The following is a 49,940-nucleotide window of genomic DNA, read 5'->3' as shown; positions in this document are numbered from 1 at the left end:
CCCCCCCCCCCCCCCCCCCCCCCCCCCCCCCCCCCCCCCCCGCCCCCCGCCCCCCCCCCCCCCCCCCCCCCCCCCCCACGACGGGGAGCGGGCTCAGCCCCGGCGGGCGGCGTTGGCCTGGACGGCGGTGCTCACCCACTGCGCCAGGCCCGGCGCCACCTGCTCGTAGGTGGCGGTGAACCGCTCGTCCTCGACGTACATCCGGCCCAGCGCCGCGTGCATCTCCGGCGGGCAGTCGTAGAACCACCGGGAGATCTGTTGCCGCGCCTCCTCGGCGAGGTCCATGCCCTGCGGCGAGTCGGGCGCCACGCCGCCGCGCAGCGCCTCGGCCATCCGCCGGTTGAGGTCCTCGCCCTCCGCCTTGATCCGGACCCAGTCCTCCTTGGTGTAGGCCGCGGTGCGCCGCGCGGACTCGCGGTAGGCGTCCGTGTCGCCCCAGCGCTCCTGGACCTCGGCCTCGTACCGCTCCGGGTCGTGCTCGCCGAACACCTCGAACCGCTCCTCGGGGGTCAGTGCGATCCCCATCTGCCTCGCCTCCATCTCCTTCTCGACGGCCGCGACCATCGCCCGCGTCCGCTCCAGCCGGTCCCGCAGCAGCCGGTGCTGCCGGCGCAGGTGCTCGGCGGGGTCGGCGGACGGGTCGTCCAGCAGGGCCGCGACCTCCTCGAGGGGGAACCCCAGCTCGCGGTAGAGCAGCACCTGGTGCAGCCGGTCCAGGTCCGCCGCCGAGTAGCGGCGGTAGCCGGCCGCGGTGCGTCCCGACGGCGACAGCAGGCCGATCCGGTCGTAGTGGTGCAGCGTGCGCACCGTGACGCCGGCCAGCGCGGCCACCTCGCCCACCTTCATCCCGGGTCCCTCCTCCCTGACGGCGACGAGTGCACAGCCTGACGTCGCGTCAGGGTCAAGCGCGATCGTCGCGTCAGGGCCGAGCGCGATCGTCGCGTCAGGGCCGAGCGTGATCGTCGGACGGCGGGGGAGCGGTGCCTGGGCGAGGATCGCGGCATGGCCGACCAGGACGACAGCGCCCACGAGGAGGTCTCGCCCGAGGACCCCTTCCCCCGGCAGCGGGTGACCGTCCGGGGCACCGAGATGGCCTACGTCGACGTCGGTGAGGGCGACCCGATCGTCTTCCTGCACGGCAACCCGACGTCGTCCTACCTGTGGCGCAACGTCATCCCGCACGTGCAACACCTCGGCCGCTGCATCGCGCCGGACCTCGTCGGCATGGGCGAGTCCGGGAAGCTGCCCGATCCCCGGCGCGGCACCTACTCCTTCGCCACGCACGCCGCGCACCTGGACGACCTGCTGGCCGCCCTCGGCGTCGAGCGCCGGGTCACGTTCGTGCTGCACGACTGGGGCTCGGCCCTGGGCTTCTCGTGGGCGCACCGCCACCCCGAGGCGGTCCGCGGCCTGGCCTTCACCGAGGCGATCGTCACCCCGATGACCTGGGCGGACTGGCCGGCGGACGGCCGGAAGATCTTCCAGGCCATGCGCGGTGAGGACGGCGAGGTCGTCATCCTGGACAAGAACGTCTTCGTCGAGCGGATCCTCCCGGCGTCGACGCTGCACCTGTCCCCGGAGGCGCACGAGCGCTACCGGCAGCCGTTCCGCGAGCGGGAGGACCGCTGGCCGACGCTGGAGTGGCCGCGGCAGATCCCGATCAGCAACGTGCCGCCGGCCGTCCACGACGTCGTCGCCCGGTACGGGCACTGGCTGCGCACCAGCGCCGTCCCGAAGCTGTTCCTCGACGCCGAGCCCGGCTGGCTGCTGACCGGGCGGGCGCGTGGGCTGGTGCGGAAGTGGCCCTCGGTCACCGAGGTCACCGTGCCGGGCTCGCACTTCGTCCCCGAGGACTCGCCGCACGCGATCGGCCGGGCGCTGGCGGACTGGATCCCGACGCTGCCCTGAGCGCCGTGTCGGGTTCGTCCAAGACTGCGCCCGGCCACGGCGGCAGGGTGAGGGCATGGCGATCACCGACGGCCGCCCCGACGGCTACTCCTCCCTGACCCCGTTCCTCGTCTGCTCGCCCGCGGCCGAGGCGATCCGCTTCTACGAGGAGGTCTTCGGCGCGACGACGGTCAGCCGGATGGACGCCCCCGACGGCACCGTGCCGCACGCGGAGCTGCAGTTCCCCGTCGGCCGGCTGCAGCTGGGGGACCCGAACCCGCAGTTCGGGCTGACCGCGCCGACCGGCCAGGCCGAGGACCGGGTCAGCGCCTCGACCTGTGTCTACGTCCCCGACGTCGACGCGGTGGTCGCCGCGGCCGTCGAGCGCGGCGCCACCGTGCGCGAGCAGCCGGCCACCTTCGTCACCGGAGACCGGTTCGCGTCCGTCTACGACCCGTTCGGCCACCGCTGGGCGGTGATGACCCGGGTCGAGGACGTCAGCCCCGAGGAGGCCGAGCGGCGGCTGGCCGAGTGGGCGGCCTCCGGCGCGCTGGGCTGATCCGCCGGCACGCCGGTCAGCGACGGGAGCGCTTGACCTCGTACATCGCCGCGTCGGCGCGGCGCAGCAGGCTGTCGGGGGTGTCGCCCCGCCGGGAGAGCGCGACGCCGGTGCTCGAGCGCAGCGGCGGGCCGCCGTCGGTGGGGGAGGCGAGGGTGGCCGCGATCCGGTCGACCAGGCGCCGGGCGGCGCCCTCGGTGCCGGTGCCGGGGCACAGCACGACGAACTCGTCCCCGCCGATGCGGGCCACCGTGTCGCCCGGGCGCACCGCCGCCCGCAGCGCCGCGGCCATCCGCAGCAGGGCGGCGTCGCCGGCGACGTGGCCGAGGGCGTCGTTGATGCCCTTGAACCCGTCGAGGTCGCAGTAGAGCAGCGCGGCCGCCAGCCCCTCGCGCGCCTGGACCTGCAGGGCCTGCTCGAGCCGGTCCAGCAGCAGCGCCCGGTTGGGGAGGCCGGTGAGGGAGTCGTGCAGGGCGGCCTCGCGCAGCCGGGCCTCGAGCTCGCGCTGGGCGGTCACGTCCATCATCGCGACGACGGCGCCGGTGGGCCGGCCCGCGGCGTCGAGGATCCGCGTGCCCGAGGCGCGCACCACGCGCAGCGGGGCGCCCGACAGGTCGATCGCCATGTCGGCGTCGCGCACCCGCCCCTCGGTCTGGACGCGGGCCAGCGGGACCTCGGCCGGCGTGAGGCGGCGCCCGTCGGGGGTGCTCAGCCCGAAGGCCTCGACGACGTCCTCGGTGAGCCGCCCGCCCTGGACGCGGTCGGCGGAGGCCTCGGGGAGCCCGTGCCACTGCCGGCAGAGCCGGTTGAACAGCGTGATGCGCCCGTCGGCGTCGGCGGCGACGACCCCGACGGGCAGCGCCTCCAGCAGCGCGCGGGTGAACGCCTCGGAGCGGGCGGCGTGCGTCGCGGCGGCCTGGGCCTGGTCGCGGGCGGCGGCGCTGGCGGTGGCGAGGTCGGCGAGCTGGCGGGCCTGCCGGCGCCGCTGGAACAGCGCCACCACGACCGCGGCGAGGTCGGCCAGCCGGTCCCCGGCGCCGGGGGAGAAGGCGTGCGGCTCGGAGTCGAAGACGCACAGGGTGCCGACCGTCGTCCCGTCGACGACCAGCGGCGCACTGGCGTAGGCGCGGACGCGGGCGCGGCGGCCGTCCACCCAGGGGTTGCCCGCGTACCGCGGCTCGGCGGTGAGGTCCGCGTGCACCCGGACCCGCGGGCTCCCGGCGTCCACTCCCGCGCACAGCGACTCCTCGCGCGGCGACGAGCAGCCCAGGAAGCCGTGCGGCACCAGCTGGTGCTGCTCGCAGGCGTCGAGCAGGTTGACCGTCGCGTACCGCACGCCCGCCACGGCGGCGGCGACCCGCACGACGGCGGCCAGCTCGGCGTCCCGGGCGAGCCCGCGGACGTCGAGGTCGGCGCCGGCGAGGACGCCGCGGTCGGGCGGTGTGGAGACGGTCATGCGGCAGGCAACGGCCGCCGCGCCCGTGTTCCGCACCGCCCGGTCCGCGGCGGTCCCCCGATCAGGTGAGGGCGCGGACCGTCTCGACGGCGGCGAACACGGCGAAGACGACGAACAGCCCGGCGGCCACCCGGCGGATGAGCGCCACCGGCAGCCGGTCGGCCAGCGTCTTGCCGAGGAACACCGCCAGCCCGGAGACGGTCAGCAGCGCCGCCCACGCGCCGACGAACACCGACACCGGCGCGTCGAACCGGGCGGCCAGGCCCGCGGTGGCCAGCTGGGACAGGTCGCCCCACTCCGCGGCGAACAGCACGCCGAAGGAGATCGCGGCGGCGCGCAGGAACGACGTCCGCTCCCGGGCGTCGGCCGTCTCCCCGCCGTCCTCGGGCCCCTCGGACGCGCTGCGCCACAGCAGGACCGCCCCGACGAGGAACAGCACCGCCACGACGCCGCTGACCAGCGCCTCCGGCAGCAGCGACAGCAGGCTGCCCGCGGTGACGGCGATGGCGACCTGCAGGCCGAAGGCGGTGCCGACGCCGACGAACACCGGTAGCGGCGGGAACCGGGTGGCGAGGACGAGGCTGGCGAACAGGGTCTTGTCCGGGAGCTCGACCGGCAGGACGAGGGCGAACGCCGTCACGACGACGGACCAGACGATCACGGGTGGGACTCTCTTCCGCTCGGCACGGCCGGGCGGGGGCGCACGCCTCCGACCGGCAGTGCGACGACTGCTCAGGCCGGAGGTCTCGCCCACCCGCGCGGGGCGCGGGCCCGCTGACCGGGCGGCCACCAGGTGGCGCGCCAGCGTGTCGACCAGCGGACGGGGGGCTACTCCCCTCCTCGGCCGACCAGGCTAGTCGACGGGCTCCGGTAAACCCGGTGCGCGTCGGTGTGGGCCTCGTTACCGTCGTCCCGTGCCGTTCCGTTGACGCCCGTCGTCCGCCGCACCGCCGTCGCCCGCCCGGCCGCTGGCCCGCCTGGCCGTGGCCTGGACCGCGCTGTCCGGGCTGGCGCCCGTCTACCCGCTCTACGCGCTGCTGTTCCTCGACACCGGGCTCTCCCCGGCCCAGGTCTCGGGGCTGTTCGCGCTGTGGTCGGTCACCTCCCTGCTCGCCGAGGTGCCCACCGGGGTGCTGGCCGACCGCTGGTCGCGCCGCGGCGCGCTGGTCCTCGCCGGGGTGCTGGAGGCCGCCGGCTTCGTCCTGTGGACCGTGGCGCCGGGGCTGCCCGGCTTCGCCGCCGGGTTCGTCGTGTGGGGCGTGGGCGGCGCGCTGGTCTCCGGCGCCGCCGAGGCGCTGGTCTACGAGGCCCTGGCCGCCGTCGGCGCGGAGGAGGACTTCGTCCGGGTCCAGGGCACGATGACGGCGACCGAACTGCTCGTGCAGGTGCCCACCGCGCTGCTGGCCGGCGTGCTGGTCGAGGCCGGCGGCTACGCGCTGGTCGGCTGGGCGAGCGTCGGCGTGTGCCTCGCCGCCGCGGCGCTGGCCACCCGCTTCCCCGAGACCACCCCCACGCGGGACGCCGATGCCGGGGACGACGACGCCGGTCCGGGCCTGCGCGCCGCCGTCGGTGAGGCGCTGCGCCGGCCGTCCCTGCGGCTGACCGTGGCCGCCGTCGCGCTGCTCGGCGGGCTGGACGCGCTGGAGGAGTACTTCCCGGTCATGGCGCGCGACCACGGCGTGCCCACCGAGCTGGTGCCGGCGGCCGTGCTGGTCGTCGCGCTGGCCGGTGCGGCGGGCGCGGCGCTGGCGGGCCGGCTGGGGCGGCTGCCGTCGCGGTCGCTGCCGGTCCTGCTGGCCGTCTCGGCGGCGCTGCTGGCGGCCGGGGCGCTGACCGGGACGCCCGTCGCGCTGGCCGCCGTCGCGCTCTCCTACGGCCTGTACCTCGCGGTGCTGGTGGTGGGCGAGGCGCGGCTGCAGGAGCAGGCGCCCGGTGCGGCGCGGGCCACGGTCACCTCGGTCGCGGGCCTGGGCATCGAGCTGGCGTCGCTGCTGGTGTTCGGCGCGTGGGCGCTGGGCTCCGCGCTCGCCGTCGCCGTCCTCTTCCTGGCAGTGGTCCCGGTCGTGGCCCGCGGCCTGGTTCGCCGCCCCGTGAGGAGCCATTAGCGCGACGGAGGCGCCTGCTCCGCCTCGCGCGCGAAAGGCGGAAACGGCCGTTCCTGCCGCCCGGGCCCCTACCTCGCGGTGCGCCTCGCGATGCGGGCGGCGAAGACCCCGGCGGCGTGACCGTTGTCGATGTTGCTGACCACGACGCCGGGCGAGGCCGAGTTCAGCATGGTGAGCAGCGCGCCGAACCCGCCGAACGAGCCCGGCTGACCGGTCGAGGTGGGCACCGCGACGATCGGCACGTCGGTCATCGCGCCCACCGTGCCGGCCAGCGAGGCGTCCAGGCCGGCGACCACGACCAGGCAGTCGACGTCGTCGAGCAGGGTGCGGTCGGTGAGCAGCGGCCGCAGCCGGCTGCCGCCCACGTCGTCGACCCGCACCACCTCGGTGCCGGTCACCCGGGCGACGAAGGCGGCCTCGGCGGCCACCGACGCGTCGGCGGTGCTCGCGCACAGGACGCCGACCCGGCCCAGCGGCTCGGGGATCGGCCCGACCGCGGCCGACATCGCCGCGGCGTCGACGGTGGTGGAGCCGTCGTACGCGCCGGCCAGCGCGACCAGCGTGTCGGCGGTGGCCCGGACGACCAGCGCCGGCCGGTCCGGGTGCGCCGCGCGGGTCTCCCGGACCAGGGCCAGCACCTGCTCGGTGGACCGGCCGACCCCCCAGACGACGTCGGGCTCGGCCGGCGCCGGGCGGGCCGGCGCGGCCGGGGGCGGCGGTGCGAGGGCGGGCCGGCCGGGGCCGCCGAGCGACAGGGGCGGGTCGGCCAGCAGCGCGGCGAAGCCGCCGAGCGGGTCCAGCGGCGAGGACTGCACCGGACCCACCTGCACCGACGCGCGCGCCACCGGCGTGGTCGGTGCCGGCGGGGGCTCCGCGGGCGGATCGGGGGCGCGGGTCTGGGTGACCGCCGACAGCCGGACGACGCGGTCGCGGCCGCTGCGCTTGGCGTCGTAGAGGACGCCGTCGGCGGCGGCGAACAGCGTGCGGCGGTCGTCGCCGCGGGTGGCCGAGGCGATGCCGACGCTGATCGTCACCGGCACCGGCAGGCCGAGCGCGGTCCAGTCGTGCGCGGCGACGGCGCGGCGGATCCGCTCCAGCGCCCGCTCGGCCTGCTCAGCGGTGGTGTCCGGCAGCAGGACGACGAACTCGTCGCCGGCCCACCGGCACACCTCGTCGGTGTCGCGGCACCCGGCCAGCAGCAGGTCGGCGACCGCGCGCAGCACCGCGTCGCCGCCGGGGTGCCCGACGGCGTCGTTGATGGCCTTGAACCGGTCGACGTCGACCACCGCCAGCGCCGGCGTGGTGCCCGCGCCGAGCAGCCCGTCCAGCCGCGCCTCGGCGTAGCGCCGGTTGGGCAGGTGGGTGAGCGGGTCCTCGTAGGCCTGGCGGCGCAGCTGCCCGGCGGCCCGCTCGTTCTCCAGCAGGCTCTTGCGCCGGCCGAACAGCTCGACCCAGCGGGTGCGCCGCTCGTCGACCCGGTCGAGCTCGTCGGCGAGGTAGGCCTGCAGGTAGGGCAGCGCGCGGCCGGCGTCGTCGAGCTCGGCGTGCAGCGTGCACAGCTCGCGCAGCGCCGCCCGCCGCAGCCGGGGCAGGCCGTGCTCGGTGGCCAGCGCCAGCGCCCGGGCCAGCTGCTCGTCGGCGCTCCGGCCGTCGCCCTGCCGGCGCAGCGCCCGGCCGAGCCCCAGCAGCGCCGACGCCAGCAGCGCCCGGTCACCGGTGGCACTGGCGGTGCGGACGGCGGCGCGCAGCGGGCCGGCCGCGGCGGCGGACTCGCCCAGCCCGACCAGCGCCCAGCCGTGCACCACCTGCGCGGCGACGACGCCGTCGGCGTCCGGCGGCAGCTGGGCCAGCGCCCGCTCGGCCAGCTCGCGGGCCTCGGCGAAGTGGACCTCGGCGGCCCCGGGCTCGCCGTCGTCGAGCAGCGCCTCGCCCAGCTCCGCGCACAGCTCCCCCAGGCAGGTGGCCGCCCGCGCCACCAGCACGTCGGGGTCGTCGTCGTCCGGGCCGAGCGTGCCCTGCCCGGCGGCCGCGCCGGCCGCCTCCAGGGAGCGGCGCTGGTAGTCCAGGGCCAGCGGCATGAGCTCGAGGTCGGCGAGGACGCCGGCCAGCGTGCCGAGGGTGTCGACGAGCAGCGCGTCGGGCGGGAGCGCGGGGTCGAGCAGGCTGGCCGCCTCGACCGCCTCGTCCATCGCCGCGTCGATCCGCCGCGACAGCAGCTCGATGCGGGCGTGCCGGGCCAGGCCGGCGGCGCGCTGCACGGCGTCGTCGGTGGCGTCGAAGGCGGCCTTGGCCGAGCGCACCAGGGCGATGGCCTCGGCGGCGTGCGCGGCCGACTCCGAGCGCGGGTCGCCGTCGCCGGCGGTCCGGTCGGCGGCGCGGTCGTCGCCGCGCTCGAGCAGGCCCGCGACGCCGGCGTGCAGGTCCAGGGACTCGGTCGCCTCCGGCGCGTCCAGCGGCTCGCCGACCAGGGTGAACCCGGCGACGCGCAGCCGGCGGACCAGCAGCTCGGCGCGCAGGGTGTCGGCCCAGGCGCGGCCGAGGGAGGGCTCACCGTCGCGCCCGGTGGCGGCGCCGGACGGCCCGGCCCCGTAGGGCGTCGAGGGATCGACGACCGACAGCAGCCGCTCGGCGTCGTCGAGCTGCCAGTTGGCGAGGGCGGCGGTCACCCGGTGGTGCAGGGCTCCCGGTGGCACCACCGCACTGTGCACGCCGTCGCGCGGTCCGGCCGGGAACGCGGGCCGGGCGCGCCGTGTGGCGCCGGTCCCGTCGCCCGTCGTGTCACTGGCGTCCCAGGCGCGGCCGGCGCTCACGACGACGTCCCCTCGGCCGCGTCGTCGGCCGCGCCCCCGGCGACCAGGCCCGGCGCGCGCACCCGGTTGCGCCCGCCCCGCTTGGCGGAGAACAGGTGCAGGTCGGCGGTGTCGAACAGCGAGCGCCAGCCCACCGGCGCGGCGTCGTCCTCGGCCGCGGGGGCGGTGGCCACGCCGATGCTCACGGTGATCGGCTCGGGGAGCGCGAGGTCGGCCCAGTCGGCGTCGGCGACGGCGGCGCGCAGCCGCTCGGCGGCGGCGAGGGCCTGGGCCGGGCCGGCCGTGGGCAGGACGACGAGGAACTCGTCCCCGGCCCAGCGGTAGACCTCGTCGCCGACACGGCTGTGCTCGCGCAGCAGCCCGGCCACCCGGCGCAGCACCTCGTCGCCGTGCGAGTGCGAGGTGTCGTCGTTGACCTCCTTGAACCGGTCGACGTCGACGACGGCCAGCGACAGCGGCTCGGCACCCGGCCGCAGCCCGGCCAGCCGGCGCTCGGCGCTGCGCCGGTTGCCCAGGCCGGTCAGCGGGTCCTCGAGCGCGTGCCGGCGCAGCACCGCGGCCTGCCGCTCAACCTCGCGCAGCCGGCTGCGGCGGACGAACATCTCCGCCCACAGCTCCCGGCTGCGCGCGTGCGCCCGGCCGGTGTCGGCGCGGTAGGCGTCCAGCCAGTACAGCGCCTCGGCCGGCCGGCCCATCGCGGCGGTGGCCTGGCCGAGCTCGAGCAGGCACTGCCGGTAACGGCGCCGGTCCGCGGTGGCGGCGAAGGCCCCGGCGGCGTCGACGAGCAGGTCGGCGGCCTCCTCGCCGTGCCCGCCGCCGGTGTGCACCTGCGACAGCCGGGACAGCAGGCGGGACAGCGCCAGGTCGGCGTAGCCGCGCAGCCAGGTGCTGCCGGTGCGGTGCACCCGGCGGTGCGCGCTGCGCAGCGGGCCGAGGGCGTCGTCGAGGTCGTCCCGGCAGGCCAGCGCCCAGGCCTGGACGACGTCGAGCAGGGCGAGGTCACCGGGGTCGGGCTCGACGTCGAGCGCGCGGGCGTCGCCGGCGCAGGCCAGCGCGGCACCGGCCAGCTCGCGGGCCCGCTCGGCCCTCCCGCGGCGGCGCAGCGTCTGGGCCAGCTCGGTGTTCTGCCGGGCGCACAGCTGCAGCAGCTGCCACCGGTCGGCGGGGTCGGGCAGCGCGGCGGCCACCCGGTGCCCGCGCTCGGCCTGCGCGACGGCGAGCTCCTCGAGGTCGAGCGCGGTGAGGGTGAGCGACAGCCACAGGTGCGCCTGGGACAGCGCGCGGGAGGGCTCCTCGGCGGGCGGGGACAGCTGCTCGGCGAGCAGGCTCGCGTCGACGGCGAGCAGCATCGCGGCGTCCGGGTGGTCGGCGGTCGCCTCGACGTGCGCGAGGTAGGCCAGGACCAGGGCCGTCGAGGGCGACGGCGGGCAGGCACCCAGCGCGTCGCGGGCGGCGGCCACCGCGGCGCCGGTGGCCTCGCGGTCGCCGTCGAGCAGGCCGCGGCGGGCGGCCAGCCCGTGCCGCCAGGCCGCCCAGCGGGGGTCGCTCGCGGCGCCGAACGCGGCCTCGGCGTCGTCGAGCCCGTCCCGGAAGGCGTCGGCGTCCTCCCGGCTGCTCGCGCTCAGCAGGCGCCGCAGCGCAGCGTCGAGATCACCGTCGGTGACGGGAGCGGGGCCGGGGGTCACGCATCCCTCCTCCTCGACGCCGGGCGACCGGCCGCACGGACCGGCGGCGAGGCGGTTCCCCCCGGACCCGGACTGTGCCCCGGCCCGACCGCACTACCCTCGTCGGGTGCCCCAGACGCCTCCGACGCGGTTCGCCTACCTCGGGCCCGAGGGTACCTTCGCCGAAGCTGCGCTGAGCAGCGCCGTTGCCCCCGGGGAGGGAGTGCGGCAGCCCGCGGCCAGCGTGCCCGCCGCGCTGGCGGCGGTCCGGGCCGGGGACGCCGACGCCGCCCTCGTGCCGCTGGAGAACTCGGTCGAGGGCTCGGTGCCGGCCACGATGGACGGCCTGGCCGACGGCGACCCGCTGGTCATCACCCGCGAGGTGTTCCTCCCCGTCTCCTTCGTCCTCGCCGCCCGGCCCGGCACCCGGCTCGGCGACGTCCGCGCGGTGGTCAGCCACCCGCACGCGCTGGCGCAGACGGCGCGCACGCTGGCCGAGCGGCTGCCCGGCGTCCCGACCCTGCCGGCCTCCTCCACGGCCGCCGCGGCCCGGGCGGTCGCCGAGGGTGAGCAGGACGCCGCGGTGTGCGCGCCGATCGCCGCCGAGCGGTACGGGCTGGTCCCGCTGGCCGACGACGTCGCCGACTTCCCCGGCGCGGTCACCCGCTTCGTGCTCGTGTCCCGTCCCGGGGCGCTGCCGGAGCCGACCGGCGACGACAAGACCTCGCTGGTCGCCGTCGTCGCCGACCGCACCGGCGCGCTGCTCGACGTGCTGCGCGAGTTCGCCGTCCGCGGGATCAGCCTCACCCGCATCGAGTCCCGGCCCACCCGCGACCGGCTGTGGGTCTACTCGTTCTCGCTGGACTGCGAGGGGCACGTCGCCGAGGCGCGGGTGGGGGAGGCGCTGGCCGCCCTGCACCGGGTCTGCGAGGACGTGCGCTTCCTCGGCTCCTACCCGCGCGCCGACGGCCGCACCAACCGGCCGGTGCCCGCCGAGGCCGCCGACGCCGCGTTCACCGACGCGGGCGAGTGGCTCGCCCGCCTGCGCGCCGGCCGGGTCTGACGGAGGGCCCTCCTGCCCCCCACCGCTCGCAGGCTCGCGGCGGGCCCCTGCAGGAGGGCCGATCACGCGGGTTCGAGCTCGCGCTCGGGCTCGGGGGACCGGCGGCGGGACAGGCGGCTCGGCCACCAGGTGCGGTCGCCGAGCAGCGCCACCGCCGAGGGCACCAGCAGCGAGCGGACCACGAAGGTGTCGAGCAGCACGCCGAACCCGACGAGGAACGCCAGCTGGGTGAGGAACAGCAGCGGCAGCACCGCCAGCGCCCCGAACGTCGCCGCCAGGACCAGCCCGGCGCTGGTGATGACCCCGCCGGTGACGGCCAGCGCGCGCAGGACGCCGTCGCGGGTGCCGTGCCGCGCGGACTCCTCCCGCGCCCGGGTCATGAGGAAGATGTTGTAGTCGATCCCCAGGGCGACCAGGAACACGAACCCGATCAGCAGGATGCCCGGATCACTGCCCGGGAAGCCGAAGACGCCGTCGAACAGGAGCGCGGCGACGCCGACCGTCGCGCCGACGCTGAGCACCACGGTGGCGACCAGCAGCAGCGGCGCCACCAGCGAGCGCAGCAGCAGCGCCAGGACGACCGTGATCACCACGAGCACGCTCGGCACGATCACCCGCAGGTCGCGCGCGGCGGTCTCCCGGGCGTCGAGGTTGCTCGCGGTGTCGCCGCCCACGAGGGCCGCCGGGTCGGCGTCGTCGAGGGTGGCCCGCAGGTCCTGGACGACGTCGATGGCCTCGGTGCTGTCGGCCGGGACGGCGAGGGTGACGTCCAGGCGCACCAGCCCGTCGACGACGAGCGGGTCGGCGCCCGGGGGACCGCCGGTGAACGGGACGGCCGACGCCACGCCCTCGGTCGCCGCGGCCGCCTCGGCGACCTCCGGCCACGTCCCCTCCGGCGTGACGACGACGGTGGGGCTGCCCGAGCCGGCGTCGAAGTGGCGGGCCAGCGCCTCCTGCCCGTCGACGCCGTTGGACTCCCCGCGGATGGCGTCGCTGAAGGTGATGCCACTGGCGTCGTAGGTGGGCGCGAACACCGCGGCGGCGACCAGCGCCAGCGTGCTGAGGGCCAGGACGCGCCGCGGCCGGCGGCCGACCAGGGCCGCGACCCGCCGCCACCCGCGCCCCTCGCGGGGCTGGTCCCCGACGTGCGGGCGGAACGGCCAGAACGCGGCGCGGCCGAGCAGGGCGAGCGCGGCCGGCAGGAAGGTGAGCGCCGCGACGACGGCGAGCGCCACGCTCACCGCCGAGATCGGCCCGAGCCCGCGGTTGGACGCGAGGTCCGAGAAGAGCAGGCAGAGGACGCCGAGGACGACGGTCGCCCCGGAGGCCACGATCGGCTCCCACGAGCGGCGCAGCGCCACGTGGATGGCGGTGAACCGGGACGGCTCGCGCTGCAGCTCCTCGCGGAAGCGGGCGACCAGCAGCAGCCCGTAGTCGGTGGCCGCGCCCACGACCAGGATCGCCGCGATGCCCTGGCTCTGGCCGTTGACGGTGATCAGGTCGGCGTCGGCGAGCAGGTAGGCGACCGCGTTGCCCGCGGTCAGCGCGAGGCCGGCGGTGCCGATGACCAGGAAGGGCAGCAGCGGGCTGCGGTAGACCACCAGCAGGATGAGCAGCACGACGCCGAAGGCCGCGGCCAGCAGCAGCCCGTCGATCCCGGCGAAGCCGTTGGCGAAGTCGGCGAAGATGCCGCCCGGGCCGGTGACGAAGGTGTCGGTGCCGTCGACGGCGATCACGGCGCGCAGGTCCTCGACCACGGCCACGATCTCGTCGCCCAGCTCGGGGGTCAGCGGCAGCACCGCCTGCACCGCCTCGCCGTCCTCCGAGGGGATCGGCGGCGAGGTCTGCCCGGCCAGGGCGCCGGCCTCCTCGGCGACCGCGGTGGCCTCGGCCAGCGCCTGCCCGACGGCGTCGAGGGTGGCGGGGTCGAGGGGCTCGTCGGCCTCCCACAGCAGGACCGCGGGGATGGCCTCGGTGGGGGAGAAGGCCTGGGTGAGCTCCGCGACGCGCGTGGACTCCGCGCTGTCGGGGAGGAAGGCGGCGGTGTCGTTCTCCTGGAGCCCGGTGAGCTGGCCGCTCAGGGCGCCCAGCGGGCCGGCGGCGCCGAGCCAGGCCAGCAGGACGAGGAGGGGGAGCAGCCAGCGGACCCGACGGGCCATGGTGGAATCCTCTCGAGGGCCGATAATCTCGATGTTCGAGAGATTAGGGGGTGGGCAGGTGTCGCGCAACGACGACGAGCGGGTGGAGGTCACCCTGCTGCTGCGGCGGCTCACGGTCGAACTCGACGCCGTCGGTCAACGCTTCGCCGAGACCCACCACCTCGGACGCACCGACGTCCGCGCGGTGACCGCGATCATGGACGCGGCCCGGGCCGGGGAGCCGCTGACCGCGGGCGCACTGGGCGCCGCGGTGGGGCTGAGCTCGGCGTCGGTGACCGCGCTGGTCGACCGGCTGGAGCGGGCCGGCCACGTGCAGCGCGTGCGCGACCCGGCCGACCGGCGCCGCGTCGTCCTGCAGATGACCGAGCCGACGATGGCGGCCGGCGCCGCCTACTTCGGCGGGCTTCAGCGGGAGCTGCTCGCGGCGATGGAGGACCTCACCGACGCCCACGTCGCCGTCGTCCGGCGCTGGCTGACCGCGATGACCGACGTCATCGCCCGCCACGCCCGGGCATAGGAAGCGATCCGCACGGATCGGTGCCCGGGACGTGCGGATCGCTTCCCGTGCCCGGTACCGGGCGGGCAGCGCCGCGTCGTCCACCCGCCGCCCTCCCGCGTCCGGTCAGAGGTAGAGGCCGGTGGACTCCTCGATCCGCTCCGCGGCGACGGCGTGCACGTCGCGCTCGCGCAGGATGATCAGCTCCTCGCCGTGGACCTCGACCTCGTGCTGGTCCTCCGGGGAGAACAGCACCTGGTCGCCGACCTTCACCTGCCGCACGCTCGAGCCGACCCCGCGCGCCTCGCCCCACACCAGCCGCTTGGCCACCTGGGCGGTCGCCGGGATGAGGATGCCGCCGGTCGAGCGCCGCTCGCCGTCCTCCTTGCGGAGGGCCACGAGGATCCGGTCGTGCAGCATCTTGATCGGCAGCCCGCTGCCCTTGGCGACGTCGGATGGCACGGTGATCACGGTACGCGCGGGGGGCTCGGCCTCCCGCTAGCCCCAGCCCAGCTGGTGCAGGCGCTCGTCGTCGATGCCGAAGTGGTGGGCGATCTCGTGGACGACGGTGACCGTCACCTCCTCGACCACCTCCTCGGCGGTCGAGCAGACGTCGCAGATGGCCTCGCGGTAGATCATGATCCGGTCCGGCAGCGCGCCGCCGTACTGCCAGCCGCGCTCGGTCAGCGCGTACCCCTCGTAGAGGCCCAGCAGGTCCGGCTCGTCCTCGTTGCGGTCCTCGACCAGCACGACGACGTTGTCCAGCAGCGCCAGGAGCTCGGCCGGCACCGCGTCCAGCGCGTCGGCGACCAGCTGCTCGAAGACCTCCCGGGGGAGCGGCCTCACCAGCTGGTGGGCAGCGGGCGGCCCTCCTCGTAGCCGGCCGCGCTCTGCACCCCCACCACCGCCCGCTCGTGGAACTCGTCGATGGTGCGGGCCCCGGCGTAGGTACACGACGAGCGGACCCCGGCGACGATCCCGTCGACCAGGTCCTCCACGCCGGGACGGGCCGGGTCGAGGTACATCCGCGACGACGAGATGCCCTCCTCGAACAGCGCGGCTCGGGCACGGTCGAACCCGCTCTGCTGCGCCGTCCGCGCCTTGACCGCGCGCGCCGAGGCCATCCCGAAGGACTCCTTGTACAGCCGGCCGCTGCCGTCGTCGTGGATGTCCCCGGCGCTCTCGTAGGTGCCCGCGAACCACGAGCCGACCATCACGTTGGCCGCGCCGGCGGCCAGCGCCAGGGCGACGTCGCGGGGGTGGCGCACCCCGCCGTCGGCCCACACGTGCTTCCCGAGCCGGCGGGCCTCGGCGGCGCACTCCTCGACGGCGGAGAACTGCGGCCGGCCGACGCCGGTCATCATCCGCGTGGTGCACATGGCGCCCGGGCCCACGCCGACCTTGACGACGTCGGCCCCGGCCGAGACCAGGTCGCGGGTGCCCTCGGCGGTGACCACGTTACCCGCCACCACCGGCACCGACCCGGCCACGGACCGGGCCGCGCGCACCGCCTCGACCGCCTTGTCCTGGTGGCCGTGCGCGGTGTCGACGACGAGCACGTCGACCCCGGCGGCCAGCAGCGCGGAGACCTTGCCCGCGACGTCGCCGTTGATCCCGACGGCGGCCGCGGTGAGCAGCTGCCCCTGCGCGTTGACCGCGGGCGTGTAGACCGTCGAGCGCAGCGCGCCCTTGCGGGTGACCACGCCGACCAGCCGCTCGCCCTCGACCACCGGCGCGGCGCTGACCCGCTCCTCCGACAGCACGTCGAAGACCTTCGGCAGCTCGGTGCCGGCCGGGATGGTCAGCGGGTGCTCGGCCATGACCTGGGAGAGCTGGCTGAACCGGTCCACGCCCTGGCAGGCGCCGTCGGTGACCACGCCGACGGGCACGCCGTCCTCGACCACCACGACGATGCCGTGCGCGCGCTTGGTCATCAGCGACAGCGCCTCGCCCACGGTCGAGCCGGGGGACAGGGTGATCGCGGTGTCGTAGACGGGGTGCCGGCCGTGCACCCAGGAGACGACCTCGCCGACGACGTCGACGGGGATGTCCTGCGGCAGCACCGCAAGGCCGCCGCGGCGGGCGACGGTCTCGGCCATCCGCCGGCCGCTGATCGCGGTCATGTTCGCGACGACGACCGGGATGGTCGTGCCCACCCGGTCCGGCGTGGTCAGGTCGACCTCGAGCCGGGAGCCGACGGTGCTGTGGTCGGGCACCATGAACACGTCGGCGTAGGTCAGGTCGGTGGGCGGGCGCTGACCGTTGAGGAACCGCATGCCCCCAGTGTCCCGTACCGGACGCCGGACGTGCCGGTCCTCACGCGGTGCGCCGGGCCCCCAGCACCGCGGACACGGCGACGGCGGCCAGCCCGGCGCCGGCCACCAGCACGAGTGCGGTGGCGCCGGCGCCCAGGCTGGAGACGAGCGCGCCGACCAGGGCCCAGGCGGCGGCGAGGACGAACGCGGGCTGTCCGTGCAGGGACCAGGCCAGGACCGCGGCGGTGAGCGCGGCGCCGACGACGAGCAGCGCGGGGACGAGGGTGCCGACGGTCAGCCGGCCCGGGAGGACGGTCGCCGCGTTGACCCACACCGCCGCGCTGGCCCACCCGGCGTAGAGGCCGACGCTGCCGGTCAGGAGGAGACGGGTCACGCGGTCGGCCGGCGTCCGGACGAGGACGCGCAGGCACACCAGCAGGGCGGCCAGCATGCCGGCGAAGACCGGCACGGTCAGCGCCGGCCACCGGGCCGCGGCCACGAGCCAGACGACGAACCCCACCTGCGCCACCGACAGCGGGACCTGCACCCGCCGCCACGGGTCGGCGGTCGCGCGGCGCAGCGGGAACCCGTACACGGCGGCGGCGAGGCAGCCGAGCACCACCGGGCCCCAGATGGCGAAGAAGGGTCCCGGCGGCACGATCACCGGGTCGCTGCCCGAGCCCTGGTCGAACCCCGCCAGCGGCGGGCTCACGGCCTGGCCGAGCGCGGTCGCCAGCAGCAGCCAGCGCCCGCGGCTGCCCGGTGGGGTGGCGGTCACGGCGGTCTCCCTCCCGGTCGGTGCACCGTCTTCGCGCGCGGCGGTGCGCCCGGATGCGGACGTGCGCTGGAGTGCGCTCCGCACCGAGCATGCCGGGCGTGCGGCAGGTGACGGGACGGGCGGCCGACGGGGTGGACCAGCTGCACGAGGGCCCCGCCCTGCGCACGCAGGAGATCGACGAGTACCGGGACCTGATCGCCCGCGGCCCGGACGGCGAGAGCGAGGACGCCGCCCGGGTCCCGTGCCCGGGCGACGAGCGCGCCACCCTGTCGTGAGCGCCGGCCGCGTCCACCCCGCGGGGGGTGGACGCGGCCTGCGTGCGCGGGGCGGGCCCGCGCGCCCCACCTACGATCGGTACGTGATCGACCTGCGCCTGGTGCGCGAGCACCCCGACGTCGTCCGTGCCAGCCAGCGCGCCCGCGGCGCCGACGAGTCCCGGGTCGACGCGCTGCTGGCCGCCGACGAGGCCCGCCGCGCCGCCGTCAAGCGCGCCGACGACCTGCGCGCGGAGCAGAAGACGGCCTCGCAGGCGGTCCGCGGCGCGAGCAAGGAGGAGCGGCCCGCCGTCCTGGAGCGGGCGAAGGCGCTCGCCGCGCAGGTCAAGGAGGCCGAGGAGGCCCAGCGCGCGGCCGACGCCGCGCTGCGCGAGGCGCACCTGGCGCTGGCCAACGTCGTCCACGACGACGTCCCGCCCGGCGGCGAGGACGACGCGGTCACCCTGCGCACCGTGGGCGAGGTGCCGTCCTACGACTTCGAGGTCCGCGACCACCTGCAGATCGGCGAGGCGCTCGGCGCCATCGACGTGGAGCGCGGCGCGAAGGTCTCCGGCGCCCGCTTCTACTTCCTCACCGGCCCCGGCGCGCTGCTCGAGTTCGCCCTCGCCCAGCTGGCGATCAGCCGCGCGGTGGCCGCCGGGTTCACCCCCGTCGTCGCGCCGGCGCTGGTCAAGCCCGAGGCGATGGAGGGCACCGGCTTCCTCGGCGAGCACGACGAGGAGGTCTACCGGGTCGAGCGCGACGACCTGTACCTCGTCGGGACCTCCGAGGTGGCGCTGGCCGGGATGCACGCCAACGAGGTGCTGGACCTGTCGGCGGGGCCGCGCCGCTACGCCGGCTGGTCGTCCTGCTTCCGCCGCGAGGCCGGGTCCTACGGCAAGGACACCCGCGGCATCATCCGCGTGCACTGGTTCGACAAGGTCGAGATGTTCACCTTCTGCCGGCCCGAGGAGGCCGCCGCCGAGCACCTGCGGCTGCTCGCCTGGGAGGAGGAGTTCCTCCAGGCGCTCGAGCTGCCCTACCGGGTGGTCGACATCGCCGCCGGCGACCTCGGCACCAGCGCCGCCCGCAAGTACGACATCGAGGCCTGGTTCCCCAGCCAGGGCACCTACCGCGAGCTGACCAGCACCTCGGACTGCACCACCTTCCAGGCCCGCCGGCTGGCCATCCGGTACCGCGACGAGGACGGGAAGCCGCAGACGGCGGCCACGCTCAACGGCACGCTGTGCGCGATCGCCCGCACCATCGCCTGCCTGCTCGAGGTGCACCAGCGCGCGGACGGCTCGGTGCACGTGCCGGCGGCGCTGCGGCCCTGGCTGGGCGGGCACGAGGTCCTCACCCCCGGCATGACCCTGGCCGCGCCGGTGCCCGCGTGAGCAGCCAGCCACCGGCCGCGCTCCCGGTCCCGGGGGCGGTGCCGGAGGCCGGCGACGTCGTCGACCTCGGCGGCGTGCTCGACGAGCTCGGGACCTGGCGACCGCGGCTGGTGGCCACCGACCTCGACGGCACCCTGCTCGACTCCTCCGGCGAGGTCAGCCCCCGCACCCGCGCGGCGCTGGACGCCTGCTGGGCCGCCGGCATCCCCGTCGTCGGGGTCACCGGCCGCGGGCCGCGGCTGGTCGACAGCGTGCGGGCGGCCCTCGGCGGCCGCGGCATCGCCGTCCTCGCGCAGGGCGGCTACGTCGTCGACCTCGAGCACGACGAGGTGCTGCGCACCGTCGGCCTGCCGCGCTCGCAGGCCGAGACCGTCGTCTCCCGGATCGAGGAGGTGGCGGGGGACCTCGTGCTCGCCGTCGAGGACGCCGCCGAGCAGGCCGAGGCCCGCGCGGCGCTGCGCGTGCAGCACGGCTTCGACTGGCCCTACCCCGAGCCCGCGCACCTGCTGCCCCGCCACTCGGTCATCCCCGAGGGCGCGGTGCTCAAGGTGTTCCTGCGCTCGTCCACGCTCGGGCAGGACGAGCTGCTCGCCCGTGCCCGGCGCGTCGTCGACCCGGCCGAGGCCGAGCTGACCCACGCCGGCCTGGGCTTCATCGAGGTGCTGCCGCCGGGTGTCACCAAGGCCACCGGCCTCGCCGTCGCGCTCGAGCACCACGGCGTGGCCCTGGGCGACGTCCTCGTCTTCGGCGACATGCCCAACGACCTGCCGATGATCGGCGCGGTCACCGACGCCGGCGGGCACGCGGTCGCGGTGGCCAACGCGCACCCGGCCGTCCGCGCGGCCGCCCGCGGCCGCACCGGCGGGCACGACGCCGACGGCGTCGCCCGCTACCTCGAGGCGGTGCTGGCCGGTGTCTGACCGGATGCGCGATGTCTGACTGGAAGCCGCGGCTGATCGCCAGCGACATGGACGGCACGCTGCTGCGCTCCGACGACACCGTGAGCCCGGGGACGGTGGCCGAGCTGGAGCGGTGGCGGACCGACGGCGTCCCGGTCGTGCTGGCCACCGGCCGCCCGCCGCGCTGGATGCACCGCATCCGGCAGGTCCTGGGCCGGGGCACCGCGGTCTGCTGCAACGGCGCGGTGCTGCTGGACCTGGAGACCTTCGAGATCCTCGAGGAGGAGGCGCTCCCGCCCGCGGTCCTCGAGGAGGTCACCGCGGGCCTGCGCCGGGTGCAGCCGGACACCTGGTTCGCCGTCGAGTACGGCCTGGAGTTCCGGCACGAGCCGGTCTACCGACCGCGCTGGGACGTCGACGCGCCCGGCGTCGCCGAGGCGCCGCTGGAGGAGATCGTCGCCGTCCCCGCGGCCAAGCTGCTGGCCCGCCACGAGGACATGGGGCGCGACGAGTTCGTCGCCCTGGTCGAGGACGTCGTCGGCGACCGCGCGACGGTGACCAACTCCTCGTCCGACGCGCTCGCGGAGATCTCCGCCCGCGGGGTCACCAAGGCCACCGGGCTGGCGCGGGTGGCCGCCCGGCACGGTGTCGACCCCGCCGACGTCGTCGTGTTCGGGGACATGCCCAACGACATCGCGGCCTTCGACTGGGTCCGCGAGGGCGGCGGCCGGGCCGTCGCCATGGCGCACGCCCACCCGGACCTGCTCGCCGCCGCGACCGACGTCACGGGCACCAACGACGACGACGGCGTCGCCGCCTTCCTCGCCTCGCTCTGAGCCGACTCAAGCCCGCCGCCGGGCTGCCGATGTGGAACGCGACCGATCGCGCGCCACGGAGGGCAGCACATGAGCACCACCCCGACCCGCGTCCCGCAGACGCCTCCCGCCGAGTCCGCGACGGGAGGGTGGGGCCTGCGCACGCGCCTGCTGGGCGCGATCCTCGTCGTCGCCCTGACGACGATCGGCATCGGCGTCTTCGGGATCGACCGGATGGCCAGCCTCAGCGACCGGGCCGACCGGGTCTACACCGACGGCGCCCTGCCGGTGGCCGGCCTGCAGCAGCTGCAGGTCGACTGGTGGCAGCTCATGACCCACACCGCGCGGGCCAACATCGTGACCCTGCCGGCGGAGAGCCGCGCCTCGGCGCAGCAGAAGGCCGGTGAGGCCGCGCAGACGCTCACCGAGGACACCGCCGCGGCGGCCGGGCTGCCCATGTCCGCGGAGACCCGCGCGTCCTACGAGGAGTTCGTCGCCGCCTCCCAGGGCTACCTCGCCGACCTGCAGCTCCTGGTCGCCGGGGCGACCCCGACCGGCAGCACCCTGCCCCTGGCGGAGCAGCAGGCGATCATCACCCGCCTCAACGCCAACGAGGCCGTCATCGCCGACTCCCTCGCCGCGGCCACCGAGACCGCCCGTGTCGACGCCGAGGCGACCGCCACCGACGCCGCCGACGCCTACGCGGCCGCCCGCACCCTGACCCTGGTGATCATGGCCCTGGGCCTGGTCGTCGCGATCGTGCTCGCGGTGCTCGTCGCCCGCAGCGTCACCCGGCCGGTCGAGCGGATCCGCGAGGTGCTCGGCAAGGTCGCCGGCGGCGACCTGCGGATGCGCGCCGGGGAGACCGGCGGCGGCGAGCTCGGCGAGGTCGCCCGCTCGCTGGACCGCACGCTGGACTCGCTCAGCGGCGTGCTCGTGCTCGTCCGCGACTCCGCCGGCCGGCTGCAGGGCGCCTCCACCCAGCTCGACTCCGCCGCGAGCGGCATCGCCGAGTTCTCCCGCGCCGCCTCCGACCAGACCGACGCCGTCGTCGCCTCCGCCGGGGAGGTGGCCGCCAGCGTCGACACCGTCGCCACCGGCTCCTCGCAGATGGAGACCGCGATCCGGGAGATCGCGCACAACGCCGCCGAGGCCGCCCGCGTGGCCGGTCAGGCCGTGGACGTCGCCGAGACGACGACCCGCACGGTCGGCAAGCTCGGCGACTCCTCGCAGGAGATCGCCACGGTCGTGAAGCTGATCAACGGCATCGCCGAGCAGACCAACCTGCTCGCGCTCAACGCCACCATCGAGGCCGCCCGCGCCGGGGAGGCCGGCAAGGGCTTCGCCGTCGTGGCCAGCGAGGTCAAGGAGCTCGCGCAGGAGACCGCCCGGGCGACCGAGGACATCTCCCGCCGGGTCGAGGCCATCCAGGCCGACACCGCCGGCGCCGTCGAGGCGATCAGCCGGATCAGCGCCGTCATCGGGGAGATCAACGACTTCCAGGCCACGATCGCCGCGGCGGTCGAGGAGCAGACGGCGACCACCAACGAGATGAACCGCAACGTGGCCGAGGCCGCCGGCGGCTCGCGGGACATCGCCACCGCCATCGGCGGGCTGGCCGCCGGCACCCAGCAGACCGGTGCCCGGGTCGCCGACGCCCAGCGCGCCGCGGCCGAGCTCGCCCGCATGAGCGGCGAGCTGCAGGAGGCCGTGGCCCGCTTCGCGGTCTGACCCGCACCCCCGCACACGACAGCGGCGCCGTCCCCTCGGGGGCGGCGCCGCTGTGCACGTCCGCGGGAGTGCACGACCGAGGTCTACAGGTACTGGCCACCGCCGGGGCGGTGCTCGGCCGTGCCCGGGGGCAGCGCCCGCCCGCGCCGGATCTCCTCCAGCTGCGCCCGGGCGGCCATCTGCTGGGCGAACAGCGCCGTCTGGATGCCCTGGAAGACGCCCTCCAGCCAGCCGACGAGCTGGGCCTGGGCGATCCGCAGCTCGGCGTCCGACGGCGTCTCGCCCTCACCGAAGGGCTGGGTGATCCGGCGCAGCTCCTCGGACAGCTCCGGCGCCAGGCCCTCCTCCAGCTCGCGGACCGACGAGGTGTGGATGTCCCGCAGCCGGGCCCGGCTGGCGTCGTCGAGGGGCGCGGCGCGGACCTCCTCGAGCAGCTGCTTGATCATCGTGCCGATCCGCATGACCTTGGCGGGCTGTTCGACCATGTCGCCCACGGTCGTCGCGCCGTCGCCGTCGCCGTCCGGGCCGCCGGCGGGCACGGGCATCGCGCCGACCGGTCGTCCGTCGGGACCCACGACGACGACCTGCTGCGGACGCTCCATGCCGTTTCCCGGTGCCGTCATGCACCCATCCTCCCCCTTGCCGTCCCGGGGTGGACGCGGGGCGGTGGGGTGCCCGGGTGCGGCAGCGGTCCCGGTGCAGCGCCCAACTAGGGTCGCCCGCATGCACCCGGGGGAACCACGGCTGGACGTCGCGCGCGTCCGTGGCCTGTTCCCCGGCCTCTCCGACGGCTTCGTGCACACCGACGCCCCCGGCGGCACGCTGATGCCCGAGAGCGTCGTGCACGCCGTCTCCTCGGCGATGCGGGTGCCGGTGGCCAACCGGGGCGGGGTCTTCCCGTCGTCGTCGCGCACGGAGGGCCTGGTGGCCGCGGCGCGGTCCGCGGTCGCCGACCTCGTGGGCGGGGTGTCCACCGGCGTCGTCCTGGGCCCGAACGCCACCTCGCTGGTCTACGCGGTCGCCCGCGCGCTGTCGCGGACCTGGCGCTACGGCGACGAGGTGGTGGTCAGCCGCCTCGACCACGACGCCAACATCCGGCCCTGGCTGCAGATGGCCGAGCAGGTCGGCGCCGTCGTCCGCTGGGCCGAGGTGGACATCGAGACCGGCGAGCTGCCCGCCTGGCAGTACGACGACCTCATCACCCCGCGCACCCGCCTGGTGGCGGTGACGGCGGCCAGCAACGCGATCGGCACGCGGCCCGACGTCGCCGCGATCGCCGCCCGCGCGCACGCCGTCGGGGCACTGGTCTTCGTCGATGCCGTCCAGGCCGCACCGCACGTGTACCTCGACAAGACCGCCCTGGGCGCGGACTTCGTGGCCGTGTCGGCCTACACCTGGTGCGGCCCGCACGTGGGCGCGGTGGTCGCCGACCCGGCCCTGCTCGCCGAGCTCGCCCCCGACCGGCTGCTGCCCACGCCCGACCGCGTCCCCGACCGCTTCGAGACCGGCACGCCGCCGTACGAGCTCTACGCCGGGGTCACCGCCGCCGTCGACCACCTGGCCGGCCTGTGCGACGACGCCACCGGCAGCCGCCGCGACCGGCTGCGCGCCTCCATGGCCGCCGTCGCCGCGTACGAGTCCGGCCTGTTCGACTGGCTGGACCAGGCGCTGCGGGCCATGCGGCACGTGCAGGTGGTCGGCTTCCCCGAGCACACCACGCCGACGCTGTCGTTCACCGTGCCCGGCATGCGCCCGCGGCAGGTGGCCGCCGAGCTGTCCCGGCGGGGCATCTGCGCCTGGGACGGCGACTTCTACGCCCGCGAGCTGTTCGACGCGCTCGGCGTCAACGAGCTCGGCGGCGCAGTCCGGCTCGGGCTCGTGCACTACAACACCGCCGAGGAGGTCGGCTACGTGATCGACTCGGTGGCGGCGCTGCGCGGCGCGCTGCTCTAGGCCCCCGTCCCTACGCGTCGGGGAGCAGCAGCACCTTCCCGATGTGCTCGCTGGCCTCGACGACGCGGTGCGCCTCGGCCGCCCGCGACATGGGCAGCCGCCGGTCGACGATCGGCCGGACCACGCCGCGCTCGACGTCGGGCCACACCTCCGCCCGCACCGCGGCGACGATGTCGGCCTTGCCGCCCGGGCCGGCCGGCGGGCGCGAGCGCAGCGCCGTGGCCGCCACCGAGGCCCGCTTGGCCAGCAGCTTCGCGAGGTCCAGCTCCGCCCGCGTGCCGCCCTGCATGCCGATGACCACCAGCCGCCCGCCGACGGCGAGGGCGTCGACGTTGCGGGCCAGGTACTTCGCGCCCATGTTGTCCAGCACCACGTCGACGCCGGCGCCGTCGGTCTCCTCGCGCACCCGCTCGACGAAGTCCTCGGACTTGTAGTCGATCGTCACCTCGGCGCCGAGCTCGCGGCAGAACTCGAGCTTGGCCGCGCTGCCGGCGGTGGTGAACACCCGTGCGCCGGCCCGGACGGCGAGCTGGACGGCCATCGTGCCGATGCCGCTGGACCCGCCGTGCACGAGGAACGCCTCACCCCGGCGCAGGCCGGCGAGCTGGAAGACGTTGGACCAGACGGTGCAGGTGACCTCGGGCAGCGCGGCCGCGGTGGCGAGCTCCACGCCGGCGGGGCGGGGGAGCAGCTGCACGGCCGGGACGGCGACCCGCTCGGCGTACCCGCCGCCGGCCAGCAGCGCGCACACCTCGTCGCCGACGGACCAGCCGGTCACGCCCTCGCCGACCTCGCTGACGATCCCGCTGCACTCCAGGCCCAGGACCTCGCTGGCGCCCCTCGGCGGCGGGTAGTGGCCGGCCCGCTGCAGCAGGTCGGCCCGGTTGACGGCGGTGGCCGCGACGTCGACGACGACCTCGCCGGGACCGGCCACCGGGTCGGGGACCTCACCCCAGCCGAGCACCTCGGGGCCGCCGGGTCCACTCGCGATCACCGCACGCATGGCCCCGACCCTAGGAGGACCCTCTCGCCCCCCACCTCCCGCGAGCGTGCTCTCAGGTACTCGGTGCCGGCGCCACGGCGGCCGTGGCGCCGGAGACGGTGAGGCAGCGCCCGCCCCCGGGTCCGCTCACCAGGTCGGCGAGCACCCCGCCCAGCGCCCGCCGGGAGACGTGCATCCCCTCGGTGTCGCCGGACGGCGAGGTCGCGGCCGGCTCGTCGCCGTCGGTGAGGTAGACCGGCTGGACGACCGTCCAGTCCAGGCCGCTGTCCCGGACGAGGCGCTCCTGCCGCTCGTGGTCGGCGATCTGCGGCCGCAGCAGGAGGGCGAACACCAGCCGGGCCGACAGCGGCAGCCGGTCGCGCGTCTCCCCGACGCCGTAGGAGGACTGGACGACCAGCCGCAGGACCCCGTGCTCCCGCATCGCGGCGACCACCGCGGCCGTCCCCCGTGAGCGGACGTCGGGCGGGGTGCCGCGGCTGCCCAGCAGGCGCACCCGGAGCGGGTGCTCGCTGATGCCGAGGGTCACCACGACGGCGTCCTGCCCGCGGACCGCCCGCGCCACGTCCCCGGGCGCCGTGGCGTCGCCGTCCACGGCCCGGACGCCGGGACGCCCCGTGTACGCGGCCGACGCCCGCCGGGCGAAGGCGGTCACCTCGTGTCCCTGCCCGGCCAGCGCCTCCACGGCCGCCCGTCCCGATCCACCCGTCGCACCCACCACCAGAACGCGCACGTCCCTGCTCCTCCCGGTCCCGCCGGCGCCGGTCGCCGGCCACCGTCGACACTGGCGGCCGGGGCGGCCGGAGCCCATGACCGCGCGTCCGCGGTCGGTGCCCGTCCGTCCGGCGGACCTGGACGCCCGGTGCGGACGTCAGCAGGCTGGGACCGTGCACGCGGACGCCGGGACCGACGGGGACCACACCCGGCCCTGGGCGCCGGTCGACCCCCTCGGCGGCGTGCTGGCCGACCTCCGGATCCGTGGCACCTTCTACTGCCGGGCGGAGGCGACCGCGCCGTGGGGCGTGGAGATGCCCGCCCTCGCCGGGTGCATGAGCTTCCACGTCGTCACCCGGGGCGCCTGCCTGCTCGAGGTCGACGGCGAGCGCCACGAGCTCGGCGTCGGGGACCTCGCCCTGGTCCCGCACGGCCGCGGGCACCTGCTGCGGAGCGGCCCCGGGGCGCCGGTCGCCGGGCGCGCCGACCTGCTGCCCCAGCGGTACCTGGGCGACCACTACTCCGTCCTGCGGCTCGACGGCGGCGGGTCCCCGGCGACGATGGTGTGCGGGGTGGTCGAGCCCGACCGGCCCGGCGCGGCCCACCTGCTCGGCCTGCTCCCGCCGGTCCTGGTCGTCGACGGGTCGGACCCGGCCCGGACCGGCTGGTTGCCGCTGCTCCTGCGGGTCCTCGCCGACGAGGCCGCGGTGGACCGGCCCGGGGCGGAGGCCGTGATCACCCGGCTCGCCGACGTCGTGGTCGTCCAGGCCGTCCGGGCGTGGCTGGACACCGCGGCCACGGGCCCGGGGTGGCTCCGGGCCCTGCGCGACCCCCAGGTGGGGCGGGCCGTGGCGTCGCTGCACCGCGAGCCCGGCTCGGCCTGGACGCTGACCCGGCTGGCGCGGGAGGCCCGCATGTCGCGCTCCTCGTTCGCCGCCCGGTTCACCGAGCTGGCCGGCGAGCCGGTGATGCACTACCTGGCCCGCTGGCGCATGCACCTGGCCACGGTCGCCCTGGGGCAGGGGGCGCGGGTGGGCGAGCTGGCCGGGAGCCTGGGCTACGAGTCGGAGGCGGCGTTCTCGCGCGCGTACAAGCGGATCGTCGGCGTCCCGCCGACCGCGACCGGGGCGGCCGCGCGACGCTCCTGAGTCGGCCCGCGGCGCCGTCCAAGCAGGCCACAAGCCCCCTGCAGGGGCCGGGCGGCACCGTCTGCGCCATGACCACGACGAGCACCCCGACGACGACGTCCCCCGCCCGCTGCGCGCCCGCCCGCCGCGGCGCCGTCCGGCACCTGGGCGACCACGCCCTGCTGCACCGGGCGCTGCGCTCGGGCACCCGGGTGGTCGCCGACGCCCTGACCGGCATCGCCTACGACGAGTCCTGCTGCCCCGAGCGGCAGCGCGAGCTGGTCCGCTGGACGAGCGGTGTGCTGGCCGAGGTCCGGGCGCACGCGGTGCTGCGCCGGCGGCTGGAGGCCGCGGTGTCCCGCGTCGTGCTGCCCGGCGGGGGCCCGGACCTGCGCCGCCCGGGTGGCGACACCGCCCTCGACGAGGCGCTCACGCGGGCCGTCCTGGCGCTGCCGCTGTTCGCCCGCGACGTGAGCGCCGGTGCCCCCGCCCTGGCCGTCGCGCTGACCGACCTCGCCGACCTGGTCGCCGCCCGGCTGGACGCCGAGGAGGCCGTCGTGCTGCCGCTGGTCGACGAGCACGTGTCCGCCGCCGAGCGCGCCCGCGTCGAGCGGGCCGCCCGCCGGGGCCTGCCCGCAGGTCAGGCGCTGTTCTCGCTGCCGTGGCTGCTGGACGCCTGCCACCCCGCCGAGCGGGTCGCGGTGCTGGAGACGGCCTCCCGCCCGGCCCGGCTGGTCCTGCGGTTCGCCGGCGCCCGCCACGGGCGCACCCGCGACGCCGTCCTCGGCACGCCCTGGTGACCCCGGGGACGGCAGCGGGCCGGCTCCCCCGGAGGGGAACCGGCCCGCTGTGCAGGACCGCTAGGCCCGTGCCTTCAGGTCCTTGCGCAGGATCTTGCCGGCCGCGGACTTGGGCACCTGCTCGATGAACTCCACCGCGCGGATCTTCTTGTGCGGGGCGAGCCGGCTGCCGGCGAAGTCCATGACGTCCTGCTCGGAGATCTCCGCGCCGGGCGCCTTGACGACGAACGCCTTGGGCAGCTCCTCGCCGCTCTCCTCGTCCTTGACGCCGATGACGGCCGCGTCGGCGATGGCCGGGTTGCTCAGCAGCACGGCCTCGAGCTCGGCCGGGGCCACCTGGTAGCCCTTGTACTTGATCAGCTCCTTGACCCGGTCGACGACCGTGTAGCAGCCGTTCTCGTCGACGATCGCGACGTCGCCGGTGTGCAGCCAGCCCTCGTCGTCGAGGGTCTGGGCGGTCGCCGTCGGGTTGTTGAGGTAGCCCTTCATGACCTGCGGGCCGCGGACCCACAGCTCCCCGCGCTCGCCGGGAGCGGCGTCGGTGCCGGTCTCCGGGTCGACCAGGCGGCACTCGGTGTTGGGCAGCGCCAGGCCGACCGAGCCCTTGGGCACCTCGGTGACGCCCTCGGGCAGGCGGTTCGCGTCCGGGGTGGTGTGCGAGACCGGCGACAGCTCGGTCATGCCGTAGCCCTGCGCGACGACGACGCCGTCGGCGGCGCCCTTGCGCAGCCGTTCCTGGGCGGCCTGGGCCAGTGCCTCGTCCAGCGGCGCGGCCCCGGAGGTGATGCTGCGCAGCGAGGACAGGTCGAACTGGTCGACCATCGGGTGCTTGGCCAGCGCCAGCACGATGGGCGGCGCGACGAACGCGCGGGTGATCTTCTGGTCCTGGATCGTGCGCAGGAACTGCTCGAGGTCGAACCGCGGCAGGGTGACCACGGTGCCGCCCCACTGCAGGCCCTGGTTCATGAGCACGGTCAGGCCGTAGATGTGGAAGAACGGCAGGACGGCGATGATCCGCTCGTCGCCCTCGACCAGCTCCACCAGCGGGCGGGACTGGCTGACGTTGGCCACCAGGTTGCGGTGGGTGAGCATGACGCCCTTGGGCAGGCCCGTGGTGCCGCTCGAGTAGGGCAGCGTGACCAGGTCGTTCGCCGGGTCGATGTCCACCTCGACGGACGGCGCGTCGCTGGTGATCAGGTCCAGCAGCGAGGCGTGACCCTCGGCGCCGTCCATGACGATGACCTCGTCGACCGGCGTCTGCTCGGTGGCCTCCAGCGCCCGGTCGAGGAACGGCGAGACGGTGACGAGCACCTTCGCGCCGGAGTCCTTGAGCTGGTAGGCCACCTCGTGGGCGGTGTAGAGCGAGTTGATCGGGCTCATCACCAGGCCGGCGCGGGCGATGCCGTGGAAGACGACCGGGTACCACATGGTGTTCGGGCACAGCACCGCGACGACGTCGCCCTTGCGCAGGCCGCGCGCGGCGAGGGCGGCCGCGACCCGGTCGACGTAGGTCGCCAGCTGGCCGTGGGTGATCGAGTCACCGCTCAGCCCGTCGACCAGGGCCGGCGCGTCCGGGCGCGACGCCCCGCCGGCGAGGACGAACTCGGGGACCGACTGGTCGGGGATCTCGACGTCGGGGTAACGACTGGCCAGAGCCACGGTGCTCCTCCTCGGGGGTGCGTAGTGGCGCCAGTCTCACACCCCGGGTGTGTCGCAGGGCACGGGGGTCACTCGGCGTGACGATCAGCGCGGCCAGAGCACCGACTGGGTGCACCGGAACAGCGCCAGCGTCCTCCCGGCGTCGGCGGCGACGACGGCGTCCCACACCTGCGTCGTCCGGCCGGCGTGCACGTTCGTCGCCACCGTGCGCAGCCGGCCCTCGCGGAGGGTGCCGAGGAAGTTGCTCTTCAGCTCGATGGTCGTGAACCCGGCCGACCCGTCGGGCAGCAGGGCGCGGGTGGCCAGGCCGCAGGCGGTGTCGGCCAGCGCGACGACGGTGGCCGCGTGCAGGTAGCCGTTGGGCGCGAGCAGCTCGGGGCGGACGTCGAGCGCGGCCTCGAGCCGGCCGGGCTCGTGCGCGGTGACGGTCAGCCCGATCAGCCCGGGCAGCGTGCCCGGCAGCAGCGTGTTGAGCTCGTCGGCGGTGAGGAACCCGGGAGCGGCCATGGCCGCGACCGTAGCGCCCCACCACCGGGGGACCCGGCGGCGTCAGGGGGCGGAGTCGGCCCTCGTCCGGCGGAAGCGGCGGCGGTGGGTGCGGACCCGCTCGCCGTCGGTGCGGCGGCGCAGGTGCAGCCGCTCGCGGTGCGCCTCGGCCGAGTGGACGACGGTGACCGGGCACGGCGCGTGCAGGACGCACTGCAGGCCCGTCGAGCCGAGCAGCACGCTGGAGAACCCGCCGTGCCCCCGGCTGCCGACCACCAGCAGGTCCGCCCCCACCGACTCCCGGACCAGCCCGTCGGCCGCCGAGCCGAGGGCGGCCGTCACGTGGATCACCGGGTGCGGCTCCGGCACCTCGCGGAGCACCTCCTCGACGAACGCCTCGGCCCGCTCCACCGCCGCCGCCTCGGCCCGGTCGTAGTGGACGTCGCCGACCACGTCGAAGTCCATCCACGCCTCGGGCGGGCGGTACACGGTGACCGCCTCGACGGGCACGTCCCGGCGGACGGCGTCCTCGAGGGCGAACCGCAGCGCGGCCCGCGCCCCCGCCGACCCGTCGACGCCCACCACCACCCGCGGCCCGTGGGCCCGGGACTCCTCGACGCCTGCGGCCTGCTCGGTCATGACGGCCTCCCCGGCACCGTCCCCGCGGGACCCGGCGCCCCGGCGGGCGACCCGAGCATGATCCGTCCGGGCGCGCGGCGGAAGGGGCCTCCGTCGCGCCGCGGCAGACCACCGTCCGCGCGGTGGGGTGCCCGGCCTCGCGCTGCAGGGTGAGGCCGGGCACCGCGGGGTGACGACGGCGGCCGGCGGACCGGCGCCCGGCCGGCTCAGGCGAGGCCGCGGGTGGTCCGCGCCGGCGGACGGTCCCCGCGGATGGCGGCGACCATGTCCAGCGTCTGGCGGGTCGCGGCGACGTCGTGGGCGCGGAACACGCGGGCGCCCAGCCACGCGCTGACCGCCGTCGCGGCGAGCGTGCCGGTCAGCCGCTGCTCGAGCGGGACGTCGAGGGTCTCCCCGACGAAGTCCTTGTTCGACAGCGCCACCAGCACCGGCCAGCCGGTGGCCACGAGCTCGTCGAGCCGGCGGGTGGCCTCCAGCGAGTGCCGGGTGTTCTTGCCGAAGTCGTGGCCGGGGTCGACCAGCACCCGCTCGCGGTCCACGCCGGCGGCGACCGCGGCCTCGGCCAGCGCCGTCGTCCGCGCGACGACGTCGGCCACCACGTCGTCGTACCGCACCCGGTGCGGCCGGGTCCGCGGCGGCAGGCCGCCGGCGTGGGTGCACACGATGCCCGCGCCGGCCTCGGCCGCGACGCCCGCCAGTTCGGGGTCGACGCCGCCCCACGCGTCGTTGACGACGTCCGCCCCCGCGGCGAGCACCTCCCGGGCGACCTCGGCCCGCCAGGTGTCGATCGAGATCGGCAGGTCCGGGTGGGCGGCGCGGATGGCGGCCACCAGGTCCACGGTGCGGCGGATCTCCTCGGCGGGGGAGACCTCCGCGCCGGGAGCGGCCTTCACCCCGCCGACGTCCACCACGTCCGCGCCCTCGGCCACCACCCGGTCCACCCGCTCGACCGCGGCGGCCAGCTCGTACGTCGCCCCGCGGTCGTAGAAGGAGTCCGGCGTGCGGTTGACGATCGCCATGACCACCAGCCCGCCGTCGGGCACGTCCCGCCGGCCCAGTCGCAGCACCCCGTCGCCTCCGTCCCGGCCGATGTGGTGGAGTCAGCCAACCAGACCACCGGCGGTCGGGACCGAGGGACACAGGAGGACAGGCGATGGCGCAGACCACCGTGGACGGCGTCGAGGGCGTGCAGGGGCTCGTCGGGCAGCACCTGGGGTACAGCGACTGGGTCGAGGTCACCCAGGAGCAGGTGGACCAGTTCGCCGAGGCGACCGGCGACCACCAGTGGATCCACGTCGACGTCGAGCGGGCGAAGAGGGAGAGCCCCTTCGGCGGGCCGGTCGCGCACGGCTACCTGACGCTGTCGCTCATCCCCTCCCTGCTGCCGCAGATCGTGGAGATCTCCGGCTTCCGGATGGGCGTCAACTACGGCACCGAGAAGGTGCGCTTCCCCTCGCCGGTGCCGGTGGGCAGCCGGGTGCGGGCCGGCGCGACGCTGGCGTCGGCGACCCCCTTCGACGGCGGCATCGCGATGAACATGGACGTCACCGTCGAGGTCGAGGGCCAGACCAAGCCGGCGATGGTCGCCACCGTCGTCTACCGCCGCTACCTCTGAGGCACCGGAGGCGATCCCTGCGTCCTGGGCGCCAGGACGCAGGGATCGCCTCCTCCACCTGGTCGGTCAGTTGACGATCGACTGGTTCACCAGGGCGCGCAGGTAGGCGCGGATCGGCAGCGTGCTCGAGGGCAGCAGCTGCGTGTAGAAGCTGACGACGACGTCCTCGACCGGGTCGACGTAGAACGCCGTCGACGCCGCCCCGCCCCAGCTGTAGTCGCCGACGCTCGCCACGCCGCCGTAGCGCGCCGGGTCGAGCACCATCGAGAAGCCCAGCCCGAAGCCGACCCCGCGCAGCGGCGTCTCGGCGAACAGCGGCCGGCCGAAGGTCTCCAGGTCCTGGTCGCCGGGCAGGTGGTTGCGGACCATGTGCGCCAGCGTCCGGGGGCCGAGCAGGCGCCCGCCGTCGAACGAGCCGCCACGGCGGAGCATCTCGCAGAAGCGCAGGTAGTCGCCCGCCGTCGAGACCAGCCCGCCGCCGCCGGACAGGAACGTCGGCTTGCGGTGCGCGGCCTCGCCCATGGCGTCGATCGGCGCGAACGCGGTGGCCGGGCCGCCGGGCTGCCCGGGGACGGCGGCGTAGAGGCGGGCCAGGGAGGCGACGTCGTCGTCCTCGCGCAGGCCGAAGGAGGTGTCGGTCATGCCCAGCGGGCGGAAGACCCGCTCCTCGAAGAAGACGTCGAGGGTCTGCCCGGAGACGACCTCCACCAGCCGGCCGAGGACGTCGGTGGAGACTCCGTAGTTCCACTCCGACCCGGGCTGGAAGACCAGCGGCACCGACGCCCACTGGCGGCACGCCTCGGCCGAGTCGACGCCGGGCGGGGTGCCCCACTCGTGGCCCATCGCGCGGTACATGGCGTCGACCGGGTGGGCGTGGTGGAAGCCGTAGGTGAGCCCGGAGGTGTGCGTGAGCAGGTGCCGGACGCGGATCGGCTCGACCTGCGGCTGGGTGACCGGCTTCTGCGACGACCCGGCGACGTAGACCCGGGTCCCGGCGAACTCCGGCAGCCACCGGGCGATCGGGTCGGTGAGCTCGAAGGCCCCCTCCTCGTACAGCATCATCGCCGCCACCGAGGTCACCGGCTTGGTCATGGAGAAGATCCGCCAGCGGGTGTCCTCCTCGACCGGCAGGCCGTTCTCGACATCGCGGGAGCCGTACCGCCCGACGTGCGCCAGCCGGCCGTGCCGGGACACCGTGACCAGGAAGCCGGGCAGCTGGCCGTCGTCGACCCAGCGGGCCAGCCGCTTGTCCAGGCGCTCCAGCCGGCCGGCGTCGAGGCCCACCTCGGCCGGGTCGGTCTCCAGGGTCAGTCCGCTCGCCACGTGTTCCTCCGTCCCGGCGCCGTCGCCCTCGGGCGGCGCCTGCCTGCGCATCCTGACCCACGGGACGTGGGGGAGGTCACAGGGGGCAGGCGCCGCCCCGGCGGGGGTCCCGGTGGATCAGACCGGCACGTTGCTCGCGGCCTTCTTCAGGTTGGAGCCGGCGGTCACCTTGACGGTGTTGGCCGCGGGGATCTCGATGGACTCACCGGTCTGCGGGTTGCGGCCGGTGCGCGCCGAGCGCTGGGTCCGCTCGACGGTGATGAGGCCGGAGACGGCCACCTTCTCGCCGCGGGTGATCGCCTCGACGAGCTCCTCCTGCAGACCGCTGAGCACGGCGTCGACGGTGGAGTTGGGGACGTCGGCGCGCTTGGCGATGGCGGAGACGAGTTCGGCCTTGTTCACGGGTTTCCTCTCGGACGTCGGGGCCCGCGCGGTCTCGGCGGGCCGCCGGGTGGGTACCGGCCGCGGGTCCGCGGCGGCGGTCCCGGGCGGGCGCCCGGGACGGACCGGTTCCCGTCGGGGGTCCGGCCCGGGGCACCGTGACACGCCGACGGGGCATCTGGCCAGTGCACGGGCCTGATCACGACCCTACGGACCCGCCGGTACCACCCGTCCCGGGGGCGGGTCGGCTCCCCGCGACGCAGGGTGAGCCGCGTGCCGCGGCTCCCCGGGACCGGACGGCGGTCAGGCGGCGCGGATGTGCGCGCAGACGGCCGCCACCGGCTCCGGGCCGACCCCGGCCAGCCCGTGGTCGGCCGCGGCGTGCCCGGCGACCTGGCCGAGGATCCCGGCGTCGTCGGCGGCGGTGAACGAGGCGGTGCAGCCGGGGACGACGTCCCCGCAGGTGGAGGTCTCCACCGGGCGGTGGCTCTCGGGAGGGGTGGGGAGGGCGTTCAGCGGACGGCGGCCGCGGAGGCCAGGTCCTCGACGCGCAGCAGGCCCACCACGGCGCCGGAGGCGTCGGTGCAGACCACGGGGTCGAAGCGCTGGGCCGGCGAGCGGGTCAGGGCCCGCTGGAGGGTGGCGGTGACGTCGTCGCTGGGCTCGGCGCGCAGCGACACCGGGGCCGTGTGGGCCTGTCCGGTGCGCGGGTCGGTCAGCCGCAGAGCGAGTGGCTCGCCCTGCCGGCCCACCAGGACGACCGGCGGGACGCCGGGGAAGGGCTCGGTGACCTCGCACTGGCGCACCGGGCGCAGCAGGCCCGCGACGGTGGACGCCGACCGCGCGCGGGCGGCGCAGCCGCGGACCAGCGCGACGACGTCCGGGTCCAGCGGCGCGAACCCGGGGGAGGGCCGGCCCAGCAGCCACCCCTGCGCCAGCGGCACGCCGAGCCGGCAGAAGGCGGCCAGCTCGCCGCGGGTCTCGATGCCCTCGGCGAGCAGCCAGGCGTCGATGCGGCCGGCGAACTCGCCGACCATCTCGGCCAGCGCCATGCGCACCGGGTCGGCGTCCGCGCCGGCGACCAGGGAGCGGTCCAGCTTGACCAGCTGCGGCCGGAGGGCGGCCAACTGCTGCAGGCCCGACCAGCCCGAGCCGGTGTCGTCGAGGGCGACCAGCGCCCCCCGCGCCCGCAGCTCGGCGACCTGGACGCGCAGCGCGCCCAGGTCGTCGACCGGCGCGTGCTCGGTCAGCTCGACCACGACGCGGTGCAGGTCCGGGCGGGTGGCCATCGCCTCCTGCACCGGCGCCGTACCGAGCAGGTGCGGGCCGACGTTGACGGTGAGGAAGGTGTCCGCGGGCAGGTCCGGGACGGCGGCCAGGGCCTTGTGCAGGGCCAGCGCCTCGAGCTCGGCGGCGATCCCGGCGTCGGCGGCCGCGGCGAACCACACGTCCGGGCCGGCGGGGCCCGGGAAGCGGGACAGCGCCTCGTACCCGGCCACCCGGGCCCGCGCGAGGTCGACGATCGGCTGGAAGACCAGCGTGAGGTCGTCGGGGTCGGCGAGCAGGGGGCGGCAGTCCGGCAGCCGCCGCGTCAGCATCCCCGTCATGGTGGGGGGATCGGCCGCGGCCGCCGCCCGCCGGACCCCTCCGGCCGTGGGCCTCACCCGGTGGGGTGGGCGGGCGCCACCTGCGGACGGCGCCGTCCGCGCGGCCGTCTCCCGTGGCAGCATGGACGGCTGCGGCCGCCCGGTCGCGCGAGGACGAGGAGGGCCGTGACCGTCCCTCCGCCGTGCGCGCCCGACGACGTCCTGCGGGACCCGCACCGCCTCGCCGCCGCCCGCCGCCTGCTCCTCGAGGTGCCCGGACCCGCCGCCTACGACCGGCTGTCCGGGCTGGCCGCGCGGCTGCTCGACGTCGGCTACGCGAAGGTCACCCTGTTCATCGAGCGGGACACCGTCGTCGGCGGGCACGGCCTGCCGCCCGGCGTGATCGGCGGGCGGGCGCTGCTCACCGGCGCCTTCTCCGAGCGCGTCGTGCGCGAGGGACGGGCCCTCGCGGTGCCCGACGCACGGGCCGACCGCGCGCTGGCCGGGCTGCCCGCCGTCACCTCGGGCGAGGTCGTGGCCTACCTGGGCACACCGCTGCTGTCCGCGTCCGGGTTCGTCGTCGGCGCGCTCGCCGTCTACGACCCCGGGCCGCGCACGTGGGAGCCCGACGACGTCGCGCTGCTGGAGCACCTGGCCTCCGCGGTGGTGGCCGAGCTGGAGCTCTCGGCGGCCCGGTCCGCCATCGGCGTGTCGGCCACCCGGCTGGAGGTGGCCCTCGAGGCCAGCGAGATCGGCATCTGGGAGTACGACCTGCGCACCGGGGCGCTGCACTGGGACGAGCGCTGCGCGGCGGTGCACGGCCTCGACGGACCCCTGGACATCGTCGACGTCGACCGGATGCTCGCCGAGCGGATCCACCCCGACGACCACGCCGCGGTGCGGTCGGCCATGGTCGGGGCGCTGGCCGGCGACGGCGAGTACGCCGTCGAGGCCCGCGCCCTGCACGCCGACGGCAGCGTGCGGTGGACGGTGTCCCGCGGCCGCGTGGTGCGCGACTTCCGCGGCGAGCGGGTGCGGGTCCTCGGGACCGTCCTCGACGCCACCGAGGCCCGCGAGCAGGCCACCCGCCGGATGGCGGCGGTGCAGCGGGCCGCCGCCATCGCCGAGGTCGCCGCGGAGCTGGCCAACGCGACCGCGCTGTCCCAGCTGGCCGAGATCGCGCTGCGGGGTGCCCGGGTGCTCGGGGCGTCCTCGAGCGCGCTGGCCGCGTTCGACGGGGACGGCGCGCTGCGGCTGCACCTGGCCCGGGACCTGGCCGACACCGTGGCGCACGCCGCCGCGGAGGCCGACGTGGAGCTCCCGCCCGAGGACCTGGTGGTCGAGCTCGACGACGCCCTGCCCACCCAGTACGCCGCCCGGCACGGCGAGCGGCTGGTCTTCGCCGACCTCGACGAGGCCGTGGCCCGGTTCCCGCAGATGGCCGACGTCGGCGCCGCGCTCGGGCTGCGCGCGCTCGCCGCGCTGCCGCTGCGGGTCGAGGGCCGGCTGCTGGGCAGCTTCGTCGTCGTCTGGGACACCGCGCACGTCTTCGCCGACGACGACGTCGAGCTGCTCGACGCGCTGACCGCGCAGATCGGCCTCAGCGTCTCCCGGCTGCGGTCCCAGGCCGAGCGCGCCGAGGCCGTCCGCGCCATGTCCGAGGCCAACCAGCGGCTGCAGCTGCTGGCCGACGCCGGCCGCGTGCTCTCGGGCAGCCTCGACATCGGCGAGCAGCTCGGGCAGCTCGCCGACCTGGTGGTGCCGGCCCTCGCCGACTGGTGCTGGATCGTCGTCACCGAGGAACAGGGCCGGCTGCACGAGGTGGCCTGGGCGCACCGCGACCCGGCCCGGCGTGGGGACGTCGCCGCCTACGTGCACGCGATGGCGACCGGGATGAGCGACGAGCACGCCGCGCGGGTGGTCACCCGCACCGGCCGGCCGCTCGTCGTCCCGGAGCTGGACGCCGCCCGGATCGCCCGGTCCCTGCCCGACCCCACCGCCCAGGAGATGCTGCTGCGGCTGGCGCCCCGGTCGGCGCTCGTCGTGCCGCTGGTGGCGCGGGGGCGGGTCATCGGCGCCCTGGGCACCGCCAACGACGCCGCGCGCGGGCCGCACACGCCCGGCGAGATCGAGACCGCGGTCGAGGTGGGCCGCCGGGCGGGGCTGGCCCTCCAGGCGGCTCGCCTCTACGAGCAGCAGCGCGGCCTCGCCGACGCCCTGCAGCACAGCATGCTGACCGCGCCGCCCCGGCCCGAGGGCTGCGAGATCGTCGTCCGGTACGTGCCGGCGTCGGAGGGCGCCGAGATCGGCGGCGACTGGTACGACGCGTTCGTCGAGGCCGGCGGCGCGGTGGTGCTGGCGATCGGCGACGTCGTCGGGCACGACCGGCACGCCGCCGCGGCGATGGGCCAGCTGCGCGGGCTGCTGCGCGGCATCGGCTACGCCGGCGGGGGCTCCCCGGCCGAGGTGCTCGGCGGGCTCGACCGCGCGGCGGCCGGGCTGGCGCTGGGGACGATGGCCACCGCGGTCCTCGCCCGGCTGGAGCGCACCGACGCCGGGGGTGCGCGGCTGCGCTGGTCGAGCGCCGGGCACCCGCCGCCGGTCGCCGTCCTGCCCGGCGGCGGCGTGCGCGTGCTGGACGAGGGGACCGCGGACCTGCTGCTCGGCGTCGACCCGCGCCGTCCCCGCGCCGACCACGACTGCGACCTGCCCGTGGGCAGCACGGTGCTGCTCTACACCGACGGCCTGGTCGAGCGGCGGGACCGCGACCTCGACGCCGGCACCGCCGCCCTCACCGCCGCGCTGGGCGAGTTCGGCGACCTCCCGCTCGAGGAGCTGTGCGACCGGCTGCTCGGGCGGATGGTCCTGCCCGGCGCCGAGGACGACGTCGCCCTGCTCGCCGTCCGCGTCGGGCGGGAGAGCCATTAGCGCGACGAAGGCGCTCCGGGAGTCCTAGAGAGGCGCGACCTCGTAGGTGTGGCCGGCCGCGCGCAACCGGTCGACCAGCACGCCGCCCAGTGCCGTCGCGGGGGTCAGCGACCCGGCCCGGTCCGGCAGCCGCTCCTCGTCGAGGGCCAGCGCCAGCGCCACCTCGCCGAGCATGACCGACGTCGCCTTGTAGCCGGGGTCGCCCTGCCCGGCCACCGTGGCACGGTAGCGGCGGCCGCCCTCGGTGTCGGCGTCGACGACCATCCGGAAGAAGCCCCTCTCCCGCGTGGCCTCGTCCGGCCCGCTGCCCGGCGCGGGGAGCACCCGGTCGAGCAGGGCCCGGGTCGGCGGGAAGGCGAGCGCACCGAGCGCCGCGGCCAGGCCGGTGGTGACGCCGGCGGCGGCGAACGCGCCGGTGATCCCGCGGCCGGTGCTCATCGACTCGCCGTAGCGCAGGCCCCGGCCGTAGGCCCACTCCTGCAGCGCGTTGCTGCGGCGCACGATCCGGGTGTTGAACGGTGCCATGACGAACGGGGCGGTCCACCGGCCCTCGGCGGCCAGCGCGGGCGGCACGGCGTCCGGGGGCTGCTTCGTGTCGGGCTCGGCGGCGCGGTCGGGGGAGAGGGCGTACGGGTCGCCGATCACCCTCCGCACCGCCCGGTCGGTGGCCATCGCCTCGATCTGCGCGCGCATCGAGTCGACGGTGCCGCCGCTGAACCCGCCGCGGACGGTGGCGACCAGGCGGACGTCGGTCAGCCCGCCCGCGCCGTCGGCCCGGGCGCGCTCGGCGAGCAGGTACACCGACAGGTCCGACGGGATGGAGTCGTAGCCGGCGGCGTGCACGAGGCGGGCGCCGGTCTCGCGGGCGACGGCGTCGCAGCGGTCGATGGCCTCGCGCACGAACAGCACCTCGCCGGTGAGGTCGGCGTAGTGCGTGCCCGCCCGCGCGCAGGCCTCCACGACCGGCAGGCCGTAGCGGTGGTACGGGCCGACCGTGGTGGCCAGCACCCGGGTGCCCTCCACCATCCGGGCCACGGACGCCGGGTCGCCGGTGTCGGCCTCGACCAGCGGCCAGTGGCGGGCCGCCTCCGGCAGCGCGGCCGCGGCGGCGGTCAGCTTCTCCTTCGACCGGCCGGCCAGGGCGACGCGCAGGCCGGGCGGCGCGGCCTCGGCCACGTAGGCGGCGACCAGGCGGCCGACGAAGCCGGTGGCGCCGAAGAGGACGACGTCGTGCTCCCGCTCGGGCATGCGGCTCATCCTGCCGGGCGGCTCCGGCTCACCGCATCCGGCGGCGGAGGACCCGGCGGCGCCCCTCGGGCCGCCGGGACCGGTCGCGGGCCGCCAGCCGGCTGCGGGCGCGACCGGGGAGGTCCACGGCGACCGGCGCCTCCCACCCGCGCCACACCGACAGCACCCGCAGGCCCGCGACGAAGGCGATCACCACCAGCGCCACCGGGATGGGGTCCACGCCGAGCGGCCCGGCCAGCAGCGTCAGCAGGGTGGCGCCGAGCAGCGCGGCGACGGCGTTGTAGGGCCCGGGCTGCACGATGTCGGCGCGCTGGGCGAGCAGCACGTCGCGGATGACCGCCCCGCCGACCGCCGTCAGCGTCCCGATGAACACGACCGAGGCGCTGGGCAGGCCGGCGAGCTGGGCCTTCTGCGCGCCGATGACGGTGAACAGGCCGAGGGTGAGCGCGTCGAGCACCACCAGCAGCGCGGTGAGCCGGGACAGCCAGCCGGAGAAGAAGAAGGTCACCGCCGCGGTGATGGCCACGGCGGGCAGGTAGGCGCGGTCGGTCAGGGCGACCGGCGGGCCCTCCGCCAGCAGCACGTCGCGGATCAGCCCGCCGCCGAGGCCGCCGCTGACCGCGAGCAGCAGGACGCCGGAGACGGCGAAGCCCTCCCGGGCGGCCAGCAGCCCGCCGGTGAGCGCGCCGACGACGATCGCGGCGAGGTCGACCGCGGCCGGGACGTGCAGCGTCTCGGTGGCCGCCGCGAGGGTGCTCACGAGGGTCCATCCTCCCGCCCGCCGCCGGGCCGCCCGGGACCTGCCCCCCTCGGACGGGTGAGACGGCGCTCGACCCGCTGCCCGGCCCGTCCGATGAGGCAGCCATGAGCAGGTCCCGGAGCGCGACGGCGGCCGGCACCCGGTTGTTCGCCGCCTACGCCGCGGCCAGCCTGGTGCCGGTCGTCGTGCTGGGCGCGGTCCTCGCGGCGGGCATCCGGCAGGACGCCGTCGACCGCGCGCTGGAGTACGGCCACGCGCAGGCCGCGGTGGTCGAGGAGATGGCCATCGCCCCGGCGCTGCGCGGGCAGGACCTCGGCACCGGGCTCACCGGCGCCGAGCGCGAACGGCTGCAGTCGGCCACCGACCTCGCCGTCTTCCGCGGCTCGATCCTGCGGCTGCGGCTGCGCGACTTCGCCGGCACGGTCGTCTTCGCCGACGACGGCGCCACCGGTCCCGAGACCGCGCTGCCCGACTACCCCGCCGGCGAGGACGTCGTCCCCGCGGCCGGCGGCGCGTTCACCACGGCCGCGGCCGGCGGGACCGACGTCGCCCTGCTCGACGACGACGGCCTGGCCGTGGGCCGGATGATCCGCGTCCTGCAGCCCATCGTCGCCGACACCTCCGGCCGGTCGGTCGGCGTGCTCGAGCTGCTGCTGCCCTACGACACCGTCGCCGCCGAGGTCGAGGCGGCCACCACCCGCACCTACTGGCGGCTGGGCGCCGGCCTCGGCGCCCTCTACCTGGTGCTCGCCGGGATCTCCTGGTCGACCACCCGCCGGCTGCGCCGCCAGGCCGCGCAGGCCGCCCACGACGCGCTGCACGACCCGCTGACCGGGCTGGCCAACCGCGAGCTGTTCGCCCGCCGGGTGGCCGCCGAGGTCGGCCGCGGCGCCCCGGCCGCCGTCGTCCTCGTCGACCTCGACCGGTTCAAGGAGGTCAACGACACCCTCGGCCACCACGCCGGCGACCAGCTGCTGCGGGAGGTGGGCCGCCGGCTGTCGGCCACCGTGCGGGCGGGGGACACCGTCGCCCGCCTCGGCGGCGACGAGTTCGGCCTGCTGCTGCCCGGCATGGACGACGCCGGCGCCGCCCGCGAGCTGGTGCAGCGGGTCAGCGACGCGCTGTCGGTGGAGACCGTGGTCGAGGGCGTGCCGCTGGCGGTGGAGGCCAGCTGCGGCATCGCCATGCACCCGGCCGACGCCACCGACGTCGAGACGCTCATGACCTGCGCCGACGCAGCCATGTACCAGGGCAAGCGCGGCGCGACCGGCGTCGTCGTCTTCGACCCCCGCGCCACCGCTCCCTCGCCGCACTCGCCCGCGCTGCAGCACGACGTGCGGCGCGCGCTGGAGGACGGCGACCTGCGCCTGCACTACCAGCCGCAGGTGGACCTGGCCTCCGGCGCCACCGTCGGCGTCGAGGCGCTGCTGCGCTGGCAGCACCCGCAGCGCGGGCTGCTCGGCCCCGGCGAGTTCCTGCCGGCGCTGGAGCAGTCCGGCGTCATCAGCGCGCTCACCGAGTGGGTGCTCCGGCAGGCGCTGGCCGACTGCGCCGCCTGGACGGCCGCCGGCGAGGACTGGACGGTCTCGGTGAACGTCTCGGTGCGCAACCTCGAGGCGCCCGGCTTCGCCGCCACCGTCGCCCGGCTCGCCGCCGCGGCCGGGGTGCCACCGGCGAGGCTGCTCCTGGAGGTCACCGAGACCGCGCTGCCCGCCGACCTCGCGGCCGCCTCTGCCTGCCTGGCCGAGCTCGCCGCGCACGGGTTCGGCGTCGCCCTCGACGACTTCGGGGTCGGCTTCGCCAGCCTGTCGCACCTGCGCTCGCTGTCACTGACCGAGGTCAAGGTCGACCGGGCCTTCGTCACCGGGGTCGACGTCTCGGCCGAGGACGCCGCCGTCGTGCGGTCGCTGGTCGAGCTCGCCCACGGCCTGGGTCTGTCGGTCTGCGCCGAGGGCGTCGAGACGCCCGAGGTCGCCGCCTGGCTGCGGGCGGTCGGCTGCGACCGCGCGCAGGGGTGGCTGTTCTCCCGGCCCCGCCCGTGGCCGGAACTCACCTGCGCGGTCGCGTCCGCGCCCGCCCTGGAGGTCCTCGCGTGACCCGCACCCGCCGCGCCCTCGCCGGCACCGCCGTCCTCGCCGCCGCCCTGGTCACCGCCGGGTGCGGGGGAGCCGCCCCGACGACCGGCACCGGCGCGGCCGCCGCCGTCACCGTCGACGCGCGGCTGCACGCCGCGCTGCCCGCCGACGTGCGCGAGGCCGGCGTCCTCACCGTGGCCAACGACCCGTCCTACCCGCCGGCGTCGTCGTTCGGCCCGGACGGGCGCACCATCGTCGGCTTCGAGCCCGACCTCGGCGCCGCGCTCGGCGACCTGCTCGGCGTGGAGGTGCGCTTCGAGGCCGCGCCGTTCGACACGCTCCTCGACGACCTCGTCGCCGACCGGTTCGACCTGGTCATGAGCGCGGTCACCGACACCGCCGAGCGCGAGCAGCAGGCCGACTTCGTCAACTACTTCCGCGCCGGCTCCGCGATCGTCGTCGCGCGCGGCAACCCGCTCGGCATCCACGAGCTGGCCGGGCTGTGCGGCCGCAGCGTCGCCGTCGAGGCCGGGACCGTGCAGGTCGGGCTGCTGGAGCGGGCCCAGGCCTCGTGCACGGGACGCATCGACGTGCACGAGCTGCCCACCAACGACGACGCCCTGCTCGAGCTGCGCACCGGCCGCGCCGACGCCGTGGTCGCCGACTACCCGCCGGCGGTCTACGTGACCACCGACCCGCGGACGCAGAACAGCTACCAGCTGGTCTCCGACACCCAGTACGAGCCCGGGCTCTACGGCATCGCCGTCGCCCCGGACCGGACCGGGCTGCGCGACGTGCTCACCGAGGCGCTGCAGCGGCTGGTCGACGACGGCGTCTACCAGGAGCTGCTCGACCGCTGGGAGGTCGGGCACGGCGCCGTCGACGCGGTGACCGTCAACGGCGCCCTGCCCGCCAGCTGATGGAACGGCCCCCTTGCAGGGCCCCGCTCCGAGCGTCAGCGAGGGGTGGGGGGCAAGGGGGCCTCCGACTACTGGCCGGGCGGGACCTGCACCGCGGTGGCGGTGTCGTCGGGAGCCGTTCCCGCGCGGACACGCGCGTCCTCGGCGGCCATCGCCTCCTGCCGGCCGGCCTCCTCCTCGAGGATGGCGGCGGCCTTCCACTGCTGCGGGATGGCGAAGCCGTCGACGAGGGTGACCATGTGCGGCCGCAGCTCGGCCAGCAGGGCGTTCACCGTGGCGGTCAGCGCCCTGGACCGGGCCGGGGTGAGCTGGCCGTGCTCGAGCAGCCAGCCCTTGTCCGCCTCGAGGGTCGACAGCGCGTAGAGGTCGCACAGGGCCTCGAGCAGCGCCCTCGCACCCGGGTCGGTGGTCCGTTCGATGCCGGCGACGAACGCCTCGAGCACCACCCGGTCGATGTGCGTGGACGCCGTCCGCAGCACGTGGTCCTGCACGCTGTTGAACACCTGGAAGGGCTCCATGCCCTCGGTGGCGGCGTTCCTCCGCAGCCGCCGGATGGCGCCCTCGAGGGTGTGCCTCTCGCGGAACTCGAACACCTTCAGCTGCCAGCCGCGGTCGCGCAGCGGCACGTCCTCGTCCCGGCCGGGGACGGCGTCGACCAGCCGGGCGATCAGCCCGCGGGCCGCCGTCCGCTCGAGGACGGTCTCGCGGACCATGTCGGCGACGAACGCGACCCGGCCCCAGCCGTCGAGGGAGCCGAACGCGTCCCGGTAGCCGGTGAGCAGGCCCTTGGCGACCAGCTGCAGCAGGACGGTGTTGTCGCCCTCGAACGTGGTGAACACGTCGGTGTCGGCCTTGAGCTGGGGCAGCCGGTTCTCCGCCAGGTAGCCGGCGCCGCCGCACGCCTCGCGGCACACCTGGATGGTGCGGGTGGCGTGCCAGGTCTGGGCCGCCTTGAGCCCGGCCGCGCGCGACTCGAGCTCCCGCTGGGCGGCCTCGTCGACCGGCTCGCCGTGCTCGTGCACCGCGGTCTGGACGTCGTGCATCGTGCCGACCAGCTCCTCCTGCGCGAACGCCAGGGCGTAGGAGGTGGCCAGGGCCGGCAGCAGCTTGCGCTGGTGGACCAGGTAGTCGTTGAGCACGATCTCCCGGTCGCGGCCGGGGGCGGCGAACTGGCGGCGGACGTCGCCGTAGCGGACGGCGATGTCGAGGGCCAGCTTGGTCGCCGAGCCGGCCGAGCCGCCGACGCTCACCCGGCCGCGGACCAGCGTGCCGAGCATGGTGAAGAAGCGGCGGGTCTCGTTCTCGATGTCCGAGGTGTAGGTGCCGTCCTCGGCGACCTGCCCGAAGCGGTCGAGCAGCATCTCCCGCGGCACGCGGACGTGGTCGAAGGAGAGCCGGCCGTTGTCGACGCCGAGCAGCCCGGCCTTGGGGCCGTCGTCGCCGATGGTGACGCCGGGCACCGGGTTGCCGTCCTCGTCGCGGATCGGCACCAGCCAGGCGTGCACGCCCCGCGGCTCCCCCTGGGTGACCAGCTGAGCGAAGACGACGGCCATGCGCCCGTCCTTCGCCGCGTTGCCGATGTAGTCCTTGCGCGCGGCCTCGTGGGGGGTGTGCAGGTCGAAGGTCTGCGTGTCCGGGTCGTACGTGCACGTGGTGCGCAGCTGCTGGACGTCGGAACCGTGGCCGGTCTCGGTCATCGCGAAGCAGCCGGGCAGCGCGAAGCTCATGATGTCGGGCAGGTACGCGTCGTGGTGCCGCTGCGTGCCGAGCAGCTGGACGGCGCCGCCGAACAGCCCCCACTGGACGCCGGCCTTGACCATGAGCGACAGGTCGCCGAAGGCCAGCATCTCGATCGAGGTCACCGAACCGCCGGCGTCGGCCTCGCCCCCGTACTCCTTGGGGAAGCCCAGGCCGACGCGGCCGGTGGCGGCGAGCTCGCCGGCCAGCCGGGTGATCCGCTCGCGGGCCTCCTGCACCGACTCGCCGTACACCGGCGCGTACTTCGGGTCGCCGAGCTGCTCGCGGGCGTCGCGGCGCACGTGCGCCCACCGCCCGTCGAGCACCTCCCGGAGGCGCGCCGGGTCCACGGTGCGGGGCAGGGTGGAGGTCACTTCTTCTCCTCGGGGGTGGGGACGGGCTCTCCCGGCACCAGGCTGCGCAGCCCGGCCCAGGCGAGGTCGGTGAGGTGGGCGGCCAGGTCGGCCCGGGGCATCGGCCGGTCGGCGCGCAGCCACCAGTCGGCGGCGGCGCGGACCAGCCCCACCAGGCCGTGCCCCCAGGGCGCGGCGGCCGCGGGGTCCCGGCCGGCCTGCTCGAGGGCGACGGCCACCAGGGCGGCGGCCTGGTCGCCGACGAGGTCCGACAGCGTGCTGACCGGGTCGGCGTCGACCGGCCGGTCCAGCAGGGGGTGGGCGACGACGAAGCGGTAGAGCTCCGGATCGGCCTCGATGAACGCCAGGTAGGTCTCGACGGCGGCGGCCACCATCCGGCGCGGGTGGCCGGTGCTGGTCATCGCCGCGCGCAGCTTCTCGGTGAGCTGGGCCGCGACCCGGTTGCAGACGGCGACGTAGAGCTCGCTGCGGTCGGCGAAGTGCCGGTAGACGACGGTCTTGCTGGTGCCGGCCTCGGCGGCGATCTCGTCCATGCCGACTCCGGCGCCGTGCCTGCCGACGGCGGCGACGGTGGCGTCCACCAGCTGCTCGCGGCGCGCGCGGCGGTGCTCGTCCCACCGCGAGTCCCGGCGGTCGCGCCGCCGGGTCGCCGTCTCCGCCTTCATGTAACCGACGGTACCGTGTACCGTCGGTACCGGCCACTGTGAGCGGCCCTCGTAGCGCTAATGGCGTCCTGTGACCCCGGAGGTCCTCATGAGCTCGCCCCAGCCCCGGCGGGCCGCCGTCCTCGGCGGCAACCGCATCCCGTTCGCCCGCTCGAACTCCCGCTACGCGCAGGCGTCCAACCAGGACATGCTCACCGCGACGCTGGACGGCCTGGTCGCCCGCTTCGGGCTGCAGGGGGAGCAGGTGGGCGAGGTCGTCGCCGGCGCCGTCCTCAAGCACTCGCGCGACTTCAACCTCACCCGCGAGTCGGTGCTCGGCTCGACGCTGTCGGCCGCGACCCCGGCCTACGACGTGCAGCAGGCCTGCGGCACCGGCCTCGAGGCGGCGGTGCTGGTCGCCAACAAGATCGCCCTCGGCCAGATGGAGTCGGGCATCGCCGGCGGCGTCGACACCACCTCCGACGCGCCGCTCGCCGTCCACGAGGACCTGCGCCGCGTGCTCATCCGGCTCAACTCCGCCAGGACCCTCGGCCAGCGGCTCAAGGCCCTGCGCGGCCTGCGCCCCGGCCAGCTGGTGCCCGAGATCCCGCGCAACGCCGAGCCGCGCACCGGGCTGGCGATGGGCGACCACGCCGCCCTCACCGCCGAGGAGTGGGGGATCGGCCGCGAGGAGCAGGACGAGCTGACCGTCCGCTCGCACCGCAACCTCGCCGCCGCCTACGACCGCGGCTTCCTCGACGACCTGGTCACCCCCTACCTGGGCCTGACCCGCGACCAGAACCTGCGGCCGGACACCTCGCTGGAGAAGCTCGCGAAGCTGGCGCCGGTCTTCGGCGAGGGCCCCGGCGCCACGATGACGGCGGGCAACTCGACGCCGCTCACCGACGGCGCCTCGACCGTCCTGCTGTCCTCCGACGAGTGGGCCGCCGAGCACGGGTTCCCGGTGCTCGCCCACCTGGTCGACGCGCAGACCGCGGCCGTGGACCACGTGCACGGCGGCGAGGGCCTGCTCATGGCGCCGGCCTACGCGATGCCGGTGATGCTCGCCCGCAACGGCCTGACGCTGCAGGACTTCGACTTCTACGAGATCCACGAGGCGTTCGCGTCCACCGTGCTGTCGACCCTCAAGGCGTGGGAGGACCCGGCGTTCTGCAAGGAGCGGCTCGGCCTCGACGCCCCGCTCGGCGCGATCGACCGGGACCGGCTCAACGTGAACGGCTCGTCGCTGGCGGCCGGGCACCCGTTCGCCGCCACCGGCGGCCGCATCGTCGCGACGCTGGCCAAGACCCTGCACGAGGCCGGTCCCGGCAAGCGCGGTCTCATCTCCATCTGCGCAGCCGGCGGCCAGGGCGTCGTCGCGATCCTCGAGTCCTGAGCAGGAGGCTCCCGTGAGCGACTGGTACACGACCTTCGCCAACTCCGGCGTCGGCTCGACCGTGGTGGAGCAGCTCGGCCTGCCCCGGCCGGCGGTGCTGCGCCGGTACGAGCCCGGGCAGCCGCTGCTGCCCGGCCCGGCCCTGGTGGGGACCGCGGGGGAGGGCCGGCTGGGCGACACGCTGGCCGCCGTCCTCCGCGACGCCGGCGTGACCGTGCCGGGTGGCGACGACGAGCGGCCGGCCGCCGTCCTGCTCGACGCCACCGGGCTGACCGGGCCCGGGCAGCTGGCCGCGGCGCACGCCTTCCTCGCCCCGGCGGTCAAGCGGCTGCGGCCCACCGGCCGGGTGCTCGTGCTCGCCGACCCGCCCGCGGCCGCGGACTCCCCGGCGCAGGCCGCGGCCCGGCAGGCCCTGGAGGGGCTGGTCCGGTCGGTGGCCAAGGAGCTCCGCGCGGGCTCCACGGCCAACCTCGTGTACGTGCCCGAGGGCGCCGAGGCGTCGGTCGCGAGCCCGGTGCTGTTCTTCCTGTCCGGGCGGTCGGCCTACGTCGACGGGCAGGTGCTCACCGTGTCGGCGGCCGAGGTACCCGCGGACGAGGACCCGGTGCGCCCGCTGCAGGGGAAGGTCGCCGTGGTCACCGGCGCCGCGCGCGGCATCGGGGCGGCGATCGCCCGGGTCGTGGCCCGCGACGGCGCGCACGTGGTCGCCGTCGACGTGCCCGCCGCCGGGGAGTCGCTGGCCGCGGTGGCCAACGAGGTCCGCGGGACGGCGTTCCAGCTCGACATCACCGCCCCCGACGCCGCCGAGCGGCTGGTCACCCACCTGCGGGAGCGGCACGGCGGGGTCGACGTCGTCGTGCACAACGCCGGGATCACCCGGGACAAGCTGCTGGTCAACATGGACGCCGCCCGCTGGGAGTCGGTCATGGCGGTCAACCTCCAGGCGCAGCTGGACCTCACCCGCGCGCTGCTCGACGCCGAGGGCCTGCTGCGGCCGGGCGCCCGCGTGGTCGCGGTGAGCTCGCAGTCCGGGATCGCCGGCAACCGCGGGCAGACGAACTACGCGGCGAGCAAGGCCGGCGTCATCGGGATGGTGCGGGCGTGGGCGCCGGAGTTCGCTGCGCGCGGCGCCACGATCAACGCCGTCGCGCCGGGTTTCATCGTCACCGAGATGACGGCGAAGATGCCCTTCGGCACCCGCGAGGTCGGCGCCCGGATCAACTCGCTGCAGCAGGGCGGGCTGCCGGTCGACGTCGCCGAGACGATCGCCTGGCTGTCCTCGCCCACGGCCGCCGGCGTGAACGGGCAGGTCGTGCGCGTGTGCGGCCAGTCGATGCTGGGCGCCTGATGGTCACCGTGCTGGAATCGGCGCCGTCGATGGCGCCACTGTTCGTCCGGGCCGCGCTCACCGCGCGGGGCCGCGGCGGGGACCTGCCGGGCACCCGGCTGGCCCGCCGCGGCGTGACCGTGGACCCGGCCGAGGTGGCCGCCTACGCCCGCGTCTGCCGGTTCCCGCTGGCCGACGCGCTGCCGGTGACCTTCCCGCACGTGCTGACCTTCCCGCTGCAGGTCGCGCTGATGAGCGACCGCGCCTTCCCGCTGGCGCTGCCGGGCCTGGTGCACGTCCGCAACCGGATCGACGTGCTGCGGCCGGTCGAGCTGGGGGAGGCCCTCGACCTGGAGGTGTGGGCCGAGCGGTTCGCCGTCCACCCGCGTGGCGCGACCGTCGACCTCTGCGCGTCGGTGTCGGCCGGCGGCGCCGAGGTGTGGCACGGCCGCTCCACCTACCTGGCCCGCGGGGCCCGGCCGCCCGAGGGTGCGCCGGCGTCCGACGTCGACGTGACCGTCGGCGACCTGCCCGCGGGGACCATCCGCTGGCGGGTGCCGGGCGACGCCGGCCGCCGCTACGCCCGGGTCTCCGGCGACGTGAACCCGATCCACCTCTCCGCGCTGACCGCCCGGGCCTTCGGCTTCCCGCGGGCGATCGCGCACGGGATGTGGGTGGAGGCGCGGGCGCTGGCCGCGCTGTCGGGCCGGCTGCCCGGGGCGCTCACCGTCGACGTCGGCTTCCGCCGCCCGCTGCTGCTGCCCTCGACGGTCACCCTGGCGACCGCGCCGGCCGACGGCGGCTGGGACCTCGCGCGGGGCCCCGCGCGGCGCGGGTCCCCCCCCCACCTGGGCACCCTGCGCCCGCACTGACCCGCGGTTTAGCACCCTGGGGGGGTGGTTATCGCGTATCGAGTTCCA

The 49,940-nt window shown here is 76.5% G+C and carries 45 protein-coding genes; 20 read left to right on the top strand and 25 right to left on the bottom strand.

Annotated features, from left to right (window positions below; translation table 11 throughout):
- Positions 1–93 precede the first annotated feature (93 nt).
- Complete coding sequence (locus ACI798_RS19780; protein WP_456941469.1) at positions 94–846, bottom strand: MerR family transcriptional regulator; 753 nt, start codon at positions 844–846, stop codon at positions 94–96.
- A 156-nt stretch (positions 847–1,002) separates the two neighbouring features.
- Between ACI798_RS19780 and ACI798_RS19775 the strand changes: the two genes are divergently transcribed.
- Both ACI798_RS19775 and ACI798_RS19770 read left to right on the top strand, forming a co-directional pair.
- Positions 1,003–1,908: a haloalkane dehalogenase gene (locus ACI798_RS19775; RefSeq protein ID WP_457048735.1), complete on the top strand. Its 906-nt coding sequence runs from the start codon at positions 1,003–1,005 to the stop codon at positions 1,906–1,908.
- 55 nt (positions 1,909–1,963) lie between these two features.
- On the top strand, positions 1,964–2,446 hold the full coding sequence (locus ACI798_RS19770; RefSeq protein ID WP_456941467.1) for a VOC family protein: 483 nt from the start codon (positions 1,964–1,966) through the stop codon (positions 2,444–2,446).
- A gap of 16 nt (positions 2,447–2,462) precedes the next feature.
- Here ACI798_RS19770 and ACI798_RS19765 read toward each other — a convergent pair whose 3' ends face one another.
- Together ACI798_RS19765 and ACI798_RS19760 are read right to left on the bottom strand one after the other, a co-directional pair.
- On the bottom strand, positions 2,463–3,902 hold the full coding sequence (locus tag ACI798_RS19765; protein ID WP_457048734.1) for a diguanylate cyclase domain-containing protein: 1,440 nt from the start codon (positions 3,900–3,902) through the stop codon (positions 2,463–2,465).
- A 61-nt stretch (positions 3,903–3,963) separates the two neighbouring features.
- The gene (locus ACI798_RS19760; RefSeq protein WP_456941465.1) at positions 3,964–4,563 is read right to left on the bottom strand and encodes a TMEM165/GDT1 family protein; all 600 of its coding nucleotides are present in this window, start codon (positions 4,561–4,563) and stop codon (positions 3,964–3,966) included.
- A 322-nt stretch (positions 4,564–4,885) separates the two neighbouring features.
- On the opposite strand from ACI798_RS19760, the gene ACI798_RS19755 reads away from it, so the two are divergent.
- Positions 4,886–6,007 (top strand): MFS transporter, encoded by a 1,122-nt coding sequence (locus ACI798_RS19755; protein ID WP_457048733.1) that lies wholly within the window; start codon positions 4,886–4,888, stop codon positions 6,005–6,007.
- Between the two features lie 68 nt (positions 6,008–6,075).
- On the opposite strand, the gene ACI798_RS19750 is transcribed toward ACI798_RS19755, so the two are convergent.
- A complete protein-coding gene (locus ACI798_RS19750) occupies positions 6,076–8,700 on the bottom strand; it encodes a diguanylate cyclase domain-containing protein (RefSeq protein WP_457048732.1) in 2,625 nt (874 codons plus the stop codon).
- Between the two features lie 113 nt (positions 8,701–8,813).
- The gene (locus ACI798_RS19745; RefSeq protein ID WP_457048731.1) at positions 8,814–10,502 is read right to left on the bottom strand and encodes a diguanylate cyclase; all 1,689 of its coding nucleotides are present in this window, start codon (positions 10,500–10,502) and stop codon (positions 8,814–8,816) included.
- A gap of 106 nt (positions 10,503–10,608) precedes the next feature.
- On the opposite strand from ACI798_RS19745, the gene pheA reads away from it, so the two are divergent.
- A complete protein-coding gene (pheA, locus tag ACI798_RS19740) occupies positions 10,609–11,544 on the top strand; it encodes a prephenate dehydratase (protein ID WP_457048730.1) in 936 nt (311 codons plus the stop codon).
- 62 nt (positions 11,545–11,606) lie between these two features.
- Here pheA and ACI798_RS19735 read toward each other — a convergent pair whose 3' ends face one another.
- Positions 11,607–13,703, bottom strand: coding sequence for an MMPL family transporter (locus tag ACI798_RS19735; RefSeq protein WP_457048729.1), 2,097 nt, complete (start codon positions 13,701–13,703; stop codon positions 11,607–11,609).
- A gap of 58 nt (positions 13,704–13,761) precedes the next feature.
- Between ACI798_RS19735 and ACI798_RS19730 the strand changes: the two genes are divergently transcribed.
- Complete coding sequence (locus ACI798_RS19730) at positions 13,762–14,220, top strand: MarR family winged helix-turn-helix transcriptional regulator (RefSeq protein WP_456941459.1); 459 nt, start codon at positions 13,762–13,764, stop codon at positions 14,218–14,220.
- A gap of 105 nt (positions 14,221–14,325) precedes the next feature.
- On the opposite strand, the gene ACI798_RS19725 is transcribed toward ACI798_RS19730, so the two are convergent.
- Genes ACI798_RS19725 through ACI798_RS19710 form a run of 4 tightly spaced genes read right to left on the bottom strand, consistent with a single transcriptional unit; the run spans position 14,326 to position 17,232 of the window.
- Positions 14,326–14,661, bottom strand: coding sequence for a GroES family chaperonin (locus ACI798_RS19725; protein ID WP_456941458.1), 336 nt, complete (start codon positions 14,659–14,661; stop codon positions 14,326–14,328).
- 36 nt (positions 14,662–14,697) lie between these two features.
- On the bottom strand, positions 14,698–15,045 hold the full coding sequence (locus tag ACI798_RS19720) for a metallopeptidase family protein (protein ID WP_456941457.1): 348 nt from the start codon (positions 15,043–15,045) through the stop codon (positions 14,698–14,700).
- Positions 15,042–16,475: a GuaB1 family IMP dehydrogenase-related protein gene (locus tag ACI798_RS19715; RefSeq protein WP_456941456.1), complete on the bottom strand. Its 1,434-nt coding sequence runs from the start codon at positions 16,473–16,475 to the stop codon at positions 15,042–15,044. Before ACI798_RS19715 ends, ACI798_RS19720 begins: the two co-directional genes overlap by 4 nt.
- 40 nt (positions 16,476–16,515) lie before the next feature.
- Complete coding sequence (locus tag ACI798_RS19710; protein WP_457048728.1) at positions 16,516–17,232, bottom strand: hypothetical protein; 717 nt, start codon at positions 17,230–17,232, stop codon at positions 16,516–16,518.
- A gap of 98 nt (positions 17,233–17,330) precedes the next feature.
- Here ACI798_RS19710 and ACI798_RS19705 point away from each other — a divergent pair, with 98 nt between their 5' ends.
- The 5 genes from ACI798_RS19705 (at position 17,331) to ACI798_RS19685 (ending at position 22,328) form a co-directional block, all read left to right on the top strand.
- The gene (locus tag ACI798_RS19705) at positions 17,331–17,507 is read left to right on the top strand and encodes a hypothetical protein (RefSeq protein ID WP_456941454.1); all 177 of its coding nucleotides are present in this window, start codon (positions 17,331–17,333) and stop codon (positions 17,505–17,507) included.
- Between the two features lie 83 nt (positions 17,508–17,590).
- A complete protein-coding gene (serS, locus tag ACI798_RS19700) occupies positions 17,591–18,883 on the top strand; it encodes a serine--tRNA ligase (protein WP_457048727.1) in 1,293 nt (430 codons plus the stop codon).
- Positions 18,880–19,803 (top strand): HAD family hydrolase, encoded by a 924-nt coding sequence (locus tag ACI798_RS19695; protein WP_456941452.1) that lies wholly within the window; start codon positions 18,880–18,882, stop codon positions 19,801–19,803. The genes serS and ACI798_RS19695 overlap by 4 nt, the downstream gene beginning before the upstream one ends.
- A gap of 11 nt (positions 19,804–19,814) precedes the next feature.
- On the top strand, positions 19,815–20,618 hold the full coding sequence (locus ACI798_RS19690) for a Cof-type HAD-IIB family hydrolase (RefSeq protein WP_456941451.1): 804 nt from the start codon (positions 19,815–19,817) through the stop codon (positions 20,616–20,618).
- 69 nt (positions 20,619–20,687) lie between these two features.
- Complete coding sequence (locus ACI798_RS19685; RefSeq protein ID WP_457048726.1) at positions 20,688–22,328, top strand: methyl-accepting chemotaxis protein; 1,641 nt, start codon at positions 20,688–20,690, stop codon at positions 22,326–22,328.
- An 83-nt stretch (positions 22,329–22,411) separates the two neighbouring features.
- Here the strand turns inward: ACI798_RS19685 and ACI798_RS19680 are convergent, their stop codons facing one another.
- Positions 22,412–22,951: a bacterial proteasome activator family protein gene (locus ACI798_RS19680; protein WP_456941449.1), complete on the bottom strand. Its 540-nt coding sequence runs from the start codon at positions 22,949–22,951 to the stop codon at positions 22,412–22,414.
- Between the two features lie 100 nt (positions 22,952–23,051).
- On the opposite strand from ACI798_RS19680, the gene ACI798_RS19675 reads away from it, so the two are divergent.
- Positions 23,052–24,281, top strand: a complete 1,230-nt coding sequence (locus ACI798_RS19675; protein ID WP_456941448.1) for a cysteine desulfurase-like protein — start codon at positions 23,052–23,054, stop codon at positions 24,279–24,281.
- A 10-nt stretch (positions 24,282–24,291) separates the two neighbouring features.
- On the opposite strand, the gene ACI798_RS19670 is transcribed toward ACI798_RS19675, so the two are convergent.
- Positions 24,292–25,284 carry an NAD(P)H-quinone oxidoreductase gene (locus tag ACI798_RS19670; RefSeq protein WP_456941447.1) on the bottom strand — a complete coding sequence of 331 codons (993 nt, stop codon included), beginning with the start codon at positions 25,282–25,284 and terminating at the stop codon, positions 24,292–24,294.
- A gap of 52 nt (positions 25,285–25,336) precedes the next feature.
- On the bottom strand, positions 25,337–26,014 hold the full coding sequence (locus ACI798_RS19665; RefSeq protein ID WP_456941446.1) for an NAD(P)-dependent oxidoreductase: 678 nt from the start codon (positions 26,012–26,014) through the stop codon (positions 25,337–25,339).
- A gap of 154 nt (positions 26,015–26,168) precedes the next feature.
- On the opposite strand from ACI798_RS19665, the gene ACI798_RS19660 reads away from it, so the two are divergent.
- Both ACI798_RS19660 and ACI798_RS19655 read left to right on the top strand, forming a co-directional pair.
- The gene (locus ACI798_RS19660; RefSeq protein WP_456941445.1) at positions 26,169–27,143 is read left to right on the top strand and encodes an AraC family transcriptional regulator; all 975 of its coding nucleotides are present in this window, start codon (positions 26,169–26,171) and stop codon (positions 27,141–27,143) included.
- A 68-nt stretch (positions 27,144–27,211) separates the two neighbouring features.
- Positions 27,212–27,922 carry a hypothetical protein gene (locus tag ACI798_RS19655; RefSeq protein ID WP_457048725.1) on the top strand — a complete coding sequence of 237 codons (711 nt, stop codon included), beginning with the start codon at positions 27,212–27,214 and terminating at the stop codon, positions 27,920–27,922.
- A 60-nt stretch (positions 27,923–27,982) separates the two neighbouring features.
- Here ACI798_RS19655 and ACI798_RS19650 read toward each other — a convergent pair whose 3' ends face one another.
- The 4 genes from ACI798_RS19650 to folP all read right to left on the bottom strand — a co-directional run bounded on the left by ACI798_RS19650 (position 27,983) and on the right by folP (position 31,773).
- Complete coding sequence (locus ACI798_RS19650; RefSeq protein WP_456941443.1) at positions 27,983–29,581, bottom strand: AMP-binding protein; 1,599 nt, start codon at positions 29,579–29,581, stop codon at positions 27,983–27,985.
- An 84-nt stretch (positions 29,582–29,665) separates the two neighbouring features.
- Positions 29,666–30,088 carry a PaaI family thioesterase gene (locus ACI798_RS19645; protein ID WP_456941442.1) on the bottom strand — a complete coding sequence of 141 codons (423 nt, stop codon included), beginning with the start codon at positions 30,086–30,088 and terminating at the stop codon, positions 29,666–29,668.
- Between the two features lie 42 nt (positions 30,089–30,130).
- Positions 30,131–30,706: a universal stress protein gene (locus ACI798_RS19640; RefSeq protein WP_456941441.1), complete on the bottom strand. Its 576-nt coding sequence runs from the start codon at positions 30,704–30,706 to the stop codon at positions 30,131–30,133.
- Positions 30,707–30,912: 206 nt separating this feature from the next.
- Positions 30,913–31,773, bottom strand: coding sequence for a dihydropteroate synthase (gene folP, locus ACI798_RS19635; RefSeq protein ID WP_456941440.1), 861 nt, complete (start codon positions 31,771–31,773; stop codon positions 30,913–30,915).
- Between the two features lie 86 nt (positions 31,774–31,859).
- Here folP and ACI798_RS19630 point away from each other — a divergent pair, with 86 nt between their 5' ends.
- Positions 31,860–32,321: a MaoC family dehydratase gene (locus ACI798_RS19630; RefSeq protein ID WP_456941439.1), complete on the top strand. Its 462-nt coding sequence runs from the start codon at positions 31,860–31,862 to the stop codon at positions 32,319–32,321.
- 66 nt (positions 32,322–32,387) lie between these two features.
- On the opposite strand, the gene ACI798_RS19625 is transcribed toward ACI798_RS19630, so the two are convergent.
- From ACI798_RS19625 to ACI798_RS19610, 4 genes are all read right to left on the bottom strand, one after another.
- On the bottom strand, positions 32,388–33,644 hold the full coding sequence (locus ACI798_RS19625) for a serine hydrolase domain-containing protein (protein WP_456941438.1): 1,257 nt from the start codon (positions 33,642–33,644) through the stop codon (positions 32,388–32,390).
- Between the two features lie 117 nt (positions 33,645–33,761).
- Entirely contained in the window at positions 33,762–34,190 is a 429-nt protein-coding gene (locus ACI798_RS19620; protein WP_457048724.1) for an HU family DNA-binding protein, read from the bottom strand.
- Positions 34,191–34,328: 138 nt separating this feature from the next.
- Positions 34,329–34,502 carry a DUF1059 domain-containing protein gene (locus ACI798_RS19615; RefSeq protein WP_457048723.1) on the bottom strand — a complete coding sequence of 58 codons (174 nt, stop codon included), beginning with the start codon at positions 34,500–34,502 and terminating at the stop codon, positions 34,329–34,331.
- 35 nt (positions 34,503–34,537) lie between these two features.
- Entirely contained in the window at positions 34,538–35,623 is a 1,086-nt protein-coding gene (locus ACI798_RS19610; RefSeq protein WP_457048722.1) for an EAL domain-containing protein, read from the bottom strand.
- 174 nt (positions 35,624–35,797) lie between these two features.
- Here ACI798_RS19610 and ACI798_RS19605 point away from each other — a divergent pair, with 174 nt between their 5' ends.
- Positions 35,798–38,539, top strand: a complete 2,742-nt coding sequence (locus ACI798_RS19605) for a SpoIIE family protein phosphatase (RefSeq protein WP_456941434.1) — start codon at positions 35,798–35,800, stop codon at positions 38,537–38,539.
- Positions 38,540–38,563: 24 nt separating this feature from the next.
- Here the strand turns inward: ACI798_RS19605 and ACI798_RS19600 are convergent, their stop codons facing one another.
- Together ACI798_RS19600 and ACI798_RS19595 are read right to left on the bottom strand one after the other, a co-directional pair.
- Positions 38,564–39,787, bottom strand: a complete 1,224-nt coding sequence (locus ACI798_RS19600) for a saccharopine dehydrogenase family protein (RefSeq protein WP_457048721.1) — start codon at positions 39,785–39,787, stop codon at positions 38,564–38,566.
- 28 nt (positions 39,788–39,815) lie between these two features.
- Positions 39,816–40,547: a trimeric intracellular cation channel family protein gene (locus ACI798_RS19595; RefSeq protein ID WP_456941432.1), complete on the bottom strand. Its 732-nt coding sequence runs from the start codon at positions 40,545–40,547 to the stop codon at positions 39,816–39,818.
- Between the two features lie 104 nt (positions 40,548–40,651).
- Between ACI798_RS19595 and ACI798_RS19590 the strand changes: the two genes are divergently transcribed.
- The gene (locus tag ACI798_RS19590) at positions 40,652–42,643 is read left to right on the top strand and encodes a putative bifunctional diguanylate cyclase/phosphodiesterase (protein ID WP_456941431.1); all 1,992 of its coding nucleotides are present in this window, start codon (positions 40,652–40,654) and stop codon (positions 42,641–42,643) included.
- Positions 42,640–43,542 (top strand): ABC transporter substrate-binding protein, encoded by a 903-nt coding sequence (locus ACI798_RS19585; protein WP_456941430.1) that lies wholly within the window; start codon positions 42,640–42,642, stop codon positions 43,540–43,542. The genes ACI798_RS19590 and ACI798_RS19585 overlap by 4 nt, the downstream gene beginning before the upstream one ends.
- 68 nt (positions 43,543–43,610) lie before the next feature.
- On the opposite strand, the gene ACI798_RS19580 is transcribed toward ACI798_RS19585, so the two are convergent.
- Positions 43,611–45,653, bottom strand: coding sequence for an acyl-CoA dehydrogenase family protein (locus ACI798_RS19580; RefSeq protein WP_457048720.1), 2,043 nt, complete (start codon positions 45,651–45,653; stop codon positions 43,611–43,613).
- Positions 45,650–46,318: a TetR family transcriptional regulator gene (locus ACI798_RS19575; protein WP_457048719.1), complete on the bottom strand. Its 669-nt coding sequence runs from the start codon at positions 46,316–46,318 to the stop codon at positions 45,650–45,652. Before ACI798_RS19575 ends, ACI798_RS19580 begins: the two co-directional genes overlap by 4 nt.
- 88 nt (positions 46,319–46,406) lie before the next feature.
- Between ACI798_RS19575 and ACI798_RS19570 the strand changes: the two genes are divergently transcribed.
- Genes ACI798_RS19570 through ACI798_RS19560 form a run of 3 tightly spaced genes read left to right on the top strand, consistent with a single transcriptional unit; the run spans position 46,407 to position 49,892 of the window.
- Positions 46,407–47,693, top strand: a complete 1,287-nt coding sequence (locus ACI798_RS19570) for an acetyl-CoA C-acetyltransferase (RefSeq protein ID WP_457048718.1) — start codon at positions 46,407–46,409, stop codon at positions 47,691–47,693.
- A gap of 13 nt (positions 47,694–47,706) precedes the next feature.
- Complete coding sequence (locus tag ACI798_RS19565) at positions 47,707–49,041, top strand: 3-oxoacyl-ACP reductase (protein ID WP_457048717.1); 1,335 nt, start codon at positions 47,707–47,709, stop codon at positions 49,039–49,041.
- Positions 49,041–49,892, top strand: coding sequence for a MaoC family dehydratase (locus ACI798_RS19560; RefSeq protein ID WP_457048716.1), 852 nt, complete (start codon positions 49,041–49,043; stop codon positions 49,890–49,892). Before ACI798_RS19565 ends, ACI798_RS19560 begins: the two co-directional genes overlap by 1 nt.
- Positions 49,893–49,940: the final 48 nt, after the last annotated feature.

It is taken from the genome of Geodermatophilus sp. SYSU D01045 (assembly GCF_054050295.1).
Note: the sequence above shows the minus strand (reverse complement) of the source record. Positions and strands in the feature narration are given on the sequence as shown.

Bases quoted from the DNA above. Each gene is read 5' to 3' on its own strand.
- ACI798_RS19770 (WP_456941467.1), top strand. From the start codon at position 1,964: ATGGCGATCACCGACGGCCGCCCCGACGGCTACTCCTCCCTGACCCCG.
- ACI798_RS19670 (WP_456941447.1), bottom strand. From the start codon at position 25,284: ATGCGTGCGGTGATCGCGAGTGGACCCGGCGGCCCCGAGGTGCTCGGC.
- ACI798_RS19775 (WP_457048735.1), top strand. From the start codon at position 1,003: ATGGCCGACCAGGACGACAGCGCCCACGAGGAGGTCTCGCCCGAGGAC.
- ACI798_RS19735 (WP_457048729.1), bottom strand. From the start codon at position 13,703: ATGGCCCGTCGGGTCCGCTGGCTGCTCCCCCTCCTCGTCCTGCTGGCC.
- ACI798_RS19590 (WP_456941431.1), top strand. From the start codon at position 40,652: ATGAGCAGGTCCCGGAGCGCGACGGCGGCCGGCACCCGGTTGTTCGCC.
- ACI798_RS19655 (WP_457048725.1), top strand. From the start codon at position 27,212: ATGACCACGACGAGCACCCCGACGACGACGTCCCCCGCCCGCTGCGCG.
- ACI798_RS19560 (WP_457048716.1), top strand. From the start codon at position 49,041: ATGGTCACCGTGCTGGAATCGGCGCCGTCGATGGCGCCACTGTTCGTC.
- ACI798_RS19765 (WP_457048734.1), bottom strand. From the start codon at position 3,902: ATGACCGTCTCCACACCGCCCGACCGCGGCGTCCTCGCCGGCGCCGAC.
- ACI798_RS19690 (WP_456941451.1), top strand. From the start codon at position 19,815: ATGTCTGACTGGAAGCCGCGGCTGATCGCCAGCGACATGGACGGCACG.
- ACI798_RS19780 (WP_456941469.1), bottom strand. From the start codon at position 846: ATGAAGGTGGGCGAGGTGGCCGCGCTGGCCGGCGTCACGGTGCGCACG.
- ACI798_RS19640 (WP_456941441.1), bottom strand. From the start codon at position 30,706: ATGACCGAGCAGGCCGCAGGCGTCGAGGAGTCCCGGGCCCACGGGCCG.
- ACI798_RS19715 (WP_456941456.1), bottom strand. From the start codon at position 16,475: ATGCGGTTCCTCAACGGTCAGCGCCCGCCCACCGACCTGACCTACGCC.
- ACI798_RS19570 (WP_457048718.1), top strand. From the start codon at position 46,407: ATGAGCTCGCCCCAGCCCCGGCGGGCCGCCGTCCTCGGCGGCAACCGC.
- ACI798_RS19680 (WP_456941449.1), bottom strand. From the start codon at position 22,951: ATGACGGCACCGGGAAACGGCATGGAGCGTCCGCAGCAGGTCGTCGTC.
- ACI798_RS19675 (WP_456941448.1), top strand. From the start codon at position 23,052: ATGCACCCGGGGGAACCACGGCTGGACGTCGCGCGCGTCCGTGGCCTG.
- ACI798_RS19645 (WP_456941442.1), bottom strand. From the start codon at position 30,088: ATGGCCGCTCCCGGGTTCCTCACCGCCGACGAGCTCAACACGCTGCTG.
- ACI798_RS19610 (WP_457048722.1), bottom strand. From the start codon at position 35,623: ATGCTGACGCGGCGGCTGCCGGACTGCCGCCCCCTGCTCGCCGACCCC.
- ACI798_RS19630 (WP_456941439.1), top strand. From the start codon at position 31,860: ATGGCGCAGACCACCGTGGACGGCGTCGAGGGCGTGCAGGGGCTCGTC.
- ACI798_RS19575 (WP_457048719.1), bottom strand. From the start codon at position 46,318: ATGAAGGCGGAGACGGCGACCCGGCGGCGCGACCGCCGGGACTCGCGG.
- ACI798_RS19685 (WP_457048726.1), top strand. From the start codon at position 20,688: ATGAGCACCACCCCGACCCGCGTCCCGCAGACGCCTCCCGCCGAGTCC.
- ACI798_RS19600 (WP_457048721.1), bottom strand. From the start codon at position 39,787: ATGCCCGAGCGGGAGCACGACGTCGTCCTCTTCGGCGCCACCGGCTTC.